Raw genomic sequence first — 57,671 nt, 5'->3', positions numbered from 1 at the left:
TTTCTTTTGCAAAATCTCATTGACTTCGCGCTTGATCTCCATGCCCACACGATCCGTACGGAAATGATTTGCCATGCTTTTTTCCTTTCTCTCAATTGAACCAAAAGCTAGGCCAGCAGACCTAGCTTTGTCTAGTAGATAGAGGAACTAGAGCCATTTGAATCTAGGAAACAAGCCTTAGATACAACTACGGGTTCATCAAGGCGCTGTTGACGACGAGTCAAATCGGCTATCGTTTCTCTATTATCGTTTGATTTCTTCCATGATATAGGCTTCAATCACATCATCCATCTTAAGATCATTGTAGCCGTCAATCATGAGACCACCTTCACGGCCGTTTGTAACTTCTTTAACGTCATCTTTATAGTGTTTCAAGCTAGCTAGAGCGCCATCGTAAATAACAACACCATCACGGATAACACGGACTTTAGAGTCACGGGTAACTTTACCGCTGGTAACCATGAATCCTCCGATTGTTCCCACTTTAGATACCTTGAAGGTTTCTCGGATGATCGCTTCACCGATAACTTTTTCTTTAAATTCTGGGTCAAGCATCCCTTTCATAGCTTCTTCCATCTCTTCGATCACCTTGTAGATGATGCTGTGGAGACGGATTTCTACATCGTCAGCTTCTGCTTGTTGACGAGCTTGTGGTGTAGGACGTACGTTGAAACCAACGATAAAGGCATTTGAAGCCTCGGCAAGAGTCACGTCAGATTCGTTGATGGCACCGACAGCTGCATGGACGATAGTCACTTTGACACCTTCCACGTCAATCTTTTGAAGTGAAGCAGAAAGGGCTTCAACAGAACCTTGTACGTCGGCCTTGATAATAACGTTAACTGACTTAAGCTCACCAGCTTTAAGGGTATCAAAGAGGTTTTCAAGGCTGACACGTTGGGTAGCTTGACGTTGTTTCATGAGGGCACGTTTGGCACGTTCTTCACCTGCTGCACGCGCAGATTTCTCATCCTCGTAAACGGCAAAGTGGTCACCTGCCATCGGTGCTTCATTCAAACCTGTGATAGAAACCGGTGTTGATGGTCCAGCAACCTTAACACGACGACCAAGGTCGTTGGTCATAGCACGGACACGACCGAAGGTATTTCCGACAACGATTGGGTCTTGAACATTCAAGGTACCTTGTTGAACAAGAAGGGTTGCGACCGCACCTTTTCCTTTATCCAAGCGCGCTTCGATAACTGTACCGATCGCACGCACTGTTGGGTCTGCCTTGAGTTCTTGGATTTCAGCCACAAGAAGGACTGTTTCCAACAATTCTTCGATATTTTGGTTGAATTTAGCTGAGATTTCAACAAATTCAGAATCTCCACCCCAAGCAGTTGACATAACACCATGCTCTGCCAATTCACCGATAACGCGTTCTGGGTTGGCACCTGGTTTATCAATCTTGTTAATGGCTACGATGATTGGAACGTTGGCCGCTTTTGAGTGGTTGATGGCTTCGATAGTCTGAGGCATAACCCCGTCATCTGCCGCTACGACCAAGATCGTAATATCGGTAACAGAAGCACCACGCGCACGCATAGATGTAAAGGCCGCGTGTCCTGGTGTATCAAGGAAGGTAATCTTCTTGCCATTTTCAACGATTTGGTAGGCACCGATATGCTGCGTGATACCACCCGCTTCACCTGTCGCAACACGAGAATTACGAAGGGTATCTAGGAGTGTTGTTTTACCGTGGTCAACGTGTCCCATGATGGTAACAACTGGTGGACGCTCTACAAGTTCATCTTCATTGAGATAACCATCTTCAGCGAAGAAACGTTCGATATCAGCATTGTCCACTTCAACCTTTTGTTTAGCATCAATACCGTAATCGACCATGAGGAGTTCGATTGTTTCACCGTCTAAGGACTGGTTTTGTGTCGCCATCACGCCCATCATGAAGAGTTTCTTAACAATCTCAGCTGGTTCGCGCTTGATACGTTTTGCAATTTCCGCGACGGTCATACCATCTGTATATTCAAATTCTGTTGGCAATTCATGGAACTTACGCTCTGTAACAGGTTTTGGTGCCTGACTACGGTTGTTTTTGTTATTGCCTTTTTTATTCTTTTTGTTATTGTTCCAGTTACTATTTCTTTGATTTCTCACTTGATTTTGACTACTTCGATTCTTTTGTTGTTTTCTAGGACCATCTTCTTCGTGATCGAAATCATCACGTTCTTTGTCTGGTCGGGCTTGTTTCTTACGACGTGTATCCACTACAGGTTCTTTAGCTGCAGGAGCAACTTCAACCAGTGGTTGAACTGGCTGTACTTGTTCAGCCAATTTAGCAGCTTCTTCAAAGATTTCCTCAGGTTCCTTGCGTTTGTTTGCTTGAGCCAAGGCTTCTTTGGCAGCTTGAGACTGCTTGAAGCGTTCCTCACTTGAACGAGCATATTCTGCATTTTGCTCTGCCTTTAGAGCAGCTGCACGGGCTTTGAAGTCAATGCGTGGTCCTGCTTGATTTGGACGTTTGTCCTCTTGCTTGCGGCGATCATTTCCACGATTTTGCTGACCTTGCTGTTTCTTAGCTTGGTCATTAAAGCGACGATTGTCGCGGTTGCCTTGACCTTGTTTACCACCATTGCGCCCGTCGTTTTTCTGACGGTTTCCGTTTTGTTGTTGGTCACGGTTATTGCCCTTATTTTGCTTGCGTCGTTCAGCCTGCTCTTTTGCACGAGCTTCACGCTCAGCCTTAAAGTTTCGACTCTGCGGTTTTACTGGCGCCACTTTTTCCTCTTTAGGGGCAACAGCTGCTGCTGGTTTTGCCTCTTCCTTAGCGTCAACTGGCTTTGGAGCCACAGGTTTCGATTCTACCTTTGGAGCAGCAGACTTAAAGCTGGCAGCGATTTTTGCAGCGACAGCTTCTTCCACACTTGATGAGTGGCTTTTCACATCCAAGCCCAACTCTTTTGCACGCGCTACAACTTCCTTACTTTCTTTTCCAAGTTCTTTTGCGATTTCGTACAATCTTTTCTTAGACAAATCATGTCCTCCTCTTCTATTCCATAAGAGACCTCATTTTCTTTGTAAATCCAGCATCTGTCACAGCCAAAACCTTTCTTGATTTTCCGACTGCTATGCTTAATTCCAGTGTTGAAAACACGGTAATAACTTCTACTTGATAATAATGACTTTTATCCTGAATCTTCTTGGTCAGGTTGGGACCAGCATCATGGGCGAGAAATACCAACTTGGCCTTGCCGTCTTGAATGGCCTTGACCACCAATTCTTCACCCGAGATGATTTTCCCTGCTCTCTGAGCAAGTCCCAAGAGATTGGCAATTTTTTGTTTATTCAAGTCCTAACTCTCTTCTTTTCACTTTGTGATCGACATAGGCAATCAACTCGTCATAAAAGCTTTCTTCAACTTCCATACTAAAGCTACGGTTAAAGACTTTTTTCTTTTTGGCCTCAAGGGCTTCTGCATTGTCTAGCTTGATATAAGCGCCACGACCATTAGCCTTGCCTGTCGGGTCAATAAAGACCTGTCCTTCTTTGTTCTTGACAATACGGAGTAAATCGCGTTTATCAATCACTTCATTAGACACAACAGACTTGCGCAAAGGGATTTTTCTAGTTTTCATCCTTCCCTCCTCTGATCAGCTTTTATTCTTCGACCAATTCGTCTGTTTCTACCTGGTCAGCTTCTTCTGCTGCTTCCATGGCTTCAAACTCACTTGCAGACTTGATATCGATACGATATCCTGTCAAATGAGCTGCCAAACGAACGTTTTGTCCACGACGACCGATCGCAAGAGAAAGCTTGTTATCTGGCACAACGACCAAGGCACGCTTGCTGTCGTTTTCATCAAAGATAACTTGGTCAACCTCTGCAGGAGCGATAGCGTTGTAGATAAATTCAGCTGGATCGGCTACCCATTCAATAACGTCGATGTTTTCTTCGATTGGAACCATACGATCGCTCTTAGCATCGTAGCGAGCTGGGTGGAATTTGCTAGTAATCTTCTTGATATTCGCTCCACCACGTCCAACGATTGTACCGATAGCGTCTACGTTTGGATTGTGACTGCGAACAGCAACCTTGGTACGGTCACCTGCTTCACGAGCTACGCTCATGATCTCAACAGTTCCGTCATAAACTTCAGGAATTTCTTGTTCCATCAAGCGTTTGATCATTTCAGGGTGGCTACGACTTACAAAGACATTCACTCCACGAGGATTGTCTTCAACCTTGTAGACATAAACTTCGATACGATCATGAGAAGCAAAAACTTCTCCAGGAATTTGGTCTTGTTTTGACAATTGTGCTTCGATGCTGCCAAGGTTGACATAGATAAAGCGATTGTCGAAGCGCTCCACTGTACCTGACATGATTTCTTGTTCATGCTCTTTGTAAGTATTGTAGGTAATGGCACGTGTTTGCTTGCGCATTTTTTCCATGATGGTTTGTTTGGCAGATTGGGCTGCTACACGACCAAACTCTCCTGGTGCTTCTTCAAATTTAATCTTGTCCCCAAGCTCGTAGGCTGAGTTAATGGCAAGAGCATCTTTCAAGCTAATTTCCAAACGGCTATCAAATACTTCATCAACAACTTCACGAACAGTATAAACTGTAAAGTCACCTGTTTTTTCGTTGAAATCAATGGCTACACTATCAGACTGCCCATAGCGTCTGCGATAGGCTGAACGAAGTGATTCCACCACTGCATCAATGATGTCTTCTTTTTTGATTCCCTTGTCTTCTTCCAAAATGCGGAAGGCCTCTAGCATTTCTTTACTCATCTTCTATTCACTTTTGAATCTTCAAAAGCTTCCTTTCTTTTACTATAATTTTACTGCTAAACGTGCTTTTGATACCAAACTGTATGGGATTTGGACTGTTTTCTTACGAGTCTTGTCCATATACTCCATAGTTAACTCATCCTCTTCAAAGGCTAGCAAGGTTCCTTCAAAGACCTTTTGCTTATCGATGGCTTGGTAAAGTCCAATATGGATGTATTTCCCAACTGCTCCAGCGACTGCTTCCTTGGTTTTCAAAGGACGCTCCAAGCCTGGACTGGTGATTTCTAGGAAATATTGTTCTGGGAAGGGATCTGGCTTGATAGTATCTAGGACAGGACTGATAATCTCTGTCAAGTCCGCTGTGTCGTTCAAGGTAATTCCCTCTGGTTTATCTACAAAAATACTAAGAATCATGTCACTGCCAATCTTTCCGTACTCGATATCCACGAGTTCAAAGGGAGCTTCAATGACAGGTTCTACGACTTCTCTGACTAATTCTACGATAGTTGCGATTGCGTCCACCTCCTCATAAGCAAGAGGCGAAGATATTTCCCCGCCTCACTTTCTCATATTCTTACTTACAGTATAGCACTTTTAAATACTTATGTAAAGTATAAGCACTCAGAAGGCTTGATTTTAAGCTTTTTCTTAAAATTCTGCACAATTTTATAGAAAGATATCCATTATGGAAAGATATCACCTTACCAAGCAATCTGAATTCCTTACAAATCAACTATTCCGCATCCAAGCAGCTGATCCTTTTCTAGCCGTCTCCCCTCTTTACTGCAAAGTCCCTAATATCCCCAAGTCATATTTCCAAGATAAAATACGTCTCACAGACTCATCAATACGCTCTTCTGTCAGATCTCCTGAGGAGACTTTCTTTAATAAATAAGGAATCTGAGTTTGGTACGAAGATCCTAAAATCAAATCATTACCCGCTAAAATTGCTTGAAGGGCAGCTTCATCCTGATTGACAAAATCAGCCAATCCTGCCATATCGAGATCATCCGTCATAATAACTCCATTGAAGTGGAGTTCTTTGCGAAGAATATCATTGATTTTTGGTGAGATCGATGACGGAACAGTATCAATCTTGGATAGAATATTGTGCGAAACCAAAACACTATCCGCACCTGCATCTATGCCAGCTTGAAAAGGTAGCAAATCCGCTTGTCTTAACTCATCCAAGGATCGATTGTCTTGGATAATGTCGGTATGACTGTCTCCATTGTCTCCATATCCAGGAAAATGCTTCAAGGTTGACCCAACCTTGTTTTTTTGAAGTTCTGTTACAACCTGCCCAACATAACTTGCAGTCGTTTGGGCATCTTGTCCAATGGTTCGATCATAGATGAAGGCTGATGGATTGCTGGCAAGATCTGCAACTGGAAAGAGTCCAGCATTGATACCAACAGATTTTAGTAGCTCTGCCTTCTGCCTAGTATCAGAACGGATTGCCTCCATCCCACCCTTTTGATAAAGTTCCAAAGGAGATTGGAAAGGAGTCTCTAAAATCGAACTGATACGAGTCACGGTTCCGCCTTCTTCATCTGAACCAATCAATAAAGGAGTCTTTGAAGCAGCTTGGTAGCGACTTGTCAAAACTTTCATATCCTCTAAGGTTCGTCCTTCAAAATCTCGTCCAAATAAGATATAACCTCCAAAATGATAGGATTGAAGGTCTTCTAGCTGATGACTAGAAGGAATCCTAGCCCAGAATAACTGGCCTACTTTTTCTTCCAAAGTCATCCTGACTAATCTATCTTCAACAACCTTATTCTTTTCTATTTCACTAGTTTGAGTAGTTTTCTCAGTTTTTTCTGCTTGCGACACCACTTGTCTATGATGTTGATAGTCGGACAAAATTAAACCACCTATCACAAGGAAAAAGAAAAAATAGACTACAATCGGTTTTATTCTTCTTCTCATAACTCCTTCATTATACCACTTATCTGGTTGCAAGTATACAGTTACCAAAATCTCGAATGAACTAACAGCAAACTAAAAGAGCTTAGCCCGTGCAATAGAGAACTAAACCCTTGGAAAAATTATATATCTAACTTTTTTGGTTATGATAAAATTTTTGATTGATATATTTTTTTACATTAAAACTGAGCCTCAACTCGGTAGATAACTTGACCCTTACTTGAGAATTTTTCTTCATATTCAGTCATGACATTACCTTCAAAGTCGCTGGCGTGCAAATCTAACCAAACTCCATTGAGCTTCATGCCATATTGAGAAAAACTCACTAGGCTGTATTCAAACAAGCCACGATTATCTGTCTTGAAATGAATCTCACCGTGTTCAGGCAAGATACGCTTGAAGGTATCCAAGAAACTCTTATAGGTTAGACGACGCTTTTCATGGCGCTTTTTAGGCCACGGATCTGAAAAGTTTAGGTACAAGCGATCAATCTCACCATCTTCAAAGTAGTCGGTCAAATCAGAACCATCAACCCACAATAATTTAATATTAGGTACAGCGACTTCCAAAACCTTGTCCAAGGCATAACTCAAAACAGACTTTTGAATATCAATCCCGATATAGTTGATATTAGGGTTTTGCTTGGCCATACCTGACACAAAGGCTCCCTTACCACTACCAACCTCAACATGGATAGGATTGTCATTTCCAAAGAGGTCTCGCCATTTTCCTTTGGCTTCTAAAGGATTTAAGACAACATACTGAGGATTAGCCTCTAGTAATTCTGTTGCCCCTTTACGATTTCTAACTCTCATCTCTTCTTTCCATACTTGTCACGGAAGATACGCAAGGCATAAATCTCCCGATTGACATTTTCTAGATCTTCATTTGTATAATATTTGGCAATCTGACTCAAGAAGGATAACTGAGCATACCAAAATAGTTTGTTGATGACTGTTTGGTTGTATTTGTAACCGTAATAAGTCAACCACTCTTTCCACTGATAGTCTGGAATATAGTGACATAGCATATGCGCTACATCAAACATGCGATCCGTTAAGCGAACGGAATCCCAATCCACTAAATAAATAAGACCGCTCTCTGTCTCAATCCAATTACTATGTCGTACATCTCCATGAACGATCGTTGCATAATCTTCCCTAAAGTTTGGCAAACTTCCTCGCAAATCCTCTACTACCATTCTTAGATATTGATTGTTCTTCAAGGATTCTGGAGCATCTTTTAACCAAGCCTGAAGCAAGTCAAAAGGTGTTTCTAAAGAATAGCCCAAACGAGTCAATTGCGTCATCAAAGGACGCGAACGATGCAAGCGGCTCAAAATATTGATAATCTGCTTGCGATTCATATCATAAGGGGTCAAAATTTTACCATTCAACCATTCTTGGGCACACATATCACGCCCATCCGATAAACGGCGAGTCCATAATAATTGAGGAGCGATTTGTTCCTTGGCTAAACCAGGTAGGATTGGAGAGGTGTTCATTTTAATAAAGACGCGCTTCCCATTAGGGTAGCTTCCCATATAAGCTTTCCCGCTTTTCCCAGGTATAGGGGTCAGCGTTAGCTCAATATCACCCAAGTCCATTTCTTTCCTCCGTATAAAGTTTCCTTACTATTCTACTAGTTTTTAGCCTATTCGTCAACCAGTCCAGACCTGATTCTCAAATAAAAGCCTCTGGGGTGGTTTGGGCTATCATTATAGAAAGAAAAAGGTAAGCACAATCTCCTACTTACCTTTCATGATTTTTATAAATAATATAAGAGTGGCCAACTGTTGTAAAACATGTGGACTAGAGTAGAAACCCATAGATTTTGGCTCTTTTTATAAGCAAAGCCTAGCAACAAGCCCCCAAGTAGATAAAAAATAAACGAAGGGACATTATAAGGTCCATGCATGAAAGAAAAGAGAGAGGAAGTTAGAACAAGCCCTAACCACGAATTATCAAAAACCGCACCCTGAAGAAGTCCTCTGAAAATGAGTTCCTCCTGGATGGGTCCAAAAACTGCGGTAGTCAAAATCAAAGACAGGGAAATTCCTCTGCTGACTTCCGCCAAGTGTTGAACTCCTGCGCCAGAAGAAACAGCGAAGAAACGAATATAAACTAGCGTCTCAAGCACACTTAGAAAAAAGATTCCAATGAAAAGCAAAAGTTGTTTCCTGCTTAACCTCCCAAAAGAAATCATTTCAAACTGTCTAGCATAAGCAACACTCAGCGATGTTACAAGAAGACTTACAATAATCAGTGCAGACTCATTTTGAAAAAAATCCCCATGGTTAATCGTATAAGGAACTGTAATGACGATTATTAGTACTAAAAATCCAAAACATAAGGCATGAAATTTATCAAAAAACTCCATCAAATTATCCTCCTCACCAAACAGACTTCCTACAAGTCATCCTTTAGTTCTAGCCTTTCCAAAACAAACCATTTTAACAACCAAAATCCGACCACATAGCCAGCCCCTAAGAATATAGCTATTAAAGCTAACATGGGATTCAGGAAATAAAAAACCACCACAGATACAAAGGTTAGCACAAAAACATTAAAGGCAATGGTGTCAGAAGCCAAGTCTAGAATATAGGGCGTCAACCAGTCTAAGGTTTTTGAATCTAAGAAAAATAAGTGTTTATATATGATGACCTCCTCTATGGCTGAAAAGCAAGCCTTTGGTTTTTTTACCCCAAGACCCTATGTAGAAAAGTGAGCAAAAATGGTAAGTTTGCAATGATATTATTGATGATATGAATCGTATAAGAAGGATAGATAATCTTGGTATAGCGTGTCAAACCACCAAATATACACCCAACTGCTGTATAAACCAGAAGGTCTAGTAGACTAGGAAAACTTGAAAAATGAGGTAAGGCGAATAAAACTGACGGAAATAGAACATCCAGTCCCCATCTTGAATTCTTAAAGAAGGCATGTTGAAGCAGTCCCCTACATACCAATTCTTCCATCAGAGGTCCTAGTACGATTAAGGTTAGGTAAACACCGAACTCCGCAAAATTGGTCTCACTATAGACAATAAACAAATTCCAACCTTCGTTTGTCCCCTGAACGTGTTTAGCTGTCAGATAGTTAAAGCATATAAGTACGACAGCTGTTAACACCGTCAGAACAGAATAACTCAACCACTTTTTCCTAGGGATACAAAAGAGATAAGCATGACCCGACCTGATCAAAATCCAAACCATCAGGCCGATAAAGAGAAGGCTGATGATGTTTCGAATCCAGATGATGTTTCGAATCCAGATGAGATTTCCTACCCAAGATGAAAACTCCCAATAATTTCTCCAAAATTGGGTTGTCCAAAACAAGCCGAAAAACAAAAATAAATAAGAAAGGACTGCACTTGTTTTGAAAAGAATAGAATATTTTTTCATAGAAATTCCCTAATGGCTTTGCTATCGTAACTGCCAACAATTATCATTTAATCCTCCAGCATTCAGTCTCGGTAGCTTTCACCATGACTTTGATAATCCAATACATCTACCCTTGTGTACTTTTGTTGCTGCTAAAAACTTTATATTTTTCATCATCTAGGCAGTCAATTCTTTTCAAAATGATAGACCATCATCTTTTTTCTACCTAATTATTTTATAATACTTGATACTCTCGATGAAAAGTTGTGGCAGATACCACTCTATGATTTGTGAGGTCAAGATAATCTCCTGGATAGCCAAGGACATACATACTATAACCAGCAAAACCTCCTCCTGCTGTTCCGACTAACCCAATTTTGAGATTGGTTGCAAGAGAAGACTGAAGTCCTGCCATTAAAATTCGGACATGATTGTCTAGCCATACTATGTAATTCTTTTGCAAGGCGTCTTCTACCCAACTTGGTTTAGGAGTATCTTTACCAATTTCCCAAACTTCTACTATTTTATTTTTATATTTTGCTTGCATCTTTTTAATCTTTCTTTTAAGATTCTCACAGGGTTTTTATGTTCTTCTTACCTGGTCTATGTTTTAACAGACTATAGATCGTAACAGGAGTACTCACCAATACCACAATATTTCTCCAGAGTTCATTAGAAATCAAGAGTACTCTTATACAAAGAACAAGCGATATCAATATCACTACAACTCGGGCAAATAAATCTAACAATTCGACATACTTTTTCATATGATTCCTCCATTTAGAATCATCAAAATAAAGATGCAAGAATTTTGCATTTCACAGATAATACTTAGAAGATATTAATTTGAAACCATTCATCCTATTTAGATGATCCATTCTAGACCTATAAAACTTCTATGTTCAAGATTCAAAGTGGCTGTTTCTCCATTTTTTTATTGAACTTAATGAAGATATAAACCGAAACAAAGTATGCTAGTGCGTCCATTACATAATACCACTCATTTCCCCTAAGCGGATAAAGACAAGTTTGCATGATTACATACAAGATGACAATCGTTATTATTTTTTTCGTCATAAGAATCACTCCTTTATTTCTATTTAGCATTGGTATCCTTGTGATTTTTCACTTTTAGTATAGCACTACTTTTTTAGGCTTTGCATCCAAATCTTAAATGGTCATCAAAAACTCTTAAATTGCAAGAACCCCTCTTGAAAAATCCCGTAGTCTGAACACACTGCCTGTAAGTTCTTTTTGTGATCTTACTTTTTATAATACTTCAAGCCCCAAATGAGCAGCAGCATGATGATTAAGCAGAGAACGGCACCAATATAACCAATCAGTTGTTGATAGGATTCTGCCGCCGTCATACCTCTATACAAACCGATAATAGACATAAAACCTGTCAATCCGATGAACATGAGTTGATTGGTTCTAGGATTGACCAACTCATCATCTTCAAACTTTCTCACTCTCATTTCTCTAGTGAGGTAAACAATCACCAAAATAGAAGCCAAGTTGATAATCACTAGAAGCAATTGGAAAACCAAGGAAAAATGTAAAAACTGACGAGATAGAAATAGATAAGTAGAGACAAGCAAGGGCAACTGACCTAGGAACAATCTCGCAAGGAAGATGTTCCGTTTTTTAGCAAGAATAGTTTTCATTTCTTTGCTCCTTTCTTTTTCATTAAAGCAAAATAGATTATAACTGCAATCAGATAGGCTATGGTATAAAATAAATGATACCAATTACTATCCCCAAGAGGAGACATGATTAGATACAAGATGAAAATGACAAGTATTTTTTTCTTCATAAAATTTCCTCCTAAATGTGTGCTTTATCTTAGTTGAGTTACAACCTTTATACTGCTAGTATAGCACTCCTTTTGACCTTAATTCTCCCAAATCATGAATGGTCATCAAAACCTCCTAAATTGTAGAAAAAAAGCAAGCACGGAAAATATGCTTGCCCTAATAACACCTAACAAATCAAAATGTACTTAACTTTACTTCCCTTTTTTCTGATACATTCTCATGATAGCTAGGACGAGAAAGGCTAGCCAGCTTGCTAAAACTAGAAGGGTGAGGCCTGTATGTAAGATTTCAGGTGTCCTCTCTATTCGGCTGATGAGACGGACTAAGGACACCACTGCCATCTGAATGAGGAGCAAGGATTCTGCCCTAATCAATGATGTCTGCTGATTTTCAACTGCATGTAAAAAGGCTGGCAGCAAGACACAGGTTGAAACAATTATAATCAGATTAGCTCCTGTACCTTCTCCTTCGTTGACTAGAGAAAACATGAGAAGATTGGATAGGATGATCAGTACAGAACAAGCTATAAAATAAAATTTCTGGTTCATTTGTTTTTCCTCGAATATTATAAAAAGTCAGGTTGGATAAGGATAAATCGTTGCAGTGTTTTTCAACCTAAAATGCCACGGTTCTCTTGTTCACACATTCTCTAATCAGAACTTGACAGCAAATGAACCGCCAAAACCTGACGAAAGACTTGGTCTTGACAGGTGGTATTGAGACTGGCATTGGGATAACTTTCCACAATTTTCATGACGGTATAGAGACCAACACCTCGGCCCTTCCCTTTAGAACTAACTCCAAAAGAGAATATTTCAGAAACATCTATCCCCTCTTCTTTGATGGAGTTTTCAATGATAAAGGTCTCCTGTGCTCCATTTTTTATAAAGGCGATTGAGACATGAGGCTGACTGGCCTCTACACTAGCTTCAATAGCATTGTCACATAGGATAGACACAATAGTCAGAAAATCAAGCAGACTCATACTCTCGACTTGAATTTCCTCAGGAACTTCGACATTAAAGACAATATCCTTTTCTCTGGCTTTTAGAAATTTGCCTGCTAGGAGACTTTTGAGGGCACGGTCCCGAACATTCACCAATCGTCCAAGGTCATATTTATTGTCCTGCAATTTCTGACTGGAGTCCTTCAAGACGGAGTCGTAGACCTCTTTTATCTGCTCCATATCCTCCTCTTCAATGCCCAGACGTAAGCTGGTCAAGAGGTTAGTGTAGTCATGGCGAAAACTCCGTACTTCCTTGTAAAGTTCCTCTATATGCCGACTATAGCGTTCCATATCTCTATAGCGCAAGGTCTGCTCTTGGTCCAATCTCTCATGGAGTTTGTCCTTCAAATAGGTATCCAGCTTTTTGATAATCCCCATAAAAAAGAGTAGGTAAAACACTAGGATGAGATGGCGAACAGTCGTTGATTGAATACCTTGTTCATATTCAAAGAAAGACAGACTTTGCATCACTAGATAGTAAGCCCCCATTATCCAGTTAATCTTAGTCAGGGACTTTTGAAAACCTTTATCTAGAATCTCCTTTCTCAAGTTAGTGAAATCATAGTCCAACCATTTCAAAAAGACTAAAACTATGAAGCAAACGAATATCGTCATCAATAAAAAGATAGGATTGCTATCTTTATCTACAATTTCTTGTCCCCAAAATGGAAGCACAAAATAGGAGACCCCTCTATAAAAGAGATTCACCAATATCATTGGAAAGAGACCATAAAAGAAGAGGAGTTTTTTAGGAAGCCCTCTTAACAGTAAGAAAGACAAGCCGATGCCATACAAGGGTTCCATAAAATAAAATAGGAAACTATCTCCTACCATATAGCCAATCATTAAAAAAACAAAGGCCAACAGTATCTTAAAAAGAAAGGCTTTAAAAATCCTCTCAAAAGTGAGACCAATTCCATCCACCTTAAAGAAAATGACAATTTCTAGTCCATGAGTAATAAGTGTATACAATAATATCCAAGCAATATTCATAAACTCTCCTAGCTCAATGCAAGTTATTGATAGCTTCAGACACTTCCCTGACCTTATAACGCGCTATCATACAGCTTCCACCATTGGGAAAGTAAAGAAGTTTTTCTTTTTTATCCAAACGAACCACATTGGCAGGATTGATGAGAAAAGAGCGATGGCACTGCAAGAGACGGGGCTCCTGCTTGAGAACCTCCTCTAAACTCGCCGTAAATTCCAACCTATCTGTCTTGGTATAGAGAATAACACGATGGGGTCTTGGAGACGTTTCGAGATAGTAAACCTCTTTAAAAGGATACTGGAATTGAGCAAATTTTGATTTAAAGTAAAAGCAATCTTCCGCCAGGCTTTTACTATCTTGACTATTGGCATAGAGAAGGGCTGTTTCAATCCGAGATTCAAACTCCTCTGCCGAAAGGGCCTTATCAATGTAGTCCAAAGCTGACACTTGGTAGCGAAAGGACAGGGGCATAAACTCTGAGTGTGTCGTCACAAAGACGATTAGAGCATAAGGATCCCGATCCCGAATCTTTCTAGCCACTTCTAGTCCCTTCATCTCTTCATTTCGAATCTCAATGTCCAAAAAGAAAAGCTGATGCGCCCCCTTCTCATGCACCTCTACCAGCAGTTGGTCTGGTTTCCCAAAGACTTCAAAAGAACTGGGAATGATACTCTGTTTTTTCAAAAGTTTTTCAATTGTCGTTTCAATTCTTGCTTGTTGGGAAAAATCATCTTCTAAAACAAAAATTCTCATCTTCTTACTCTCCTTCTTTCAACCATTTTTGGCGAATTTCTCTATAACGACGTCTGGAATACTGAACAGCATATCGACCTTCTTCTCCAAGAAAAAGAGTCTTTGATTGGAGTTCCATGGATTTTACTCGTTCAAGGTTGACCAGACAATTCCGATGACATCTCGTTAAGGTTTCCCCATATTGTTTCTCAAGCTTGCTTAAATTTTGAAACAGATCAAAGCTAGCTTCTTCAGTAACAATCTGCACAGTATGGGCTTTACTTGGATGCGTTTGGATGTAGTAGATATCCTTTATGTTTAATTTGAAAATTTCTTTCTCTTTTTGAATGATGATATAGTTCATGGCTAAAACCTCCTGAAGAGAGGATACCATAAATCTAGAAACTATTTTTCACCAAATCCTAAACGGTTCTTAAAAATTCCTAAAGAGTTGAAGTTTTTACAAAATAACTATGATAACCTTACAACTATTTTATCATAAAATCTCGCTATTACCATTCAGGAAATTTCAATGACAATTAAAGATTTGAAGGTAAAAAAAGAGTAAAAAGTGATAGGCTAGGATTATAGAAAGACAAAGGCTTAAAACATCTTTAAAACCATTACAAAGGAGGAATTCTCATGACAGATATAGACCCCATCAAAAGAGCTCAGACTTTGATTACTGACTTAAACAAAGCCTACCAAGCATGCAAACAGGCAACCGCTGACGACGTCCGCTTTCAGGAGCAATTAAACTCTATTCTTGGTTTTTTAGCCAAGGCTGAGACAGTAGATAATCGAGTCTTGATTGAACTGGAAAAATTTTACCAGACTTCCAGTCTTCTCGTGGGACTCAGCGCTCTTGATCCAGATGCTCCAACTCGCGCCGCTTGGCGAGCCTATGACCGTTTTCACTTTGACCAAGTCAAGACCAAGTTGAGTCTCTACGGACCAACCATTATCCTGTAGTAACTAAAAAGAAGCTGAGACAGATTGAACTCAACTTCTTTTTTAGTATCATATAAGCAATATTATACTCAATGAAAATCAAAGAGCAAACTAGGAAGCTAGCCGCAGGTTGCTCCAAGCACTGCTTTGAGGTTGCAGATGGATGCTGACCTAGTTTGAAGAGATTTTCGAAGAGTATTAGTCCTGCATCTGACGTTTCACCTGATAAGGGAGATACAAGATTTGCAAGACCAATCCAGCTCCAAGCAGGGCTAGAAGGGCTAGTTTTTCTTGGAGGGTAATCAAACCAACTACCAGTTGAACCAATAAAACAAAACCAGTCAATCCTCGGACAACTGCCTGTAATCCCCTTTCCTTTTTACCTTTGCCTAGCGGGAAAAGTTGAGTCAAATATTGGTAATCAAAGGCATGATAGAGGGCCAATAACTGGAAGAGCAGGAGATAGTTAAATAAAACTACCACTGCTGTCGCTATCCAAGCTTGCTCGATAAAGATCAATGCCAGCAAAGATAGGAAGAGGAGACGAAGACTGAGGGCAAAAAGATCTCCATTTCGCAGATAAGAACGAAGATAGAGATTCTGCCAAATCTTGCTCGGCACCTTCTGAACTGCTTTTAGGATAACATCTAGATAAGCTCGTCGCTTGACGCTGTTTGAAATTCCCTTAACTTGGGTAAAGAGGGCAAAGAAGCGAAGTAAGAACTGCTTGCGTTTACTTTCTTGGGCAATCACATAGTCCCAGTCCAGATGATTTGCACTAAAAAACTTGCCAGCTTTTTTCTGAAATAGGAAATATTTCCCGACTCCCAACAGAAGAACATAGACCCCAAAAACACCTAAGCCTAAGCCCATGGCTAAAAATAACGGAGCAAAAAAGAGCAAAAAGAGAGTCTGTACACTGACCCAAAAGATGAAGGAAACTAGACTTTGCTTCTGGATGTGTTCTCTCACTTCTTCTTCTGCCACTAAGAGAAAGAGCTTATCAGGCGCTTCCACATAGGTCGCTATTCCTCCCCAAAGCAAAAGCAAAACAGAGGTAATACCTACAAACAAAAGGATAGGCCAATGATTTTCAGGAAAATGCTGGAGCAGCTGACTATACTGATAGGCTAGAAAACCTACTAAGACCAGTAAAAACAAGACAAAGTGGTCATTGAGCACATATCGAAGATAACCGACACACTCTTTACGAAAAGCCTGCTTTCGCTTTAGAAACAAGTCTTTCATCGGTCCTCCTCTTTGGTCAAAGCCAAATAGATATCATTGAGACTTGCTTCTGGCATGGCAAAAGCTTGTCTCAGCTCTTCAAGATCCCCTTTAGCTCTGACTTGACCTTTGTGGAGAATGACAAAAGAATCACACATTTTTTCAGCAGAGTCAAGAACGTGAGTACTCATGAGGATCGACTTCCCTTTTTTCTTTTCAAGATCCAAAAGCTGAATCAAGTCCGAAATTGCCAAGGGATCAAGACCAAGGAAAGGTTCATCGACGATAAAGAGACTCGGATCCACGACAAAGGCACAGATAATCATAACCTTCTGTTTCATCCCTTTTGAAAAATGAACAGGAAACCAATCTAATTTCTGATCCAAACGAAACATTTTTAAAAGAGGTTCTACACGTTCAAAAGCTAGGTTTTGCTCAATACCATAGGCCATGGCAACCGTCTCGATATGTTCTCTGAGAGTCAATTCCTCGTACAAACTAGGAGTTTCAGGAATGTAACCAATCTGCTGACGATATTCACGAGGATTGGCACCTAAGGTTAGTCCGTCGATGCTTATTTCTCCACTATAAGGTGTCAACAAACCGATAATTTCATTGATTGTCGTCGATTTACCAGCACCATTGAGCCCAATCAAACCGACCAACTGCCCACTTTCAACTGTAAAGGACACATCTTTCAAGACAGGGACATGGACATAGCCCCCTGTCAGGTTTTTAATTTCTAACATATTTTCTCCAAATCTGGTATAATGTAGCTATATTATATCAAAATTCAATACAGTAGAGGTGGTTTTTATGTCAGATTGTATTTTTTGTAAGATTATCGCAGGGGAGATTCCCGCATCAAAGGTTTACGAAGATGATCAAGTTCTTGCCTTCCTTGATATTTCCCAAGTAACATCAGGACATACCTTGGTCGTACCAAAAGAACACTATCGCAATCTTTTAGAAATGGATGCTGCAAGTGCCAGCCAACTTTTCGCCCAAGTACCAAAGATTGCTCAAAAAGTCATGAAAGCTACCAAAGCTGAAGGTATGAATATCATCGCCAACTGCGAAGAAGTTGCTGGACAAACCGTTTTCCATACCCATGTCCACCTTGTCCCTCGCTATAGTGCAGATGACGATCTGAAGATTGACTTTATCGCACATGAACCAGACTTTGACAAACTTGCCCAAGTCGCTGAAACAATCAAAAACGCTTAAGGAGTCACTATGAAACTATCAAATTTACTACTTTTTGCAGGTTCTGCAGTCGGTTCATACCTCCTCGTTAAGAACCGCCAAGCTATCACTGAAGAGGTTCTAGATACAACTGATCGTGTTGAAGCCATTAAGGATGACTTGGATATCATCCAAGATAGCCTGCAAATTATCAACCAACAAAAAGAACTCATCAAGGAATATCAAAAAGATTTGACCTATAAGTTTAAAGTCTTGGAAAAAGACGTCCAAACAAGATTAGCTGTACTAAAAGAATTGCAGGAAACTGAAGGAAACTGAAGAAAACTAAGGAAAGGGAAACTCCAATTTTCCTTATTTCCCCTTTAAATCCATTTGGGTTAGCAAATCCTAACAGATCAGGGAGGGCATGAAAATGAAACAGTTTTTTAAAGTTCTGACGCGTATCATCCTGATCATTTGTGGTGGTCTCTGCCTTCTTGCAGCCCTGGCATTTCTAATACTGACCAATCTGTTCAAGGCCTCACCGAGTGACATCAAAAAAGGAAATGAAGCCTTAAAACAAATCTTCATCTCCCTTGACCTGCCTCCTGAGAAAGTAGAATCAAATGGTAGCTATCAATTCGAGGGTGGAGGCTTAGATTTTTATGTGACTTTCTCTGATGATGTTGTCAATAGCCACCAAGTCCTAAAAGAAAGTCCAAACCTCACTAAAAACCGACTCAAAGTCTATGTCCTAAACACAGGAGATATTTCCTACTATTCAGTAGAGGACAACTTATTCAATCATGGTTTATTCCAATTTTTAGAGGGGGAGAGCAGGAAGTATTTCCAAGAAATCGGAAAAAAATCAAATCCTTCTTTCTTTATTCTCTCTTGGCAGGATTCGGAAAGCATGAAAAAGGGAATCGCATTCTATGAAAAAGCTTTGACCTTGGTGGGTATTCAGGATAATTCGACAATTAAGCACATTGATACCGTCACCGTGAAACCTGGCAAGGAAGCGGAATTCAAGCAACTCATCCAGGAGATGGATGAGGCTGGCTTACTCACTCAAAAATATCAATAACAGACCAGTCGGAAAATGATTTCTCCCATGCTAAAATTCTAACGATTGCACGAAAAAGAGCCCGAAGGCTCTTTTTACTTTATGATTTATTCTCCTTCAAAGGCATCCTTAATATGGTCAAAGAAGCCTTTTTTCTTTGGATTTACTTTTAAATCACCTGCAGCTGCGAATTCTTTCAAGGCTGCTTTTTGGCGGTCATTCAAACCTGTTGGGGTAACAACATTGACAGTAACGTATTGGTCACCAAGGGCACCTCCACGAAGGCTAGGCGCACCTTTACCACGTAGGCGGAATCGTTTACCAGTCTGAGTTCCTTCTGGAATGACTAATTCTACATCACCATGAACTGTAGGGATGTCTACTGTATCACCAAGTGCTGCTTGGACAAAGTTAAGGTTCAGATTATAGAAGATAGTGGTTCCTTCACGTTCAAACTTATCACTAGCTTCAACTGAAACCACCACGTACAAGTCACCATAAGGACCACCATTAAAGCCGGCTTCACCTTGACCAGCTAGGCGGATCTGTTGACCTGTTTCCACACCAGCAGGGATTTTTACGTGTACGCTATGGGCTTGTTTTTCATGACCAGTTCCATGACAGGTTGTACATGGATCTTTGATTTCTTGACCACGGCCATGACAGACATCACAGGTTACTTGGCGACGCATCATACCGAGAGGTGTTTGGGTATCAACATTGATCACACCTGAACCATGACAGCGTCCACAAGTAACTGGACTTGTTCCAGGTTTAGCACCAGATCCATTACAAGTACGACAGCTTGCTTCACGATTGTATTTGACTTCCTTTTCTGTGCCAAAAATAGCTTCTTCAAAAGTCAAATGAACGCGATACTGGAGGTCGTCACCTTGACGAGGGGCGTTTGGATTACGTGATCCACCGCCACCACCAAAGAAGCTTGAGAAGATATCTTCAAATCCGCCAAAGCCACCTGCTCCGTCGAAGCCTCCGAAACCGCCAGCACCACCAAAACCACCATTGGCGCCAGCAGCACCATATTGGTCATAGGCAGCACGTTTCTGTTCATCGCTCAAAGTTTCATAAGCTTCTTGAACTTCCTTGTACTTGTCCTCAGCACCAGGATCCTTGTTGATATCTGGGTGATATTTTTTAGATAATTTCCGATAGGCTTTCTTGATTTCATCTTGAGATGCATTCTTTGAAACGCCCAAACGGTCGTAAAATTCAGTATTGTTCATAATTCAAGATACAAAGGGCGTCAAACGGACACAGCCAAAATAGGAGTTTTGACGACGGACGCTTGCGTCCTAGAAAAAACTATCTTTTTGGCACAGTCCGTAGCCCGTGTTCAGTTGCGAACACCTTTGTTCCTTTCTATTAATGTTGTAAATCAAACCTCGATGTAGGTCGGGTTCAATTCCTTTCTTTCATATTGAGAACTCGGGTTCAATTCCCCGAACACCTTTGTTCCTTTCTATTAATGTTGTGAATCAAACCTCGATGTAGGTCGGGTTCAATTCCTTTCTTTCATATTGAGTAAGAAACTTTAGAACTCGGGTTCAATTCCCCGAACACTCTTTGTTCCTTTCTATAATTTTTAAGCAAATCTTTAGAGGGTGCTTTCTATACTTCGCTTCACTTGATCAAACTCTTCATCTGATAGAGTAAATATCAAATCCTCTTCTGCGTACTCGTTCTGTTCTTTAAAATAGTTGTCCGTATTTTCTGCCAACCCTAGACTAAGAATCACTTTTCTTGCAAACTCTTGATGTGCAAAACCGATAGCTGTAATGATTTTTTTATCTTGTACAACCACTTTCGGTTGGAAATTCTCACGTGGAAGAAATTCAAAATAGTCAAAGAAGTTTTGCCAAATCCCACCTGTAAATTTCGTGTCATTCAACAAGCCTGCTTTCGCCAATAAAAGAGGCGCTGAAGAAATGGCTGCAATGAGGATATCTTGCTCACCAAGGTCCCTCAAGAACGAAATCAATTTCTCATCGCGTAGAGCAGGTCCTATATTTACCATTCCTGGCAAAATGACACAAGAATAATCTTCTAGATTTATTTGATCTAGTGTTTTCGTCGGTTGACAGGGCAAATCATCCTCAGAGACCACTATCGAATGATCTGAAGCGACATAATCAATCGTGACGTCAAAAGACAGAGCTAAAGTACTCGTTAAAGCGGTTATTTCATAAAGAGAAAAATTAGGATAAATGATACAAAGTACTTTTTTCATTCGCAACATCCTCTATTTTACCGAAAAACAGAGGTTGGTTTATCAACCCCTGTGATTGGACTCATTTAACTTAGTACATTTACTAGAATACCTATAGCAATGGGAAATGCCATTAGTTCTAGAAATTTTTGAAGTAAATATTTTGGTTTCATACCCAGTAATGTCTTATCTCCACCTTCTTTAACAGGATAGGCAATAAGAATCAAACTTCCGTAGATAATGACATACCAAAATAACGTTTTCATAATATCTGCTACATTATCCAAAAATAACTCCTCCTATTTCTCCGTAAACTCTCCGTCTACGACGTCATCGCCTGCGTTTCCTGTTGCTTGTGCGCCTTCTGCTCCTGCTTGGGCTTGTTGCGCTGCTGCGGCTTGTTCGTAGAGTTTAACGGCAAGTCCTTGAGCTTTTTCGTTCAATGCTTCAAGTTTTGCTTTCATTTCGTCCAAGTTGTTGTCTTCTTGGGCTTTCTTAAGCTCATCGAGGGCAGCTTGGGCAGCATCACGTTCTGCATCGAAGCCTTTACCTTCAGTTTCTTTGATTGTCTTTTCAGTCGCAAAGATAGCTTGGTCTACTTCGTTACGAAGGTCAACTTCTTCCTTACGTTTCTTATCTGCTTCAGCGTTAGCTTCTGCATCTTTCATCATGCGGTCGATTTCTTCGTCTGTCAAACCTGAGTTAGATTGGATAACAATTGTTTGTTCTTTTTGAGTTCCAAGGTCTTTGGCCTTAACAGATACGATACCGTTCTTATCGATGTCAAATGTAACTTCGATTTGTGGGATACCACGAGGTGCAGCAGGGATATCTGTCAATTGGAAACGTCCAAGAGTCTTGTTATCTGCTGCCATTGGGCGTTCACCTTGAAGAACGTGGATATCAACGGCTGGTTGGTTGTCTGCTGCAGTTGAGAAGACTTGTGATTTAGAAGTTGGAATTGTAGTGTTGCGGTCGATGAGTTTTGTAAAGACTCCACCCATTGTTTCAATACCAAGTGACAATGGTGTTACGTCAAGAAGGACAACGTCTTTCACATCACCTGTGATCACACCACCTTGGATAGCAGCACCCATAGCAACAACTTCATCAGGGTTCACTGATTTATTTGGTTCTTTACCAGTTTCAGCCTTAACAGCTTCTACAACGGCAGGGATACGAGTTGAACCACCGACAAGGATCACTTCGTCGATATCTGACAAGCTCAAGCCTGCATCAGAAAGGGCTTGGCGAACTGGAACTTTTGTACGTTCTACAAGGTCACGAGTCAAATCGTCAAATTTCGCACGAGTCAAAGTCATTTCCAAGTGAAGAGGTCCAGCTTCACCAGCAGTGATGAATGGCAAGCTGATTTGTGTTGAAGTTACACCAGAAAGGTCTTTCTTCGCTTTTTCAGCTGCGTCTTTCAAACGTTGAAGAGCCATCTTGTCTGTTGACAAATCAATGCCGTTTTCTTTCTTGAATTCTGCTACCAAGTGGTCGATAATTTTTTGGTCAAAGTCGTCACCACCGAGTTTGTTGTCCCCTGCAGTTGCCAATACATCAAAGACACCGTCACCCAATTCAAGGATAGATACGTCAAATGTACCACCACCAAGGTCAAATACCAAGATTTTTTCTTCTTTATCTGTCTTGTCCAAACCGTAAGCAAGGGCTGCTGCAGTTGGTTCGTTGACGATACGTTCTACTTCAAGACCAGCGATTTTACCAGCATCTTTAGTTGCTTGACGTTGTGCATCGTTGAAGTAAGCTGGAACTGTGATAACTGCTTTGGTTACTTTTTCACCAAGGTAGTCTTCAGCGTAACCTTTCAAGTATTGAAGAATCATAGCTGAGATTTCTTGTGGAGTGTATTCTTTACCGTTAGCAGAAACTTTTTCAGAAGTACCCATCTTAGATTTGATAGAGATAACTGTATCTGGGTTTGTTACTGCTTGACGTTTTGCAGCGTCACCAACGATGATTTCACCGTTTTTGAATGACACTACAGATGGAGTTGTACGGTTTCCTTCTGGGTTTGCAATGATTTTGCTTTCAGTTCCTTCAAGAACTGCAACTGCTGAGTTTGTTGTACCTAAGTCAATACCGATAATTTTAGACATATGTTTTTCTCCTTAAATTTTATATTCTTTTTTTCTTTTTGATACTCTTCTTAAGTGGCGACGCCGTCAGAGCTTGACTTCGTCAATCTCTTTGACTAAACTTTGAGCCTCAGGTCTCAAAGTTTGCGAAAATACCGCCACGGCGAAGAGTATCGCCTTTGGTTCGCTACGCTCACTATTGGTAAAGCCGAACCGTTTCTTATCTTTCTTTCATAGTTTAGTGTCATTTCGGACAAGATTTTTATTATGAATGTTACGACACGAGAAGTCGAAATCGATATTATTTCGACGACGAGTTAGTAAGGAGGCTAGGCAAACGCCATAGCGATTGCCGTTTTCTGACGAGTTGCTTTAGCTACCGTCAGAATTGCCTAGTTATAAACAACTACCATTGCCGGTCTTAGGATGCGGTCATGGAGTTTGTATCCTTTTTGGAAGACTTGTGCGATGGTATCTGCTGGATGTTCGTCATCTGCTGGAACTGTTTGAATAGCCATGTGATAGTTATGGTCAAATTCACCATCTGCTGGAATTTCTTCAATTCCTTCTTCTTTCAGAGCATGTACCAAACTTTCTTGGACCATTTCCAAGCCCTTCTTCACATCATCTGTCAACCCTTCGACGGCAAGGGCACGTTCAAGGTTATCCAGTGACGGCAAGATTGCTTTCGCCAAATCTTGACTGCGATAGCGTTGCAAGAGTTGGCGTTCTTCGTTGACACGTCGCTGAATGTTTTGCATTTCTGCATGAGCACGAAGGTATTTGTTTTCAAACTCTTCGGCACGTTCATTTGCCAAGTCCAATTCAGACTTCTCAGGAGTTGTTTCTTCTACTGGTTCAACAACTTCCTCTTCTTTTACTTCTTCATTTTTTATATCTTGGGTCATTTTCGCCTCCTTTAATGATTTCAATCTTAATTCACTTCATAGTGATTACTGCTGAGATAGCGGTAAAAATCCGTCAACTTCATAGTCAAAACTCGATTGACAACATTAAGTTGATTGACCAATTGTTGGTAATCCAGATTAACAGGACCAATAATCGCAAGAATTCCAAATCCACGATAGGGAATCAGGAACTTACTGCTAATCACTGCTAAGTCAGCAAGACAAGATTCTTTGCTATCCGCAACTCGGACACTTTGCATCTGGTCGCCAATCAGATTCTCTCGAATCTCCAAAGCAACCTTTTGTGGCTGATCAAAAAACTGATAAGCTGCTAGATTTGCGAAATTCAGAAGATTGACTTTGCCAGAAACCACGATATTTTCATTGAACATCTCTTTAAAAATATGCTCAACGAGATCCATAACGTTATCCGTTGTTGTGAAGTAACGTTGGATAATTTGCGGAATCTCTGTCCGAATCTTGTAGTGAATATCCAAAACAGTCTGATCCAGGAAACGTTCTTGAATCATGGTCTTGAGGCGATTTAAATCCTCCTGCAAGAAATTTCTCGGAATCAAAAACTGACTGGTAACTGTTCTAGACTCATCAAGCGTAAAAACAGCAAGAGCTGTATGTTGCCCGAGGACAACAATATCAAAAGCTGTTAGCTTCTGCCTACTTGGTTCTACATCCAGCGCTACAACCGTACAACCACTCAAGTCTGACAAAATTTTCGTTGCCTCTTGAAGAATATCCTCAAGCTTGAAGAATTCTTGATCAAAGGCTTTTACAATCTCATAAACTTGATTTTCAGCTAAACGGTCAAAGGATAGGGAGTGTTTGACATAGTATTGAAAACCAGCCACACTCGGCATCCGACCACTGGAAGTATGAGCCTTTTCAAGTAAACCTTGCTTTTCTAAAACTGCCATATCATTTCGAATGGTAGCACTACTAGAGTTGATAGACTCTTGCAAGGCCTTAGATCCAACAGGTTCGTGCGTTTTGGTAAAGATGTCAATAATCAGATTTAAAATATTCTGCTGACGTTCTGTAACCATCTCGCTACTCCTCTCTGATAGATCTTTTTAGCACTCGACACATACAAGTGCTAACTTATGATTCTATTATACACCCTTAGTAAAGAATGTCAAGACAAAAACTCAAAAAATTAGCACTCTTTTGCCAAGAGTGCTAAAAATCAGTCTGAGGACCTAGAAAATCATCTTACATTCTCAAGATATTTCTTTTTAAGTCTGTAAAAACTATAGATTAGGTAAGAAATCATGAGGGCATAAAGGGCAAAAATAAGGAAGAAAGATTGAGAGAGACTTTCGCGAAACAAGCTCATACAAATAACTAGACCGCCAGAGATAGAAACTGTAGATGTACGAAGTCTAGATTTCACATCAGCCCATTGAAGACGATTGTCCATGAAAGATTGATCATTTAAATCTACATCACAAGTTGTTTTTCGAAAAACAGAATAAGAACAATTTCCCACAAATTCCCATCCTCTATCCTTAATACTTTGTAAATCTACCTCATTTTTTCTAAGGTAGCTAGTATTCCACACACGGTAAATCACATCATCTGGTCGGCATTGTTCAAAATAGAAAAAGCCAAAACGATTCGATTTAAATTTCCAACCTTTCAAATGCATCTCATGCAAATAATCTTCTACCTTATCCAAATCAAAAATGGTAAACATTCGAAATTGTACTTTGCTATTCATTGTCTAACCTCCAAAATGGTTTTATTTATCAGATAATTCTTTCCACTTTTGAAACAATCTCCAAAAAATATAAGAAATCTGAATCGCGAAAACTATCAATAAAGTACAGTCTATGATAACAATCAAAAACATTCCCCAACTGAAATAACCTCTTCCGCTGAGTAACTTTGAGAAAACCGGTAGTAGCGCTGAAAAGAGAAGCAAAATAGGAAGCATCCGCATTGTTAAAATCTTCTTGACCATTGCTAACTTCCCGGCCGCGTCATTATAAATTTCAAACTCGGCATCCGACTCAACTCCAGAATAAAGCTTTCTAAAGTAGGAAAAACCATTAAAGTCTGTAATATGCTCCCAGCCACAATCTTTAAATAGTTGTAAATAGGAAGCTCTCTCTGACTTTTTCATAGGATAAAAGTCCAACTGATAAACCACCTGCTCCGGTTGGCACTTTTCAAAAGTATACTTAACCGCAACTACTAAGTTAGAATAACTTACTTCCTTAAGTTTCCAGCCCTGAGCATGCATTTCTCTGAGATAGAGAGCCTCTCTATCATAATCCGCAATGGTAGCAATTCTATAAACAACTTTCTTTTCCATCAAAGCTCCTCCCGACTGTTTCTGTAGAGCCGCTCAATACGTTTCAACTCAATCTCTAAAACTTTTCGACCCAAGCCTGTTATCTGATAGATTTTACGTTTTTCCTCTTCTCGGACAAAGGAAAGCAAACCATCCTTTTCCATCTTCGATAGGGTTCCATACATAGTTCCAGGACTAATCGATACTTGCGAATCTGTCATCTCTTTGACCTTTTGTGTAATACCATAACCATGGTTCTCCTTTTGCAGACAGAATAGAATATAAAAACCCGTTTCAGTCATGGGAAGGTAGACACGCCTAATCTTATCTGTTAATTCCATTTAATCAGACCTCCTATTTAGTTCGATATATCGCACCTCGTTATATACAATATATCACAGCTCGATATAAAATGCAAGAAAAAAAAGATCGTCCTCACGGACAATCTTTCTGATTTATCATTAGTATAGATCTAGGTAGTTATCAATTTCCCATTGTGAAACGAAGGTTGCATAGCTTGCCCACTCAATTCGTTTGGCTTCAAGGAAGCTAGTGTAGATGTGTTCACCTAGAGCTGCTTTAACCACTTCGTCTTCTGTCATAGCCTTCAAAGCGTTGTGAAGAGTTGATGGAAGATCTGTGATACCAGCCTCTTTACGCTCTTCTGCAGTCATGATATAGATGTTTTCTTCGATTGGCGCTGGTGCTTCGATTTTGTTTTCAATACCGTGCAAACCAACTTCCAAAAGAACAGCCATTGCGATATATGGATTAGCCATTGGGTCAACTGAGCGCAACTCAAGTCGAGTTCCCATACCACGTGTAGCCGGTACACGGACAAGTGGGGAACGGTTACGACCAGCCCAAGCAATGTAGACAGGAGCTTCGAATCCTGGAACCAAACGTTTGTATGAATTTACTGTTGGGTTCATAATAGCTGTGTAGTTGTAGGCGTGCTTGATCAAACCACCAAGGAAATGATAGGCTGTTTCTGACAATTGCATTCCTTTTGGATCATTTGGATCAAAGAAGGCATTATTCCCTTCAGCATCAAACAAGGACATATTGCAGTGCATCCCTGAACCAGCGATACCAAATTTAGGTTTAGCCATAAAGGTTGCATACAAACCATGTTTACGCGCAATTGTCTTTACAACAAGTTTAAAGATTTGAATCTTGTCACATGCACGAAGAACTTCATCGTACTTAAAGTCAATCTCATGTTGACCTACAGCAACTTCGTGGTGACTAGCCTCTACTTCAAATCCCATTTTAGTCAAGACATTTACAATTTCACGACGGGTATTATCGGCAAGGTCTGTAGGCGCCAAATCAAAGTAACCACCCTTGTCATTTACTTCAAGAGTTGGGTCTCCATTTTCATCAAGCTTGAATAGGAAGAATTCTGGTTCCGGACCAAGGTTGAAAGATTTGAATCCTACTTTTTCCATGTGACGAAGAGCACGTTTGAGGTTTCCACGAGGGTCTCCCGCAAATGGTTCCCCTTCCGTTGTATAGACATCACAAATCAATCCTGCGACACTACCATTCTCATCTCCCCAAGGAAAGACTGTCCAAGTGTCCAGGTCAGGGTATAGGTACATATCTGATTCGTTGATACGAACAAACCCTTCAATAGAAGATCCATCAAACATAGCCTTGTTTGACAAGACCTTGTCTAGTTGTTCATCTGTAGCAGGAATTTCGACGTTTTTCATAGTTCCCAAAATATCTGAAAACATGAGACGGATAAAGGTTACATTTTTTTCCTTAACTTCACGACGAATATCTGCAGCTGTGATTGGCATGGTTTTTCTCCTTATATATGACGACTTGCGGTTGCCTAACCGCGACCAAAAGGTGATTGTTGAGAAGCAAAGCGACTTTGTTGGAGAACTTCATTCCGAAGTGCTCTTCGTACTTCAGTTTGACTCACTGTTTTTTTAGACTTCGCCTCACGTTCAGCATATTTTTTCTTGATGGCAGCAATGTTAAGACCTTCAGAGATATAATCTTTAATCTCAAGCAATCGATCCATGTCATTCAAAGAATACATCCGGCGATTACCTTCGTTTCGATCAGGCTTAATCAACTCCTGATCTTCATAATAACGAATCTGGCGCGCCGAAAGATCGGTCAACTTCATAACACTGCCAATAGGGAAAACTGCCATATTGCGACGAAATTCTTTTTCCTTCATGTACACTTCCTTCTTTCTGTCTATTATAGTCTAAAAAAATTCAATCGTCAATCAATAATGTTATATCTTATAACATTATTTTTCTTTTTTCTCTAAAATACTTCGTAAACGATCAATATCGTAATTTACAAGAATTGCCACAAAAACACCCATAAATGTTTCAAAAACTCGGGCAAACACGTACAAAACTGTCTCACCGCTTGGAATTGATAAGGTAATAATCAACATAGCCGCAACTCCACCGATAACACCTGCTTTATTGTTCATAGCAACATTTGTCATAATGGTTAACATGGTGCAAATTGGAACAACAAGGAGGGTTACCCAGAAGGCTCCGTGAAAAAGATTATTTAAGAGAAAGAAAATCAGGGCATAAAAACCACCGATACTATTTCCGAGAATACGAGAAGTACCAAAATGAACACTCTTGTCAAAGTCTTCTCTTAAACTAAAAACCGCAGTCAAGGCTCCAATCTGAAGTCCTTTCCAACCAAAAAAACCAAAAATCATGAGGACTAAAAAAACAGCGATCCCTGTCTTGAAAGTTCGCATTCCTAATTTAAACTTGGATTTGTCAAATCTATACTTTTTAAAATAACTCATCATTTCAACTTTCTATTTCCATTTTACCATAAATTTACCTATTTTTGAGATGGAGATGCAATAAACTGATGGAAATAGAAAAAGAGAAGGAACTTAATCCTTCTCTATCTGATGATTCCACATTCTCTTTTTAGAACCAATATATGAAAGCCAAAGTCAAGAGACTAGCGAGCAAGCCCACTCCCCAGAAAAAGAAGTCGACCTTCCACTCACTCCAAGCTTGACCTTTCCCAGAAAAGCCTCCCAACTCAAAATGATGGTGAACTGGTGTCATACGGAAGATACGTTTTCCTCCAGTTAACTTAAAGTAGGTGACTTGCATCATAACAGATGTTGTTTCAAAAACATACACCAGACCAATCAAAAGCAGCGTCCATTCTTGGTTCAGTGCCATAGAAATAGCCGCTAACATCCCTCCAAGGGCTAGGCTACCTACATCTCCCATGAAAACTTTAGCAGGCTTGTGGTTAAAGACAAAGAAGCCAAGAAGACCACCAATCATAGCTACAATCACTAGTAAGATATCGAGCTGATTTTGCACATAGGCAATCACTCCGTAGGCAGATAAACTAATCACCACCGAAATACTTGCCAAGCCATCGATTCCATCAGTCAGGTTAACTGCATTTGAAAAACCGACCAACCAAAAGAGGGCAAAGAAAATATACAGAACACCTAAATGCAAGGGATAACCAAATACATTTAAGATATCTCCTCCTCTTTCATAGAAAAAATAGAAGATAACTCCTCCGACCAACTGAAGCAAGAGCTTCTGTTTAGGATTAAGTCCTTCATTGATTTTGCGGAAAACCTTGAGGAAATCATCCAAGAAACCGACCAAACCATATAAGACCAAGATAAAGAGGATCATTCCGACATTATTGGTTAATTGATTAGTCACGAGAGCAAGAACCAGACTAACTAAAACTCCTGCTAGGAGAAAGACGAGTCCCCCCATTGTTGGGGTCCCGGCTTTTGCTTGGTGTTGTTTGACATCCTCATGCATCTGTTGACCGGTAATCTGTGCTTTATGGTAAAAACGGATAAAGGCTGGAATTCCTATGACTGTTAGAATAAAGGCAATCACTCCAGCAAAGATAGAAATAAGCATTCTAATCTCCTAATGTTATTTTTATTTTCTGTAAATCTTTTAAAGCTGTATTGGCACGAACACTTTGCTTTTTAACAGTTTCTCCTGTGCCTTCAAACTCAACTTGGATATTCAGCCATTTGGCAAAGGTTTCAACATTTTTCTTAGACCAGCCATATAAGTCAGGCATCTCTTCTACCTTATCTGAAAGGAGTAAGATTTGCTGATTGGCGTCTAGATTGGTTCCTTCTGCTACAGAGCTTTCTTTGATTTTTGTTCCTGAACCGATAACAATTGGTTGTACAAGGTTACGACGGAGTTCTTCAGCTAGATCTCCAGGGCTATAATCCTTCATTTCTGGCATGGCATAACTAGTTGTAGATGTTACCTGATCCAAGCTTTTGGCTGTTGATTGAAGATTGAGTGTATCTTTCATTGCTGAAGCTCTTTCCAGAATAGGGTTGGCAAATTCTCCTAACTGTATTCCTGAGTAATGTTCTGGCTGTTGAACGGTCACATAGAGGATGAAATCTGGATTTTCAGCTGGGTGCATAGAGACAACTGAGAAAATATAGTTGGTTGAACCTTTTAGATAACCTCCATTTTGTTCATCCGCAATCTGGGCAGTCCCTGATTTCAATGCCACATTATAGCCAGGAACGTTGATTGTCCCTTTCCCTGTACTATGATTGTACATTGTACCATAGGCAGGATCTGTACCAACCATCACCATGTGGTCTCGAGTCAGGCTAGCTGCTTCCTTGGACACAGGATTTCCCACAACTTCCTTTTGTGACTTACGTACTGTTTGATCATTTGGATCATAAAGAGCACTGATAAATTTAGGCTCTAGCATAACCCCGTCGTTGGCAATAGCCGTAAAGGCACGAAGCATCTGGGTTTGCGTAACAGAAATCCCTTGACCAAAGGAACTCATGGCAATATTAACGATATTATCTTCAGGGAGTTGACCAGCATACTCTTCACTCATCCCAAACCGAGTCGGAACTCCAAATTTGAAACGATTGAGATAGTCTAACCAAGTAGCATCACCCATTTTCTGCTCAAGGAGAGTCATACCGATGTTACTAGAGTGAGCAAAACCTTGCGAGAAGGTCATCATTCCACCACTAGTAAGACCTTCATTGACATCCCAGTCTTTGATGGTAGCATCCGCCACCTTCAGTTCACTACTGTTGAAATATTCTCCTCCAGGGAAGGTATTGTTATCTATAGCTGCTGCTAAGGTCATGACCTTCATGGTTGAACCTGGTTCATAGTTACTTTGGTAAAGGATATCACGCCAGACAAAGTCCTCTGTAATCCCTTCTTTGGTATCAGCATCAAAGGTCGGCCTTTGAGTCGTGGCCAGAATTTCTCCTGTCTTGGCGCTAACCAAGGTCGCAGTCATGTACTTGCCTTTCACTTTTTCCTGGAAGGCATCCATTTGGCTTTCCATAAAAGATTGCAAAGGACTAGATATGGTCGTGTAGACATCTTTTCCATCTACGGTTTGTCGAGTGACTTGTTCCGTACCTGGAACGATATTCCCCAAACGATCCTTTTCATAGGTAATAATACCATCTGTCCCTGCTAACAATCTATTCAAGGAGCTTTCAATACCAGATGTGCCAATAAGGCTCTTTGAACCATCTTCATTTTCATGAAGCTGGGCTAGACCAATGAAGGATGAAGCAAATTTCCCATTTGGATAACTTCGATTGGGGCTTGTGGTAAAGTCCACTCCCTCAACCTTGGCAGCTTCTAGATCCTTTTTTATGGACATCATATTTGCGTAGGTAATCCCATTTCCTTTAGTACCAAAGGAAACCTGTTTGAGATTGGGTTGAGAGAGTTGATCTTTGACGTAGGTCTCCTCCATATCCAAGTACTTATGGAAAATTTCGGCTACCTTATTGTACTGAGATTCCTCAACATATAGAATATCTCCATTCGCAGACTTATAATCTTTATCAATGACCGCATAAACATTGTAGGAGGTTGCATCTTCTGCAATCGGAGTTCCATTACGATCATAAATGGTTCCCCTCTTAGCAGGGACTGTTCGAGTTGTTTGATGAACCTTATAAGCTTCTTTGACCAGGTCAACACCAAACTTCTTTCCCGTACCAATAATCACCGCAAAGTTAACCAAAAAAACAGCAAAGAGAATGACAGCCCAGAGACTAAGGCTTTTTCCAACTCGTCTGCGGTTTTCTAGAGGAGTTCTGCGATTCTTAATGGCAAAGTGTACTATTTTTTCTTTCCATGTTTTCATATATTACTCCGCCGATCGGATATTTCCATTGTTTAATTGCAAGTCTTGCGAATCCGCAACACCCGCCAGACGTTCTGAGCGAATCAATTCATTGACCTCTTGCTTGGCATCGTCTAGCTCCGTCTTTTTCTCCTCAATCTGTCTGTTGACAGTTGTCAAATCACTTTGAACTTGCAGGAGCTTGGTTTGCATATAGACCACACTGATGGCTAAGACAAGAGCTGTAATGGCAATCGAAAGGTAAAAGGCCTTCTCAACACGTGAAAATCTCTTGATACGAGCTTGCAGTAATTGGCTCGTTGTTTCTCTTTTTTCTACCATTTTATCCCCTTACTTATGAATTTTTCGAGCTACTCGTAACTTGGCTGAGTGGGAACGATTATTGGCCTCCAACTCCTCCTTGCTTGGTAGAATCGGTTTGCGAGAGACTAATTCCATCTTGGGCTTAAAATCATCTGGGATGAAAGGTAAGCCTTTTGGCACTTCTACTGTTGAAGCTTCCTTGAACAATTGCTTGGTCAAACGATCTTCCAGTGAATGAAAGGTAATGACAGATATTCTTCCGTCCACTGCTAGTAATTCCATAGCTTGTTGGATGGACTCATCTGCAGCCCCAAGTTCATCATTGACTTCAATACGGATAGCTTGAAAAATTTGCTTGGCAGGATGACCTTTTTTCTTGAGTTCCTTGGCTGGCTTAGCAGACTTGATAATCTCGGCCAATTCTGTCGTGGTCTCAATCGGCTTCAGCTCACGCGCCTGTTCAATCTTCCGAGCGATCTGTTTGGAAAACTTGTCTTCTCCATATTTGAAAAAGATTCGCACCAAGTCATGATATTCATAATGATTGACAACCTCATAAGCTGTCAAGCTAGCTTCCTGGTTCATCCGCATATCCAGTGGCGCATCCTTCTTATAAGAAAAACCACGTTCACGTTGATCCAATTGCGGGCTCGAAACACCTAAGTCATAACAAATGCCATCAATTTCTTCTACACCTGCTTCCTGCAAACGTGCTTGCAAATGACGGAAGTTGTCCTTGATGAAGGTAACCATTCCTTTTTCTATATAAGACGCCAGACGTTTTTGCGCATTGTCAATGGCATTCTGGTCTTGGTCAAAGGCATAGAGATGCCCCTTTTCACTTAATTTACTTAATAAATACTCGCTATGGCCTGCTCCACCCAAGGTCGCATCAACGTAAATACCGTCAGGTTTTACATCAAGCATATCAATGGTTTCATGGAGCATGACCGTTACATGATGAAATTCTTTAGTCATATCTTATCTATTTTACCACAATTCTGACTAGCTTGCACTCGCTAAAGCAAAAACCTTTCCTTGTTACTTTATCACTTGTATTCAGCAGATGGCTCTGCTACCTGAGCTAGTTTAAGTATTGTAGCAATCTCAGAGACCAAAACATACTCATTACATCCTTTAAAATAAACCACACAAATAGGTATTTCTCTATTCAAACAAAAAAGCTGAGTAAATATGGAGAGAGCATATATCTTAGAAGATAATACTCCGTTCTAATTTTTTAGTTATCTACTTTAATCACTCCAATATTTTAAAAATTCATATCAAATTTCCGTATCAACTGTCCTATTATTTGTTTTGACCATTTCTCTGACCTGCTGACGCTGTTCCTCATTGAGATTCAACTTCCGAAGTTCTTTTTCAATACTAAATTCTGAGGTATTGTATTTCTTATCATACATCTCTAATAATTTATTACGAAGAATAGGCTCCCTGATTAAATGAATTTCTTTTAATAGTTCTTCTTCATTTCCTTCTTGCACTTCTTCTCCATTCAGTATACTTATCATAGAATCAATCTTTGCTAAAGCAAAATCACCATAAATGTTATCGATCAAATTATCCTTCATAATTTCTTGGATATTCTTAGCGAAAGTATTTTGAAGAACTTTACCTTCTGAATATCCAGTTTCTTGATTCTTTTCAAGCATAATCACATTTCCTGGTTTAATATCTGAAAGCATGTAAGGGGAGTGGGTTGTGAAGATGAGTTGAATCCTCCTACCCTTTCCCTCGTCTTCTAATATTTCAGAAAGATTATCAATAAGAATTTTAATTAATTTTCTAGACCATTCAAGGTGCATACCTGTTTCTAATTCATCAACTAGAAGTATAATATCCTCATTATTTTTTTCGTACATCAGTAAATATGAAAAAAGTTGAGAAAATATTTCAATTAAGTTCCCTTCCCCAGTTGACATATGATAATTAGGAGTCTCTTTTACCAAAAGATAATTATTAATATTTTCATTTAAGTTAAAACATAAACTACTCATTAATTCTTTTGATTTTGTATACTGAAGTAGTCTGCTATTAAGCTTCTCAAATAAAAATCTATTATTATTGGTGTATTTTAACAAAATTGCAGAAGAATTACTATCAACTAAAGAACCATTTTCTCGGATTTCTATAAAAATATTAGCAATAGTAATTATTGATTCAACATACTCTTTTCTAATTTTCCTTGTTTCATCCTTTACTTCATTTTTATCTAATTCTTTTACTATCTCTAAAAGTAAATCAAATCCATAACTCTCATAATCAGAAACATCTTCCTTTAAGTATTTTTCACATTTAGACACTAAAGATTCAGATAATAGTTTCTTTATAAATTCATCTTCTTCATAAAAAATATTATGTATGGACTTATATATAAAAAAACCTATGGCATTTATCCCTCTTGGAATTGAGTTAGTATAATCATTTAAACCATAGGGTTCAATCTCTAATGAACAAGATAAGACTGAACTAATAATTTTACGATCGTTTAACCACAGATATGAGTTTATAAACATTGCCAATCCTTCTTGATTCAACGTTGTCCTATATCCGATAGTTCCTCCTCCCTTATTTTGCAAATTAACGTATAGGATTTTTTGAGGCTCAGAATTATCTTCTAGAATATAATTAAAACTCCTGTTTTGATTTCCATTAGCATCAACTAATAAATTATTGTAAGAAACCTTAAATCTTACTTTGTCTTCTTGTTTTCCAAGTTCAAAAAGGAAAAAATATTGATTATCAGGGTCTTGTTCGAATTTATCTGGTGAGTAATCACTAATTATGTTTAAAACTGTTGTCTTCCCAGTCCCATTTATCCCAACTATTGGTGAAATATTATAAATAGACTCTCCATAAAAGTTTTCAATATAGTCTGGATTTTTATCAACTTTAAGTTCATTCGCTTCAAAGTTAAAATCAACTTTATATTCGTCTGAAAAATTAAAAATCTGATTCTTAAAAAGCTCATTATACTGTTTAATAACCAAAGCAATTAATTTCATTCCTCTTCCCCTATTAGTCCAATTTCTTTGCTAATATCTGTAACCATTTTTGAAAGTGGTCTTTTCCCATAATTATCTTTATCTGTGTAGTGACCTGTTATAAAGCGATTAACCTCAGCCTTGCTCAATTCAAAATTTGTTTGATTTAAGATTCTTGACAAACCATCTCTATAACTCTTTGTATATACTTCTTTTTTCCAAATCAATTCATTGACTACATCAATGTGGCTCTGATATAGCTCCTCTATACCCAAAATACGAATTCCATTTTTAAAGTCAATATCATGGGAATCAATTTTGATTTTAATCTCATCGACAGACTTTGGAATGTATGTAAACTTTACATCATCGAATGGAAAACTGCTATCATAAGGACTATGTTTTAAATCCTCATTTAATTTCACATGATTGCAACTATAGCAACTAGGAATTAAATTATAAAATGAAACAGCAAACAGTGGATAGCTGTCTTTTGGAAAAAAATGGTCTAGTTGAGCAGTATTTACTACTTTAGTCTGGCCCTTAATTTCTTGTTTGCAACCCGGACATTCTTTTTCAGTCCCGTCGATTACCAATAAATCTTGATTACAGTTATTACATGTAAACACTTTATAGGTCGAGTTTATATAATTACGATTACAATACGGGCATACCGAAACGTTTTTTAAATCAATTATTTTCTTTCTCAGTTCAGAATCAATCTTGTCGTAGGATTTTTTTAGATACTCCGCTAATCTAGGTTCTTCATCTACGAAATTATCCAAGATTTCTTTAAGATTCTCTAAAAATGAATACTCACCAGTCATCATCTTTAGAAAAGCATCTTCTTCACTTGCTAGTTCTTGTACATGACTTGCTACCCAACTATTTAGATCATTTTTAAATCCAGGATAACCTTGAAAATCCATTTTTTGGTATAGTTTCTTGCATATATTCTTAACTTCAGACAGATTTGATTTTTCTATAGGTACCATAACTGACTTTCCATTATATTACAATAGACTGTTCGCAAAATCTTGATTGACATATTAATCATTCGTTTTTGCTAAGGATTCTGCAATTCTGCTTCTAGGGACATCACATTGCCATAAATACTGATAAAATTGCGATTTTATAGTTCATGATTTTCCTTCTGTTTGGTAATCTACACTATCTTCCGCTACTTGAGCCAACTCCACTTCTTCCTGAGGGTTCAACTTTCTTTGAACGACTTCTGCTACTGCTCTTGGTATACCAACTGCGACAATCTCATCCACACTGGCTTCCTTGATTTTTGTCAGAGATTTGAAATATTTCATCAAGTTCTGCTTGCGCTTTGGACCCAGACCTTCAATTCCATCCAATTGAGAGGAGAAAGAGTTTTTAGAGCGCAGTTGACGGTGGAAGGTAATCGCAAAGCGATGAACCTCATCCTGAATGCGTTGTAGGAGAAAAAATTCTTGAGAATTGCGAGACAACTCTACCACCTCAAGCGGATCTCCAAAGAGCAATTCATGGGTTTGGTGCTTATCGTTTTTTTGCAGACCTGCAATGGGAATATCTAACCCCAACTCTTCTTGAATAACCTGCTTAGCGATATTAACCTGACCTTGTCCCCCATCAATGACGATCAAATCTGGCGGTGTCAAGCCATCACGTTGAACTCGACCATAGCGTCTGCGAATAACCTCTCGCATACTGGCATAGTCATCTGGTCCAACAACTGTCTTAATCTTATACTTGCGGTAATCCTTCTTGCTCGGTTTCCCGTTAACAAAAACAACCATGGCAGAAACAGGACTAGTCCCCATGATATTGGAGTTGTCAAAGGACTCGATACGGACTGGGGTTGGAATTTGTAAGAGTCGCCCTAGATTTTCAATAGCCCCTTGAGTCTTCTCAACTGATTTTTCTAGCAGGTTAAATTTCTGCTCTAGACTAACACGCGCATTTTTGATAGCCAGACTAACCAGTTGTTTTTTCTCCCCACGTTGGGGTTTAAGAACCTTGGTATCCACCAAGGCTTTGACTGCCTCTTCATCAATATCCTGAGGAATCAAAATTTCATTAGGAACCAGATGAGATTTTTCTTGATAAAACTGCCCAACATAGGTCAAAAAATCTTCATCTGGATCATTGTAGTATGGAAAGAGATTGACATCGCGTTCAATCAGTTTACCTTGACGGACAAAGAAAACCTGAACACACATCCAACCCTTATCCACGTAGTAACCAAAGACATCGCGGTTTTGGAGATCCTTGGCCATAACCCGTTGCTTGGTCCGAAGTGTTCCAATGGCCTGAATCAGATCTCGATATTCAGCCGCACGTTCAAATTCCATACTCTGAGCTGCCACATTCATCTTTTCCTTGAGATCATCAATGATTTTGTCATCCTGCCCCTTGAGAAAATCAGAGACCTCTTGGGCCATGGCTTTGAAATAAACCTCGTCTTTCTTACAGATGGTGTGAGCCACGCACTGCCCGATATGGTAATAAAAACAGACCTTAGACGGTGGATTAGTACACTTACGAAAAGGAAAAATCCGATCCAGTAGTCGCTTGATTTCATTAGCTGCGCCCACATCAGGATAGGGACCAAAATAAAGACCACCGTCTTTCTTGACCTGACGGGTGATAATCAAGCGAGGATAGCGCTCATTGGTAATTTTGATGAAAGGATAGGACTTGTCGTCCTTGAGCATGATATTGTATTTAGGCTTATTTTCCTTAATCAAGTTGATTTCCAGAAGGAGAGCCTCAATATTAGACTCCGTGACAATAAACTCAAAGTCCACAATTTCAGAAACTAGGGCTTCTGTTTTTGTATCATGACTTCCACGGAAATAAGACCGTACACGATTGCGTAGATTTTTGGCCTTTCCTACATAGATAATCGTACCGTTTTTATCCTTGTGAATGTAACAACCAGGGCTGGTCGGCAAGAGCTCTAGTTTTGATTTAATCAAGTTATTCATAGTTCCATTATAGCAAAAAGCCCCCTGCATTGCTTACATCAAGGAGCTCTATTTTTCGTTTGAAAATCACTTATTCTCCAGACTCATAAAGTTCTTGAACTGCTTGAACATCTTGAGCCTGAATACCATAATAAGAACCTGCTGGTTGCATGACTGACACTTCATTGGTATGTTCTAAACCAATGGCATGTCCTAACTCATGCTCTGCCGTATGCAAAATGCGATCATAGGTATAGCCATAGTTTGGATTAGATAGATAATAATGATTCAAACGAACTGTTACTGAAGTAAATTGTTTAGTAAGGAGATTTGTCTGACTCTCCGCCTCACCGGCAACAGATGTGGAACCATCATTCATTTCAGTCGCAAAAATAGTTGCTTGGTCAGGTTCTGTCACAACTACAAAATTAAAAGCACCGGTCTGATTCCAGTTAGCAATAGCCTCAGCGTAGGTCTTTTGGAAGGTTGCATCCATTTGGGAATCAATATAAATTGTCGCCTGTGCTTGGGGCCATTTTACTCCTGAATCTTGATGATGGTCGGCCTGAGACAAACCTTGCAACTTACCAGTTTCTTGCCATTGATGCCATCCTGCTTGACCAACTTGAACAAGTTGCCCCACTTGATTGAAGACACCAGATAAATCCCCTGTCATATACCAGAGAATCCCTAAAGCAATGAGAATTAAGACCACAAGAGTCCACACAAGGCGCCAGAACATGCGCCAAATCCCTAGTAACAATCGACATAGAACACGAATAATCCAGAACATGATTTCCCGCCTTTCTAAAAAAAATAAGAATCCACCTTTAAACCATGGATTCCCATTCTAAAGATAGATTCCTTATTTTACTCGAGTAAACTGAAAGAAAACTAAAACTAAGACAAGCGTTCTTCCAAAACAAAATCAATCGGCAGTGTAGCCAAAAATCGTTCCAATTGTTTTTCCCAATAATACCATTCATGAGTTCCTGCACTATGGCTATAGGTCACATCAAAACCAAGCCTTTTGAGGTTCTTCACCGCTAGGTTATTGGCAGCATACAAGAAATCTTGCTCACCACACCAAACCCAGAGTTTGGTCTTCTTATCTGATTTTTTAGCCAAACTTTCTAGAGAGTAAGAACTAGCTGTCCAATCTTTAATCTCCCCAAACACACCTCTCCAGTATGCTTGTGTTCCCAAATTTTGGCTCTCAGGAGAAAACTCCTCGAAGCTAAGAGCCCCAGAAAGACTAGCTGCATGTGAGAAACGGTTGGTTGATAGCGCCAACTTGAAGGAACCGTAGCCTCCCATTGAAAGGCCAGCGATAAAAGTCTTTTCACGCTTGCTAGTCATATTAGGGAAGAAGCGTTTGAGCACTTTAGGCAGTTCTTCTGCTAGAGCTGTATAGTAGTTATAGCCATACTGAGTATCTGTATACCAACCGTTACTTGTATTAGGCATGACAACAATCAGATTGGTCCCTCGCACCAAGCGCTCTACATTGGTCCGTTTGAGCCAACTGTTGTGATTCCCTGACATCCCATGAAGGAGATAAAGAACAGGAATATCTGTAGAATCTGGCTCCTCAACCCGAGACGCATCAGGGTAGAGAACATTCACTCCCCACTCCATATCTAAAACTTCTGAGTAATACTCAATCTTCATTACTGCCATAACTTGCTCCTTATTCATTTAAGATAAGAAAAAGCCGAAACTCGACTTTATCTTGTTATTTGATCCTATTTTGCTTCCATGACTACTGGTAAAATAGCTGGGCGACGCTTGGTTTGGTCAAAGAGGAACTTGGCCAAATGATCACGTACCTTACCTTTGAGTTCTGCCCAATCAAACTCTTCACCTTGTAGATAGTTTTCTACTGTTTGATTGACTAACTCTGTACTTTCGCGCAAGATATCACGGCTCTTCTTGAGATAGACAAATCCACGCGTGTGCACTCGAGCTTTAGCAATGATTTTTTTCTCACGACGGTTAACAGTGATAGCCACGATGAAAATCCCATCTTCTGACAAGACCTTACGGTCACGAAGGACGACATTCCCAACATCTCCGATAGCATTCCCGTCAATCAAAACATCGCCTGCTGTAACTGCACCAGATGGAACAAAGTCCCCATGCTCGTAAGACATAGTAGTCCCTTTTTTAGGGATAAAAATACGTTCTGGTAGCATACCAACTGCCATAGCAGCCTTAGCATGGGCATCCAACTCACGGTATTCTCCTTGGATTGGGAAGAGATACTGAGGTTGCAAGAGATTGATCATCAATTGCAAATCACGCGCATTCCCATGTCCTGACACACGCAAGCTATGAGTAATTGGCTTGACAACTCCACCTGCTTGGTAGACCATATTTTCTACACGTGCCATAACCGCTTCCTTGGCGATTGATGGTGTTGTAACGATATAAACTAGGTCACCTTCTTTGATTTCAACATAACGGTGACGGCCGATAGACATCTTGCGTAGGCCGTTAATTGGTTCACCCATACGGCCAGTTTCAAGAATGATCAACTCATGATCTTCAAAACGCGACATATCTTTTGGTTTAATCAAAAGATTTTCACTTGCTAAAGACAATTTTTTCAGACGAATAGCTGTACGGACGATATTTTCAATATCGAATCCTGTCAAGACAACACGGCGTCCTGTCTCCGCAGCTGCATCAAAAACCTGCTGAATGCGAGAAAGGTTACTTGCAACCGCAGCGACAATGATACGTCCATCCCAGTCAGAGACGGTTTGCGTGATTTCTACACCAACTTCATTTTCACTGGCTACTTGGATATTGCTATCTGCATTGGCCGAATCACTTAGAAGAGCCAGGACTCCTTCACGACCAATTTCGGCTAAACGTCCAAAGTCAGTGGCATATGATTCACTAGCTGTTTGGTCAAACTTGAAATCTCCTGTGTAAACAACATTTCCTTCAGAAGTTTTCAAAACAACACCCAAACTTTCTGGGATAGAGTGGGTTGTACGGAAGAAGGACACAACAGTCCCACCAAAATCAATCTCTGTATTTTCATCAATCACATGGAAATCATCAAATTTCTTGACGCTGTCATTTCCCTTAACAAAGAGTTTAGCCAGTTCGATAGTCAACTCTGAGCCAAATACAGGAACCTTAGCTTCTGCCAAGAGATAAGGAAGGGCGCCAATCGCATCCGCATGTCCGTGTGTTAAGAAAACCCCAGCAATACGGTCGCTATTTTCAAACAAATAGTCCATATTTGGAATAACGACATCGACACCCAACTGTTCATTCTCAGGATATTTCAAACCTGCGTCCAATACAAAAATCGAGTCGTTAATTTCTGCGATGTACATGTTTTTACCATTTTCACGCACACCTCCAAGTGTTGTTAATTTAATAGTATTCATTTTTCCTCCGAATAGTCACTTCAACTGTTTATAGAGCTTTAAATACTCTCTTTTTCTGAAAGTCCAATTCACTTTCAGCCGAATCTTTTCCATTTATTATACCATTTTTTTACTAATTTTCAAAATGAATCTCACAGATAATGGAGGAGAGTTTGCTGGTAAAAAACAGGAATGACCTGAATCCTAAATGTTAGATTTTTCTTGGCTGCTGGTCAGCATTATATGGCTTTAAAAATGAATGAGCACTTATACCCTTTCTACTTCAGGAAATCAAAAACAAGTGAACGGCATATTAGCAAAGGCTTTTAAAATTGACCAATCCGAGTATACTATCTCTCATAGCTACCAAGGACGGTAATAGCACCATGATTTTTATCATCAATTTTTAATAACAAGGATTGTCATAAATGAAAAGAACACGATGATGCCCTTCTTTAGTATTTGGAAATGGGATCTCGTTCTAAGGTTATGAGAAAATGTTTAATCCTCTGAACCGAATGTGACATGAAATTGTAAACAATATTGATTATTATAGTGGATTAAAATAAGATATGAACAAAGAAATTAGGAAAGTCAAATAAATTTCTATAAATATTTTAGAATCCGTAGCCTACTATTCTAGGTTCAATCCACTATACTTAAATACTCAATGAAAATCAAAGAGCAAACTAGGAAGCTAGCCGCAGGTTGCTCAAAACACCGTTTTGAGGTTGTGGATATAACTGACGAAGTCAGTAACACATATACGGTAAGGCGACGCTGACGTGGTTTGAAGAGATTTTCGAAGAGTATAAAATCAAACTAAAAGGACTCAGCTCTGTGCAAGACAGAACTAAATCCTTTGCTTAAATTATTTGTGTAACTTTTTGAGATCGATATAAATCAATCCTAGACTTACAATTTTTTATTTACCAAGGTAGTATTCAGAAACTACGTTCAATTTTTCGTCGAATTCGAATACCAATGGTGGGAAGTTAGGGATTTCCACGTCCATAATTTCGTCGTCTGACAAACCTTTGATGTGTTTTACAAGGGCACGGATTGAGTTACCGTGAGCTCCTACGAATACGTTTTTACCATCTTTAAGTGCTGGAGCGATTTTGTCTTCCCAGAATGGAAGGGCACGTTCCAAAGTCACTTTCAAGTTTTCAGCATCTGGAATGACTGAATCGTCAAGTGAAGCGTAACGACGGTCAGTATGTGCTGAGTATTCGTCATCATGAGGCATTGCAGGAGGCAATACATCGTATGAACGACGCCAGATGTGAACTTGCTCATCACCAAATTGTTCAGCTGCTTCAGCTTTGTTTTTACCAGTCAAACCACCGTAGTGACGTTCGTTCAAGCGCCATGATTTTTCAACTGGAACCCACAATTGGTCAGAAGCTTCAAGAGCCAAGTTAGTTGTTTTGATCGCACGTTTCAATACTGAAGTGTAAGCTTGGTCAAATTCGATACCAGCTTCTTTGATCAATTTACCAGCGTCAATCGCTTGTTGTGTACCTTTTTCAGACAAATCAACATCAGCCCAACCAGTGAAAAGGTTAGCTTTGTTCCATTCAGACTCACCGTGGCGAGCAAAAACCAATTTTACCATTTGATGGATACTCCTTTTATTTTCCGAGGTTTCCCTCGTTTATCTATTCTATTTTACACAATTTTTCACAAAAAAGCTAGTCAAAATCGACTAAAAAGAGAAGAGGTGACCTCCCCTTCTCTCAATAAACAACTATTCTTGAACTTGAAATTGTTTCAAGCTTGTCAGGAATAGGGCACCACCGATGACAATGACAATGCCACCAATCCAGCCTAAAAATGGAATCAATCCGACTACAGAACCTACGATTAACAAAACAGATGGTGCCATTGACATGCGCTTATCATCCTTATAGTAGATTAGAGAGAGAATTCCAAGAATGAGAGTTGCGATTTTTACTAAGGTAAAAACAATGAAGATAATCGCTAAAACTACTCCTGCAAAATCTTCATTCGCAAAAATAGATGCAACCATTAATATTACGACTGGCAAAATTGCCAAGAGCGAGCCTGCAATAGTCCCAATAATTCCAGAAATTTGCGCTAGTGTTTTTGTCTTCATAAATGTCTCCTTCAAATTGTAATAATTGTTATTCTACCATATTTTAGGTTAAATTCAAAGCTCTTCCAAGTAGACCACAATATCATCAGCGACACTTTATTTTCCTTTACTCATATATTCTTTTTTTATATGAATTTCCAGAGTAAAAATCCCTAAGCCTTTTTAGACTTAGGGATAATGCTACTTACCAAAATAATACTGTGGCTTATTTGGTAAAGATAGACTGACGGAAGTCATCCGTTGTACGAAGATAAGCATTATAAATCTTTTTCTTCAGTAAGTTAACCCAGCTAGCTTCGACGCGGCTTGTAGCATTGTCAATATTACGAACATCCTCTGCTGTCGCCTCATCCATTAGCTTTTGCATATCTTTATAAGATCGAATAGTTACTTGCTTCGTACTATTTGGGTTTCTGAGTTCATACTCAATGGTGATCGGCTTCAATTTTGTCAATTGGTCAATCCGTTCTTGGTACATGGCCTTCTTAAAGGCTGCCCAAGAGTCATACTCACCTTTGAAGACATTTTCCAAAACCTTCTGATCTGTCACTAGACCAACATCTCTTCCGAGCCATCCATCCCAAGTTGTACTGCCCTCTTTCAGAGCTTCTTCTGACAACTTACCAGATACATATGGGACAAATCCTTCATGATAGCCCTTAGCTGCCAGCAACTCATAGGCTGTACGACGGAACATAACATCACCTGGAGCACCAGTTGGATTGCTAAGTGCTGAATAAATTGGAGAGAACAGACTGAGACTGAGATAACCATTTCGTCCATACTTGCCACTATCCTTGTTTTCGCGTCGAGTAATGACATCATTGTCAATCAAGGATTCAAAGGTTTTTAGTTTCTTAATCTCTTCAGCAGTGAAGGTCCGTGTCTGGTTACCAGCATGGGTTTGTTTGCCATACTTATCAGTAATGTAGTAGTTTTCCATTTTTCTAAACCACTTCATTTTAGCTTCATCTGTTTGCTTCAGGATAGAGCTTGCTTCTAGGTAATCCAGCGTATAGATCATATCAAACATACCATGAACATAGTCTTTTAGATCTGCTGCATTCTGAACGCGCTCTTTAAAGTTATAAGTATGGAGACGTGTCTTCGAATCCTTATCAACCTTGAATAGAGTATTGAGGGTGATTGTCGCTTCATCTGGGCTAGGTGTAGATTGCAAAAGACCACGAGCGTAAAGTTCTGCCCCTAGACCTTCACGACGACCAAAGCCTTCAAAATAAATGGCTCCATCAGAGTTGTGTGTCATCTCGTGTGTATAAACAGAGTTTCCATAATCTTCTAGCAGACGAGCATTATCAAAATGGGTCACACTTCCTGTTGCGTAAGCATTATAGCCCTTGCTTGGATACCACTTACCAGCTGGTCCAAAGAATTCCTGCATTGCAGTGGATTGCTTGTCATTTGGTTGAGCCCAATATCTTTGACCATTCTTATCTTTTAGAGCAAAACCATCATAAACCAAGACAGAACGGAAGAGTTTATCCTTGCTTTCATCACTTAAAATCTTGTACCAAAAATCGTAATGGTCTCTCTGCCATTCAGCTGACTTTCTCACTCGATCTTCAACATAGCTAGCAAGTTCTGCATCTGTACGGACCTTCCCATCAACAATATCTCGGTAACGATCATAAGCTCCCATAGAGATGGTAGACATATTGGAAATGATGTAGACACCCTTTTCAGTCATGGTCAAAAGTGGTAGCAACATTCCCTTATGTTCCCAGTTGTCAGATGTAATCTTATCATAAACTCCGACAGAGTACTTACTCTTATCGTTTGCATTGTCTTGGAGAGCCTTAGCTTCTGCAATGTCCGACTTAGCCTCGATAATATATGCTTTTGTATTATCCTTAAGCCATTCGTTATTAGTCTTATACGGCAAGAAAAGATTTCGGTAACTTTCAAGATAATTGAATAAACCTCGCTTACCAGTTGCCTCTGACAAGGAAGTATCATAGGTTTGATAAGTATTTTTGGCTTTGAGATTTTCAAAACCAGAGCGACCTAAGGCAATGATCGTGTCTAGTGTAGACGCATCGTTATTACCAAAGAAATCAAACTTATAGGCAGATAAATCTTTAACATTGATGGTGTCGTAATTGATGTTATACCAACGATTCAGGTAGGTTAAACCTATTAGAAAGGCCTCTTTATTATCGGTAATTTTCTTAGCGATATAATCAGCTACTACAGTTCCCTCGGTATTGATGGACTTGTCCATAGCCAGAACCTTACGTAACTCCTCAGATAAGTTAGCTTTAACTTGAGCAAAGGCTTTATCCAAATAAAGATCATCCAGAGATGTTTCTGCATTTATACCTAAGACCGTTCTCACAGCAGCTGAATCTAAAACTACCTTATTCAACTCTGGTAAAACTTTGGTGAGAATCTTGCTATAGTCAGATAGGAAGGCTTCCGGAGTATAGAGAAGATTCAAGTCCTTGATGGTATATTCTGCTATAGCCTTATTTTTAAAGTCTCCCTTATAGGTAACTTCTAGATACTGAATGGTATTGTCTTCGTAATGAAGCATGAGACGATTGATGCCTGTCTTATTTCCATGAATATCTGTGATGATCTGCTGATCTTTCATCGGAACTACATCGAGCAAATAGCTGGTGTTGAGCTTATGATCCTCCGCTAGCTTATTGGCATAAGCTACGATTGTTTCCTTATTATAGAATGGCAGGAGTTTTTCCATGTTTAAATAAGCTATAGCACGGTTACTGTCTACTTTCTTCGCCTTACTATAATCTACTGCATAGAGGTTCAGATTGGTGTCGTCCAGGCTTGTCGTGATTCCAAACTCTCCTAGCTTGTCTTGGGCTTGTTCAAGACTAAGCTTAGAGTTAGCAAATGGATCTTCTGCTAGAGTTTCAATTCCTTCGACTGCATAGGCATTGGTGATACGGTCATTTTTATAACCTTGATCACCAGAAATACTATAAACTCTTGATCCACTAACGTTACTCAAGACGTTGTCAATCAAACCATTGTAGTAATTTGAACCAACTACTCCACCAATTTGGCCATTCTTGGTTGAGTTCTGAATTTTCCCTGATGCATAGGAATTTGTGATGCGAGCATTTGCTTCCAAGCGCCCAACTAAACCACCAAAGCGTTGCTCATTAGTCTTGGCACTCGCTAAAATCGTAACATCTGCTCTACTTTGTGTCAGTAGGGAAGCATTTCCTTTCAGATTTGCGACCAATCCTCCTACATTATAGGCCTTGCTTTGCTTATCGTTAGTCTGGATAGTGCCTGTAAAGGAACTATTTGTGATTTGCGTGTTAGTTGCAACAACCACTAGCCCCGCAACCTGACTGGCATTTCCTACAACAGCTACTCGACCTTGAGCAGAGACATCTTGAATGTGAGCATTTTCCGCAGAACGGGCCAAGCTTGCAGAATCATAAGTCCCAACAATATTGACATCCTTCAAATCGATATTTGTAATCCTTGCACCACTCTTGAGATTCTCAAACAAAGGCTTGGCTAGGTTGTAAATAGCATACTGTTTACCATTATGACTACCTGTAAGACTACCTGTAAAGTTATTTCGTAGATAAACATAATCGCTTGGTGCTAAGCTTACTTCACTAGCATCTAAATCAGCTCCTAGCACATAGCTTCCTGCCATGTTGCTCTTCATCGCTTCTAACAGACTTGCAAAACTAGTATAAACACCTTGCTGATTTGAATGAGACTTGCTGATGTAGAAGTCATATCCTGTTTTATAACCTGTTTCACTTTCTTGGACGAGCTCAGGCAGAGAGACAGTGACCTTATAAACTTCCCTACCATCTTTAGTGCTTTCGGCAATACTCTGAACTGGCAGAAGCATTTCTTTCGACTCAGCAGACTTAACTTTGACAAAGTAATTTGACAAATCGCTTGGAACTGCGTTCATAGAAATCAAGCGTTTATACTGATCATTTTCCTTGCTGTAGAATTCAACGGATTCTACATTTCGGATAGAAATTTTCTTATACTCGAGTTCAAATTGACGACTGTCCTTTTCAAAGTCTGTAACCTGACCTTGATCTAATTCGTAGGTTAATTTTGTCTTCAAAGTATAATCTGTATAATGATCCAAATCACCAATCTTGAGACTGCCTGCAAAATTCGTAATCGGAAGTGAGCGTACAAGCTGGTCACCTTCATATAATTCTGCTGTAGCTGTCCGTAATGATTGAGTTTCATCAGTCAGGTTGTACTGAACCGTAACAGAACGATCTTCTGGATTTTCTGTAAGACTGAGGATACTTAGATTTGGTCTAACTTTTGCAACTCCATTTAGAGCCGTTCTGGCTGCTGTCAAGTTCGCCAAGGCTTGATCAACTTGAACTTGGCTAGCTAGTCGATTTGCTAAAACTGTCTCTGCATTTGCAAATTCTCTTGTAAAGTTTGTTTTTTTATCTGAGTCAGCATTTTTGTATTTGAAGCTATCCTGGATGTCTTGACTTTCTCGGTATTCTGTTTGTAAAGCTACCTTAGTGACATCTGGGCCCTGTAATTGCTCTTTCGCATTCTCAATGCTTGCAACTGCTTGGTTGACTTGATCTTGACTAGCTTCTGATTGTTTCAATAATTCTTGACCTATAAGGAGTGCCGAATCGTAACTAGTTTGGCGAGTTAAGATATCGTTAAAATAACGTGCCTGTGATTTAACTTGCTCTGCTTCTGACAATAGATTGTAGAGAGGAATTAAATCAAATTCATCCAATGCTTCAACCTTTGGAGCATCATTTGGAATCATAAACGGACTTGCTGTTCCAATCTTAACAATTTGAGTCACTGGTGGCAAGGTTTCTTCATTAGATAATTCTTGACGATCCAATTCTTGGTTATTTGAATAATAGACTCTTGTTCTAATCGTACGCTCGCCTTCCACTCCAGGAACACTTACAATACGTGAATCCTTGACCAACTCATCAGTATACTGCTCCTCAATCTTAAAGGCTACTTTTTCAACTCTCGTTTCATCTACATAGCTAAGCTCTAACTCAGGAAGGTCAAAACTTGGTGTAGGCTCTGTGCCAGCTGTGCCGACTGGGTCTGTATACTCTGGTAATTCATAAACTGGGGCTGGACCGTCGCCTGCTGTGCCTACTGATTCTGTATACTCTGGTAATTCATGAACAGGGGCTGGATCGTCGCCTGCTGTGCCTACTGAATCTGTGTAGCCTGGAACGTCGTGAACTGGAGCGGGTTCGTCACCTGCTGTGCCGACAGGGGATGTATACTCTGGCAAGTCATGAACCGGAGCAGGTTCGTCACCTGCTGTGCCGACTGAATCTGTATATTCTGGGATTTCGTGAACTAGAGCTGGTTCAGCACCTGCTGTGCCGACTGGGTCTGTATATTCTGGGACTTCGTGAACGAGAGCGGGTTCTGTACCTGCTGTACCTACAGAATCTGCATATTCTGGAACTTCGTGAACTGGAGCGGGTTCGTCACCTGCTGTGCCGACTGGATCTGGGTACTCGGGAACCTCATAAACCAGGGCGGGATCTGCACCTACTGTGCCGACTGATTCTATATATTCAGGGACTTCGTGAACTGGAGCGGGTTCGTAACCAGATGTACCGATTAATTCTGTATACTCGGGAACGTCGTGAACTAGGGCTGGTTCTTCGCCAGTTGTGCCGACTGATTCTGTGTACTCGGGAACCTCATGAACTGGGGTAGGCTCTACACCAGATGTTCCTACTGATTCTGTATACTCGGGAATTTCGTAAACTGGGGCTGGGGCGTCGCCTGCTGTGCCGACTGGATCTGTATACTCGGGAATGTCGTGAACGAGGGCTGAGGCGTCACCAGCTGTACCTACTGATCCTGTATACTCGGGAACGTCATGTACCGGAGCGGGTTCGTAACCTGCTGTACCTACCGAAGCTGTGTACTCGGGAACGTCATGTACCGGAACAGGTTCTGTACCTACCGTCCCTACTGATTCTGTATATTCTGGGACTTCGTGAACGGGGGCTGGGGCATCACCTGATGTACCTACCGAAGCTGTATATTCTGGAACGTCGTGAACAGGAGATTCTTTAAGCAATTGATTACTTTCTGCTGTGCCCACCAGAATAATCTCTGAAATAGGTTGGACTGTCACTTGATCAGACACCAACTCAGATTTTATCACCTTCTGATTAGCACTGTAACGACGAGTAATCACTGTACGTTCCCCTGGTACACCCACCTGAATGGTCTTTGTTTGACCCTTAACAAGATTATCCGAATAGCGATATTCTGTCTGATAAGCAACGACTTGTGTTTGAATTTCATCTTGACTAGATAATTGTAACTCAGAGCGATCAGAAATTGAGCTTCCCGACGGCACTCGGTTTGCTCCATTGACAAGCTCCAGTTTTTTATCTGTCGACTTCTCTGAACTATCTGCTTTTGATACTGCCACCGCTTTGTCATTTTCAGAACCGTCCACTGATTGATTCACAGTCTGATTAGCTTTATGCTTAGATTCTTCACCTTGCTCCAGAGAATTTTTCAAAATAGCCTGACTCTTCAGATAACCAATATATTCAAAATCTTCAATATCCAAAGGTTGAGGTAGTTGCTCTCCTAGCCCCAAATTTAAAAGCTGATTATAAGCAGCTAGCTCAATATTTGTAACTGCAAGTATTGAAGGAGAAAGAAGAATGGATCCTAGTCCAGTCACCAATAAAATCGAAGATAGATATCTTTTACCGTTTTTCCCCTTAGAAATTACCAAGACCGCAAGAACAATACCAGCTGTTGCAAAGATTGCTTCCCATATACCGGAGTAGCCAGTACTTGGTAAGTTTCCTATCAATCTTCCTTCTTTTTTAGGACGATAAACCAAGTAGTATGCATCTGTACTTTCCTCTACAAATTTTGGAAGTTCCTTAACAACCATCGCCTTTTCAGCATCTGTCAATTCTGATTCCATAACATACTTATACTGAATCTGAACAGTTTGATTCGCTAGTAACTCTGCTGCTTCAACAGAGTGTGAACTAGTCCCAACTGCAGAACCCAAAAAGAAGCTTCCGATAGTCGCTGATATCAGACCTACTGATAACTTTCTAAAAGAAAAACGCTGGCGCTTTTCTCCGTAAAATTGATGTTTCATCACTTAATTTTTTCCTTTATAATAAAATATTAAATCCTTTCTATTTTACCTAATTTTTCGCCAATATACAAGCCTTTTGCTTGCTGCTTGAAATTATTTAATATAACATATTAGCAATAAAATCCTCATCATTGTGCACTCTTTTCCAAGCATTTCCAACTTCTATAAATTCAATTCCAATCTATAACAGTTTATTTGAAAATAAGAAAATAGGATGCATGAAGAAGGGGACCGCTCATAAGATGAAGTATTCTAAATGGTCTATCTTTTCAAAAGTACAAAAAAGAATGAGCAAAAATATAATTTTATAGCAAAATGAAGCAAATTTTTCCACAGTAAACCCACTACAGTTGACAAACGTAAAAAACAATCTCCAACAGCTTCAACCAAGCTACATTCGAATACATCTATACATCGTCTCATCGGGGAATACATTACTTCATTACACTTCTCCCAAAAAATCTATAAAGTTATTTATGTCGTATTTTGTAATACCTTATTTCAAAAATACCAAATAAGGTGTAAGTTTTTCATGCTCTTTTATAGATCAATAAGTGTTAAAAATAAGACTGTAACCTCAGAATAGCTACTATCTTGTCTCATGTTTTTCTTCAAGCCTTGATAGATTTTGAAAATGGTATAAAAGACTTTGATTATAAACAATGACATAAGAAAAACGTAACCGCCTAATAACGAAGTATATTGGGCAGTTACGATTGAAATAAGATATGAACAAAGAGTTTAGGAAAGTCAAAATAATTTCTAAAAATGTTTTAGAATCCATAGCCTACTATTCTGGGTTCAATCCACTATACAAAAAAGATACTTGGTAAAAATGTCATTACAAGAAAAAACGCATAATACCAGACTTGCAAAAGTCTTGATAGTATGCGTTTAATGTTAGAGAGCGCTATTGGCCTTTCTTTTCAAATTAACCTTTGGGCTACCCTCGCCATTTTTTACTTTTATTTTACTTCAAATCCTTCTGCGACTGCATCCGCAAAGTTTTCTTCTACGATGCTTGCACAGTGGTCACAGATGACTGCGTGATAGCTACGTTCTGCTGTTGTTGGGTCGATACGACGGCAACGGTCACATACTTCACCTGCAGCGCGTTCAACAGTGAAGGCTACATCTTCAAAACTTACAGCGTTCTCTGGAGCTGGTCCTTCTGCGATAGTCAATTCTGATACAATCAAAAGCTGAGCGACATTGCTATTTACTGCTACGAGTAGAGTTTTCACTACTTCGTTTGGATAAACAGCCAAGTGAGCTTCAAGTGATTTACCGATTACTTTGGCATTACGAGCTTCTTCCAAGGCTTTTTGAGCTTGTCCGCGGAAGTCCATGAAGGCTGCCCAAGTATCCAAAATTTCCTCTTGATTAGCAAATGTCTCTGCTTCTGGCAATTCTGACAATTGAACAAAGTCTTCTGCTTCAAACTCAAGGTATGACCAGATTTCTTCCGCAGTGTGAGGAAGGATTGGTGTCAAGAGTTTGGTGATTTTGACAAGAATGTCATAGAAGACAGTCTGCATTTGACGACGTTCCAATGATTTGGCACCTTCGATATAGACAACATCTTTGGCAAAATCAAGGTAAAAGGCTGACAAGTCAACGTTGATAAAGTTCACCAAGGCCTTGTAGATTGTCAAGAATTCAAAGTCCGCATAGGCATCACGAATCGTCTTAACAAGCTGATTAAAGCGAATGGTCATGTACTTATCAACTGAACGAAGCTCATCGTAAGCTACTGCGTCTTGAGCCGGGTTAAAGTCAGATGTATTAGCAATCAAGAAACGAAGGGTGTTACGGATCTTACGGTAAGTTTCAGAGACTTGGCTCAAGATATCCATAGAGATACGTACGTCGTTACTTGAGTCAACACTTGTTACCCAGAGACGCAAGATTTCCGCACCAAATTGTTTTTCAACATCGCTTGGAGCAATAGTATTTCCAAGAGATTTAGACATCTTTTCACCTTTACCATCAAGGGCAAAACCTTGTGACAAGATTTGTTTGTAAGGCGCTACGCCATGGTTAGCAACAGATGTGATGAGTGAAGAGTTGAACCAACCACGGTATTGGTCAGAACCTTCAAGGTAAAGATCTGCTGGGTAAGTCAACTCAGGACGGTTTACTACAACTCCATTCCATGAAGAACCTGAGTCAAACCAAACGTCCATGATATCTGTTTCTTTCTTGAACTCACCATTTGGAGAACCTGGATGAGTAAATCCTTCTGGCAAGAGGTCTTTAGCATCACGTTCCCACCAGATGATTGAACCATGCTCTTCAAAGAGTTGAGCTACATGTTCAATCGTTTCAGCTGTCATGATTGGTGTGCCATCTTCTGCGTAGAAGATTGGAAGAGGAACTCCCCAAGCACGTTGACGAGAGATAACCCAGTCACCACGGTCACGGATCATGTTGTAAAGACGGACTTTACCCCATTCTGAATGGAATTTCACTTTTTCGATTTCATCCAAGATATCTTGACGGAATTTTGATACTGAAGCAAACCATTGTGGAACTGCACGCCAGATGATTGGTTTTTTCGTACGCCAGTCAAATGGGTATGAGTGAGAGATTTCTTCTTGAGCAAGAAGTAAATCACCAAGTTTTTCGATAACCGTTGGAACAACCTTATCATAGAATTGGCCTTCAAACTCAGCACCAGCATTAGCCATCATGATACCGCGTTCGTTAACAGTCACGGCAACTTCTAGACCATTAGCAACACCGACATTGTAGTCATCCTCACCAAAACCTGGGGCTGTATGGACGATACCAGTACCAGAGTCTGTTGTAACGTGGTCACCAAGGATAACGAGTTCATCTACTGCAGTATCCCATGGGTGCTCTGTCACGATATGGTTCAATTCTTGACCACGGTAAGTCGCCAAAACTTGAACATCCGCCCAACCAAATTTTTCAGATAAGCTGCTCAATAATTCAGCAGCAACCACAAACTTACGAGCTTCACCAGCAGGTTGAACCAAAACGTAATCAATATCCGCACCAACAGTCAAACCACGAGAAGCAGTGATAGTAAATGGAGTTGTTGTCCAAACAACGATGTAAGTATCAGTGTCTAGGACACCTTTGCCATCTTTTACTTTGTTGGCATAGTAAAGGGAAGTTGAAAGTAAATCATGGTATTCAATTTCTGCTTCAGCAAGAGCTGACTCAGATGACCATGACCAGTAAACTGGCTTAGCACCACGGTAGATGTAGCCCTTGTTAGCCATCTCACCGAAGACACGGATTTGGGCTGCTTCATAGTCAGGAGTCAAAGTCACATATGGATTTTCCCAGTCACCAGAAACACCCAAACGCTTGAAGTCTTCGCGTTGTTTATCTACTTGAGAAAGAGCGTATTCACGACAAAGTTTCAAGTATTCAACCAAATCCATCTCTTTGCGTTTGACACCTTGTTTTGCCAAGACTTGCTCTATTGGCAGACCATGTGTATCCCAACCTGGGATGTATGGTGCGTAAAAACCTGACATAGATTTCGAACGAACAATGATATCTTTTGAAATCTTGTTCATAGCATGACCAACGTGGATATTTCCGTTAGCGTACGGAGGCCCATCATGAAGAGTGAAGTGAGGTTTCCCTTCATTCAACTCTTGACGACGTTGATACAATTTTGCTTCTTCCCACTCTTTTTGCCATACTGGCTCTTTGGTTGGAAGTCCTGCACGCATAGGGAAATCTGTTTTCCCTAGATTTAAAGTTTCTTTGAGTTTCATGATATCTCCTTTATGATATAGACAAAATAAAAACCACGACTCGCTAAAAAGGACGAAAATCGTGGTACCACCTTTGTTCGGAAAAAGAACTCGTCTTTCTCCCTCTTTTCCCGTAACGTGGGCAACGTCAAATCTTACTAACTTCAGACTTGATAACTTGAGAGGATAATCTCATCAACAGGGATTGTAGGACTTCCACCATCTCCTACTCGCTGGAAATATGTTTGATTAGATCTTGTTCTCATATTTTACAATTATAAATGTTGAGAAATTGTTATTCTGAATCCTCTTTAGACTCAGAACTCATTTCATTATTTACTAACGAAGATAAGTCAGATAAAGTTGATTCATCCTGTGCTTCCATCAATTCACGATTAGTTGCTTCTATACGTGCTTGGAGCTCAGCAACCTCTTCAGGTGAAAACTGACGAGTCAAATCATTGGCTTCCTCCTCATGAAATGCTGAAATATTTTCCCCCAAAGCCTCTCTAACCACCTCTTTAAAGACTTCATCACTAGTTTGTAAATAAGTTGCTGTTGGACGTAAAATTTCTTCCCAATCAGATGAATCAACGATGGCCAATTGACTTTCAATTGTAGATTTCAAGCGTTGATGGAAGACGCGACTCTTATTCTTCAGTTCTTCTGTCTCAATCGCAACCTTCTTAGCATTATCAGTTGCTTGACGTAAAATTTCATTTGCCTTGTACTTAGCTTCATCAAGCAAACGTTGTGATTCCTGTTCAGCATGATGAATGATATTATGAGAGCGTTCAGTAGCTGCTTGTTTAACTCGCTCAGCAGTATCTTGAGCAATTAACACAGACTGACTCAATGAATCTTTCATCTCATCAAAATAAGACAAACGCTCTTCTAAATTTCTAATTTGTTGCTCTTTATCATGGTTACTTCGAACCAATGTTTCATAGTCTCGAACTACAATATCGAGAAATTCATCAACTTCTTCAGGATCAAAACCTCTAAACTTAGTACTAAAGCTTTTATCCTTAATCTCTAACGATGTAATTGGCATATTTTCCCCTCACTTACTTAATAATAATTGTATTGTCAATTTCTTCTTATCCCTTTTTGTCTGACCATTTTCTCTCAGAACACTAATTCTTCCAAAACGTCTGACACTTACTAAATCACCAATCTTAACTTGATAATCGGATTTTTCAACCAGATGGTAATTTACCTGAACATATTTTCTTTCTAATAAATCAGCTGTCTGAGAGCGAGACAATTTCAGAACATTTGACAAGAAAGCATCCAAGCGCATACTCGGAACTAAAACTTCCTTTTCCTGATAGTCACTCTCAGCTTCTACCAATTCTTCAAAGGATTTGACTTCAAGTTTGACAGGCAATCGAGCAATCTTTTGAATCCCATCCTGAAAGAGAGAAGTGAATTTCCGGTCCACAATGATTTGAGCTCTATTTTCCGTTACCAATATATCACCAAACAACTTGCGATCGATTCCCAGACGATTCAGAACAGTTCCTAAAATCTTGGAATGAGTCAATTGGTCAAACTTGCTAGAATAAACAATCTCAAGCAAGTCCATTTCAAAATCCGTCAAAGTCGGTATGAAATAATCTGGTGCAAGTAGTACACGACTATACTCGCTATCTACAAAATCATTGCTAGAAAAAACTTTAATCCCTTGATGATTGCCCAATGTCTTTAAAATAAAGACCTGATGAGGATTGATAAAGGGAGTTAAGATGGGAGCGTAGTGCTCCTCAACCTGCCTGAGCCACTCCAAACCTTTATCAATAAAAGGAATATCCTCGACTGAAAAATGCTGATAGATATCTTTTCTCATGCTAGTATTAAAAGAAAACGGATCAGATAGTTTCCAAGTAAATGAACTAAAACGACAGCCACCCAAACTGAAAAATCTAAACCACCAATACTCAGTGGCAGACGTCTCAAGGGTTGAAGAATCGGTTTGACTAAATTAGTCAACAAACGACCTGCTCTAGTCTCATAGGCATTTGGAAACCAGGATAAGAGAGCAAACGCTACAAGTATCATAGAATAGATATCTGTAGCGTTTTGAATAAAGCGAACTAGAAATATCATTATCTCACTCGTTTTCTCTTCATATCGAAATCAAACTCTTCACCATGAGTTCCCTCTGGCAAACGAATATCTTCGATGTTAACCACAACTCCTACCGGTGTCAAAAGGTACATGGTATTTGCAACCTTTCTTAATTCACCAGCAAGTACATGACGAG

At 39.8% G+C, this 57,671-nt stretch carries 55 protein-coding genes and 1 pseudogene (2 of these 56 cut by a window edge); 4 read left to right on the top strand and 52 right to left on the bottom strand.

Going from position 1 to position 57,671, the window contains the following annotated elements; translation table 11 throughout:
- The 19 genes from rbfA to QM450_RS06710 form a co-directional block, all read right to left on the bottom strand.
- Positions 1-75: the start of a 30S ribosome-binding factor RbfA gene (gene rbfA, locus QM450_RS06800; protein WP_125389399.1), read on the bottom strand. 276 nt of this gene lie to the left of the window's left edge; 75 of the gene's 351 nt are visible here — the first part of the coding sequence; the start codon lies at positions 73-75; its stop codon lies off the left edge, out of view.
- A 168-nt stretch (positions 76-243) separates the two neighbouring features.
- On the bottom strand, positions 244-2,994 hold the full coding sequence (gene infB / locus QM450_RS06795; RefSeq protein ID WP_414320082.1) for a translation initiation factor IF-2: 2,751 nt from the start codon (positions 2,992-2,994) through the stop codon (positions 244-246).
- A 16-nt stretch (positions 2,995-3,010) separates the two neighbouring features.
- Positions 3,011-3,310 carry a YlxQ-related RNA-binding protein gene (locus tag QM450_RS06790; RefSeq protein WP_414320081.1) on the bottom strand — a complete coding sequence of 100 codons (300 nt, stop codon included), beginning with the start codon at positions 3,308-3,310 and terminating at the stop codon, positions 3,011-3,013.
- Positions 3,303-3,596, bottom strand: a complete 294-nt coding sequence (rnpM, locus tag QM450_RS06785; RefSeq protein WP_000857562.1) for an RNase P modulator RnpM — start codon at positions 3,594-3,596, stop codon at positions 3,303-3,305. The genes QM450_RS06790 and rnpM overlap by 8 nt, the downstream gene beginning before the upstream one ends.
- Before the next feature lie 22 nt (positions 3,597-3,618).
- Positions 3,619-4,755 (bottom strand): transcription termination factor NusA, encoded by a 1,137-nt coding sequence (nusA, locus tag QM450_RS06780; protein WP_049504279.1) that lies wholly within the window; start codon positions 4,753-4,755, stop codon positions 3,619-3,621.
- A 42-nt stretch (positions 4,756-4,797) separates the two neighbouring features.
- Positions 4,798-5,277, bottom strand: coding sequence for a ribosome maturation factor RimP (gene rimP / locus QM450_RS06775; RefSeq protein WP_414320080.1), 480 nt, complete (start codon positions 5,275-5,277; stop codon positions 4,798-4,800).
- 258 nt (positions 5,278-5,535) lie between these two features.
- Positions 5,536-6,687 carry a glycoside hydrolase family 3 protein gene (locus QM450_RS06770; protein WP_414320079.1) on the bottom strand — a complete coding sequence of 384 codons (1,152 nt, stop codon included), beginning with the start codon at positions 6,685-6,687 and terminating at the stop codon, positions 5,536-5,538.
- Between the two features lie 176 nt (positions 6,688-6,863).
- Positions 6,864-7,499, bottom strand: a complete 636-nt coding sequence (gene trmB / locus QM450_RS06765) for a tRNA (guanosine(46)-N7)-methyltransferase TrmB (protein ID WP_075230032.1) — start codon at positions 7,497-7,499, stop codon at positions 6,864-6,866.
- Positions 7,496-8,290, bottom strand: coding sequence for a cell cycle regulator CcrZ (gene ccrZ, locus QM450_RS06760; protein ID WP_075232002.1), 795 nt, complete (start codon positions 8,288-8,290; stop codon positions 7,496-7,498). Before ccrZ ends, trmB begins: the two co-directional genes overlap by 4 nt.
- A 161-nt stretch (positions 8,291-8,451) precedes the next feature.
- Positions 8,452-9,063, bottom strand: coding sequence for a lysostaphin resistance A-like protein (locus QM450_RS06755; RefSeq protein WP_414320078.1), 612 nt, complete (start codon positions 9,061-9,063; stop codon positions 8,452-8,454).
- A gap of 29 nt (positions 9,064-9,092) precedes the next feature.
- On the bottom strand, positions 9,093-9,341 hold the full coding sequence (gene blpZ / locus QM450_RS06750) for an immunity protein BlpZ (RefSeq protein WP_049549661.1): 249 nt from the start codon (positions 9,339-9,341) through the stop codon (positions 9,093-9,095).
- A gap of 41 nt (positions 9,342-9,382) precedes the next feature.
- On the bottom strand, positions 9,383-10,090 hold the full coding sequence (locus tag QM450_RS06745; protein WP_414320077.1) for a lysostaphin resistance A-like protein: 708 nt from the start codon (positions 10,088-10,090) through the stop codon (positions 9,383-9,385).
- Between the two features lie 214 nt (positions 10,091-10,304).
- Positions 10,305-10,616, bottom strand: coding sequence for a role in replication (locus tag QM450_RS06740; protein ID WP_414320076.1), 312 nt, complete (start codon positions 10,614-10,616; stop codon positions 10,305-10,307).
- Positions 10,617-11,331: 715 nt separating this feature from the next.
- Positions 11,332-11,736: an immunity protein gene (locus QM450_RS06735; RefSeq protein ID WP_414320075.1), complete on the bottom strand. Its 405-nt coding sequence runs from the start codon at positions 11,734-11,736 to the stop codon at positions 11,332-11,334.
- A complete protein-coding gene (locus QM450_RS06730; protein ID WP_049527004.1) occupies positions 11,733-11,885 on the bottom strand; it encodes a hypothetical protein in 153 nt (50 codons plus the stop codon). The genes QM450_RS06735 and QM450_RS06730 overlap by 4 nt, the downstream gene beginning before the upstream one ends.
- Positions 11,886-12,077: 192 nt before the next feature.
- Positions 12,078-12,434: a hypothetical protein gene (locus QM450_RS06725; protein WP_281335176.1), complete on the bottom strand. Its 357-nt coding sequence runs from the start codon at positions 12,432-12,434 to the stop codon at positions 12,078-12,080.
- A gap of 101 nt (positions 12,435-12,535) precedes the next feature.
- A complete protein-coding gene (locus tag QM450_RS06720; RefSeq protein ID WP_414320074.1) occupies positions 12,536-13,885 on the bottom strand; it encodes a sensor histidine kinase in 1,350 nt (449 codons plus the stop codon).
- Between the two features lie 13 nt (positions 13,886-13,898).
- Positions 13,899-14,636, bottom strand: coding sequence for a response regulator transcription factor (locus QM450_RS06715; RefSeq protein ID WP_414285673.1), 738 nt, complete (start codon positions 14,634-14,636; stop codon positions 13,899-13,901).
- 4 nt (positions 14,637-14,640) lie between these two features.
- Positions 14,641-14,979, bottom strand: a complete 339-nt coding sequence (locus tag QM450_RS06710) for a LytTR family DNA-binding domain-containing protein (RefSeq protein WP_414320073.1) — start codon at positions 14,977-14,979, stop codon at positions 14,641-14,643.
- A gap of 278 nt (positions 14,980-15,257) precedes the next feature.
- Between QM450_RS06710 and QM450_RS06705 the strand changes: the two genes are divergently transcribed.
- Complete coding sequence (locus QM450_RS06705) at positions 15,258-15,587, top strand: helicase BlpT (RefSeq protein ID WP_414320072.1); 330 nt, start codon at positions 15,258-15,260, stop codon at positions 15,585-15,587.
- A gap of 177 nt (positions 15,588-15,764) precedes the next feature.
- Here QM450_RS06705 and QM450_RS06700 read toward each other — a convergent pair whose 3' ends face one another.
- A complete protein-coding gene (locus QM450_RS06700) occupies positions 15,765-16,814 on the bottom strand; it encodes an ABC transporter permease (RefSeq protein ID WP_414320071.1) in 1,050 nt (349 codons plus the stop codon).
- A complete protein-coding gene (locus tag QM450_RS06695) occupies positions 16,811-17,542 on the bottom strand; it encodes an ABC transporter ATP-binding protein (RefSeq protein WP_414320070.1) in 732 nt (243 codons plus the stop codon). Before QM450_RS06695 ends, QM450_RS06700 begins: the two co-directional genes overlap by 4 nt.
- Positions 17,543-17,609: 67 nt before the next feature.
- On the opposite strand from QM450_RS06695, the gene QM450_RS06690 reads away from it, so the two are divergent.
- The 3 genes from QM450_RS06690 (at position 17,610) to QM450_RS06680 (ending at position 19,065) form a co-directional block, all read left to right on the top strand.
- The gene (locus QM450_RS06690) at positions 17,610-18,020 is read left to right on the top strand and encodes an HIT family protein (RefSeq protein ID WP_414320069.1); all 411 of its coding nucleotides are present in this window, start codon (positions 17,610-17,612) and stop codon (positions 18,018-18,020) included.
- A gap of 9 nt (positions 18,021-18,029) precedes the next feature.
- Complete coding sequence (locus tag QM450_RS06685) at positions 18,030-18,317, top strand: hypothetical protein (protein WP_414320068.1); 288 nt, start codon at positions 18,030-18,032, stop codon at positions 18,315-18,317.
- A 94-nt stretch (positions 18,318-18,411) separates the two neighbouring features.
- Entirely contained in the window at positions 18,412-19,065 is a 654-nt protein-coding gene (locus tag QM450_RS06680) for a hypothetical protein (RefSeq protein WP_414320067.1), read from the top strand.
- Between the two features lie 86 nt (positions 19,066-19,151).
- On the opposite strand, the gene dnaJ is transcribed toward QM450_RS06680, so the two are convergent.
- From dnaJ to QM450_RS06525, 31 genes and pseudogenes are all read right to left on the bottom strand, one after another.
- A complete protein-coding gene (dnaJ, locus tag QM450_RS06675) occupies positions 19,152-20,288 on the bottom strand; it encodes a molecular chaperone DnaJ (protein ID WP_414320066.1) in 1,137 nt (378 codons plus the stop codon).
- A gap of 371 nt (positions 20,289-20,659) precedes the next feature.
- Entirely contained in the window at positions 20,660-21,292 is a 633-nt protein-coding gene (locus QM450_RS06670) for a DJ-1/PfpI family protein (RefSeq protein ID WP_414320065.1), read from the bottom strand.
- Between the two features lie 65 nt (positions 21,293-21,357).
- A complete protein-coding gene (locus tag QM450_RS06665; RefSeq protein ID WP_023917214.1) occupies positions 21,358-21,558 on the bottom strand; it encodes a hypothetical protein in 201 nt (66 codons plus the stop codon).
- Positions 21,559-21,570: 12 nt separating this feature from the next.
- Positions 21,571-23,394, bottom strand: coding sequence for a molecular chaperone DnaK (gene dnaK, locus QM450_RS06660; RefSeq protein WP_281335183.1), 1,824 nt, complete (start codon positions 23,392-23,394; stop codon positions 21,571-21,573).
- Positions 23,395-23,765: 371 nt separating this feature from the next.
- Positions 23,766-24,281 (bottom strand): nucleotide exchange factor GrpE, encoded by a 516-nt coding sequence (grpE, locus tag QM450_RS06655; protein WP_414320064.1) that lies wholly within the window; start codon positions 24,279-24,281, stop codon positions 23,766-23,768.
- A 26-nt stretch (positions 24,282-24,307) separates the two neighbouring features.
- Positions 24,308-25,342, bottom strand: coding sequence for a heat-inducible transcriptional repressor HrcA (gene hrcA / locus QM450_RS06650; protein WP_414320063.1), 1,035 nt, complete (start codon positions 25,340-25,342; stop codon positions 24,308-24,310).
- A 161-nt stretch (positions 25,343-25,503) separates the two neighbouring features.
- Complete coding sequence (locus QM450_RS06645; RefSeq protein ID WP_414320062.1) at positions 25,504-26,016, bottom strand: DUF2812 domain-containing protein; 513 nt, start codon at positions 26,014-26,016, stop codon at positions 25,504-25,506.
- 21 nt (positions 26,017-26,037) lie between these two features.
- Positions 26,038-26,613: a DUF2812 domain-containing protein gene (locus QM450_RS06640; protein WP_414320061.1), complete on the bottom strand. Its 576-nt coding sequence runs from the start codon at positions 26,611-26,613 to the stop codon at positions 26,038-26,040.
- A complete protein-coding gene (locus QM450_RS06635; protein ID WP_414320060.1) occupies positions 26,613-26,933 on the bottom strand; it encodes a PadR family transcriptional regulator in 321 nt (106 codons plus the stop codon). Before QM450_RS06635 ends, QM450_RS06640 begins: the two co-directional genes overlap by 1 nt.
- Before the next feature lie 120 nt (positions 26,934-27,053).
- Positions 27,054-28,400 carry a type I glutamate--ammonia ligase gene (glnA, locus tag QM450_RS06630; RefSeq protein ID WP_414320059.1) on the bottom strand — a complete coding sequence of 449 codons (1,347 nt, stop codon included), beginning with the start codon at positions 28,398-28,400 and terminating at the stop codon, positions 27,054-27,056.
- Positions 28,401-28,435: 35 nt separating this feature from the next.
- On the bottom strand, positions 28,436-28,792 hold the full coding sequence (gene glnR, locus QM450_RS06625) for a transcriptional repressor GlnR (RefSeq protein WP_303943532.1): 357 nt from the start codon (positions 28,790-28,792) through the stop codon (positions 28,436-28,438).
- Between the two features lie 75 nt (positions 28,793-28,867).
- Positions 28,868-29,395 (bottom strand): FUSC family protein, encoded by a 528-nt coding sequence (locus QM450_RS06620; protein WP_414320058.1) that lies wholly within the window; start codon positions 29,393-29,395, stop codon positions 28,868-28,870.
- A gap of 130 nt (positions 29,396-29,525) precedes the next feature.
- Positions 29,526-30,506 (bottom strand): phospho-N-acetylmuramoyl-pentapeptide-transferase, encoded by a 981-nt coding sequence (gene mraY / locus QM450_RS06615; RefSeq protein ID WP_414320057.1) that lies wholly within the window; start codon positions 30,504-30,506, stop codon positions 29,526-29,528.
- A 1-nt stretch (position 30,507) separates the two neighbouring features.
- A complete protein-coding gene (gene pbp2X, locus QM450_RS06610; RefSeq protein WP_414320056.1) occupies positions 30,508-32,763 on the bottom strand; it encodes a penicillin-binding protein PBP2X in 2,256 nt (751 codons plus the stop codon).
- Positions 32,764-32,766: 3 nt separating this feature from the next.
- Entirely contained in the window at positions 32,767-33,084 is a 318-nt protein-coding gene (gene ftsL / locus QM450_RS06605) for a cell division protein FtsL (RefSeq protein WP_075231548.1), read from the bottom strand.
- Positions 33,085-33,093: 9 nt separating this feature from the next.
- Complete coding sequence (rsmH, locus tag QM450_RS06600) at positions 33,094-34,044, bottom strand: 16S rRNA (cytosine(1402)-N(4))-methyltransferase RsmH (protein WP_414320055.1); 951 nt, start codon at positions 34,042-34,044, stop codon at positions 33,094-33,096.
- 305 nt (positions 34,045-34,349) lie between these two features.
- The gene (locus tag QM450_RS06595) at positions 34,350-36,089 is read right to left on the bottom strand and encodes an AAA family ATPase (RefSeq protein ID WP_414320054.1); all 1,740 of its coding nucleotides are present in this window, start codon (positions 36,087-36,089) and stop codon (positions 34,350-34,352) included.
- Positions 36,086-37,063, bottom strand: coding sequence for a hypothetical protein (locus tag QM450_RS06590; protein ID WP_414320053.1), 978 nt, complete (start codon positions 37,061-37,063; stop codon positions 36,086-36,088). The genes QM450_RS06595 and QM450_RS06590 overlap by 4 nt, the downstream gene beginning before the upstream one ends.
- Positions 37,064-37,207: 144 nt before the next feature.
- Complete coding sequence (uvrC, locus tag QM450_RS06585) at positions 37,208-39,046, bottom strand: excinuclease ABC subunit UvrC (RefSeq protein ID WP_414320052.1); 1,839 nt, start codon at positions 39,044-39,046, stop codon at positions 37,208-37,210.
- A gap of 70 nt (positions 39,047-39,116) precedes the next feature.
- Positions 39,117-39,818, bottom strand: coding sequence for a M57 family metalloprotease (locus tag QM450_RS06580; RefSeq protein WP_414320051.1), 702 nt, complete (start codon positions 39,816-39,818; stop codon positions 39,117-39,119).
- A 107-nt stretch (positions 39,819-39,925) separates the two neighbouring features.
- Complete coding sequence (locus QM450_RS06575; protein ID WP_414320050.1) at positions 39,926-40,705, bottom strand: alpha/beta hydrolase; 780 nt, start codon at positions 40,703-40,705, stop codon at positions 39,926-39,928.
- Positions 40,706-40,770: 65 nt separating this feature from the next.
- On the bottom strand, positions 40,771-42,432 hold the full coding sequence (locus QM450_RS06570; protein ID WP_414320049.1) for a ribonuclease J: 1,662 nt from the start codon (positions 42,430-42,432) through the stop codon (positions 40,771-40,773).
- Positions 42,433-43,336: 904 nt separating this feature from the next.
- On the bottom strand, positions 43,337-44,029 hold the full coding sequence (locus QM450_RS06565) for a phosphoglycerate mutase (protein WP_414310942.1): 693 nt from the start codon (positions 44,027-44,029) through the stop codon (positions 43,337-43,339).
- Positions 44,030-44,161: 132 nt separating this feature from the next.
- Positions 44,162-44,530 carry a hypothetical protein gene (locus QM450_RS06560; RefSeq protein WP_315640769.1) on the bottom strand — a complete coding sequence of 123 codons (369 nt, stop codon included), beginning with the start codon at positions 44,528-44,530 and terminating at the stop codon, positions 44,162-44,164.
- Between the two features lie 205 nt (positions 44,531-44,735).
- Positions 44,736-50,636 carry an SIALI-17 repeat-containing surface protein gene (locus tag QM450_RS06555; RefSeq protein WP_414320083.1) on the bottom strand — a complete coding sequence of 1,967 codons (5,901 nt, stop codon included), beginning with the start codon at positions 50,634-50,636 and terminating at the stop codon, positions 44,736-44,738.
- Positions 50,637-50,639: 3 nt separating this feature from the next.
- A pseudogene (locus QM450_RS06550) lies at positions 50,640-51,668 on the bottom strand (G5 domain-containing protein); the annotation flags it as partial.
- Between the two features lie 965 nt (positions 51,669-52,633).
- Positions 52,634-55,426 carry an isoleucine--tRNA ligase gene (gene ileS / locus QM450_RS06545; protein ID WP_414320048.1) on the bottom strand — a complete coding sequence of 931 codons (2,793 nt, stop codon included), beginning with the start codon at positions 55,424-55,426 and terminating at the stop codon, positions 52,634-52,636.
- Positions 55,427-55,700: 274 nt separating this feature from the next.
- Positions 55,701-56,459, bottom strand: coding sequence for a DivIVA domain-containing protein (locus QM450_RS06540; protein ID WP_075231300.1), 759 nt, complete (start codon positions 56,457-56,459; stop codon positions 55,701-55,703).
- Between the two features lie 9 nt (positions 56,460-56,468).
- Positions 56,469-57,254: an RNA-binding protein gene (locus tag QM450_RS06535; RefSeq protein WP_414320047.1), complete on the bottom strand. Its 786-nt coding sequence runs from the start codon at positions 57,252-57,254 to the stop codon at positions 56,469-56,471.
- Positions 57,251-57,514: a YggT family protein gene (locus QM450_RS06530; RefSeq protein WP_248035607.1), complete on the bottom strand. Its 264-nt coding sequence runs from the start codon at positions 57,512-57,514 to the stop codon at positions 57,251-57,253. The genes QM450_RS06535 and QM450_RS06530 overlap by 4 nt, the downstream gene beginning before the upstream one ends.
- A protein-coding gene (locus QM450_RS06525) for a cell division protein SepF (RefSeq protein WP_414320046.1) crosses the window boundary here: on the bottom strand, positions 57,514-57,671 show its final stretch. Its footprint extends 394 nt past the window's final position; only the last 158 of its 552 coding nucleotides appear in the window; its start codon lies beyond the right edge, outside the window — the gene reads right to left on this strand; the stop codon is at positions 57,514-57,516. The genes QM450_RS06530 and QM450_RS06525 overlap by 1 nt, the downstream gene beginning before the upstream one ends.

This window comes from Streptococcus infantis (assembly GCF_047464615.1).
Lineage (GTDB): Bacteria > Bacillota > Bacilli > Lactobacillales > Streptococcaceae > Streptococcus > Streptococcus infantis_Y.
The sequence above is the reverse complement of the archived record's forward strand: the minus strand, read 5'-3'. Positions and strand labels throughout refer to the sequence as shown.

Bases quoted from the DNA above. Each gene is read 5' to 3' on its own strand.
- rnpM (WP_000857562.1), bottom strand. From the start codon at position 3,596: ATGAAAACTAGAAAAATCCCTTTGCGCAAGTCTGTTGTGTCTAATGAA.
- nusA (WP_049504279.1), bottom strand. From the start codon at position 4,755: ATGAGTAAAGAAATGCTAGAGGCCTTCCGCATTTTGGAAGAAGACAAG.
- QM450_RS06770 (WP_414320079.1), bottom strand. From the start codon at position 6,687: ATGAGAAGAAGAATAAAACCGATTGTAGTCTATTTTTTCTTTTTCCTT.
- trmB (WP_075230032.1), bottom strand. From the start codon at position 7,499: ATGAGAGTTAGAAATCGTAAAGGGGCAACAGAATTACTAGAGGCTAAT.
- ccrZ (WP_075232002.1), bottom strand. From the start codon at position 8,290: ATGGACTTGGGTGATATTGAGCTAACGCTGACCCCTATACCTGGGAAA.
- QM450_RS06755 (WP_414320078.1), bottom strand. From the start codon at position 9,063: ATGGAGTTTTTTGATAAATTTCATGCCTTATGTTTTGGATTTTTAGTA.
- QM450_RS06745 (WP_414320077.1), bottom strand. From the start codon at position 10,090: ATGAAAAAATATTCTATTCTTTTCAAAACAAGTGCAGTCCTTTCTTAT.
- QM450_RS06740 (WP_414320076.1), bottom strand. From the start codon at position 10,616: ATGCAAGCAAAATATAAAAATAAAATAGTAGAAGTTTGGGAAATTGGT.
- QM450_RS06735 (WP_414320075.1), bottom strand. From the start codon at position 11,736: ATGAAAACTATTCTTGCTAAAAAACGGAACATCTTCCTTGCGAGATTG.
- QM450_RS06730 (WP_049527004.1), bottom strand. From the start codon at position 11,885: ATGAAGAAAAAAATACTTGTCATTTTCATCTTGTATCTAATCATGTCT.
- QM450_RS06725 (WP_281335176.1), bottom strand. From the start codon at position 12,434: ATGAACCAGAAATTTTATTTTATAGCTTGTTCTGTACTGATCATCCTA.
- QM450_RS06720 (WP_414320074.1), bottom strand. From the start codon at position 13,885: ATGAATATTGCTTGGATATTATTGTATACACTTATTACTCATGGACTA.
- QM450_RS06715 (WP_414285673.1), bottom strand. From the start codon at position 14,636: ATGAGAATTTTTGTTTTAGAAGATGATTTTTCCCAACAAGCAAGAATT.
- QM450_RS06710 (WP_414320073.1), bottom strand. From the start codon at position 14,979: ATGAACTATATCATCATTCAAAAAGAGAAAGAAATTTTCAAATTAAAC.
- QM450_RS06705 (WP_414320072.1), top strand. From the start codon at position 15,258: ATGACAGATATAGACCCCATCAAAAGAGCTCAGACTTTGATTACTGAC.
- QM450_RS06700 (WP_414320071.1), bottom strand. From the start codon at position 16,814: ATGAAAGACTTGTTTCTAAAGCGAAAGCAGGCTTTTCGTAAAGAGTGT.
- QM450_RS06695 (WP_414320070.1), bottom strand. From the start codon at position 17,542: ATGTTAGAAATTAAAAACCTGACAGGGGGCTATGTCCATGTCCCTGTC.
- QM450_RS06690 (WP_414320069.1), top strand. From the start codon at position 17,610: ATGTCAGATTGTATTTTTTGTAAGATTATCGCAGGGGAGATTCCCGCA.
- QM450_RS06685 (WP_414320068.1), top strand. From the start codon at position 18,030: ATGAAACTATCAAATTTACTACTTTTTGCAGGTTCTGCAGTCGGTTCA.
- QM450_RS06680 (WP_414320067.1), top strand. From the start codon at position 18,412: ATGAAACAGTTTTTTAAAGTTCTGACGCGTATCATCCTGATCATTTGT.
- dnaJ (WP_414320066.1), bottom strand. From the start codon at position 20,288: ATGAACAATACTGAATTTTACGACCGTTTGGGCGTTTCAAAGAATGCA.
- QM450_RS06670 (WP_414320065.1), bottom strand. From the start codon at position 21,292: ATGAAAAAAGTACTTTGTATCATTTATCCTAATTTTTCTCTTTATGAA.
- dnaK (WP_281335183.1), bottom strand. From the start codon at position 23,394: ATGTCTAAAATTATCGGTATTGACTTAGGTACAACAAACTCAGCAGTT.
- grpE (WP_414320064.1), bottom strand. From the start codon at position 24,281: ATGACCCAAGATATAAAAAATGAAGAAGTAAAAGAAGAGGAAGTTGTT.
- hrcA (WP_414320063.1), bottom strand. From the start codon at position 25,342: ATGGTTACAGAACGTCAGCAGAATATTTTAAATCTGATTATTGACATC.
- QM450_RS06645 (WP_414320062.1), bottom strand. From the start codon at position 26,016: ATGAATAGCAAAGTACAATTTCGAATGTTTACCATTTTTGATTTGGAT.
- QM450_RS06640 (WP_414320061.1), bottom strand. From the start codon at position 26,613: ATGGAAAAGAAAGTTGTTTATAGAATTGCTACCATTGCGGATTATGAT.
- QM450_RS06635 (WP_414320060.1), bottom strand. From the start codon at position 26,933: ATGGAATTAACAGATAAGATTAGGCGTGTCTACCTTCCCATGACTGAA.
- glnA (WP_414320059.1), bottom strand. From the start codon at position 28,400: ATGCCAATCACAGCTGCAGATATTCGTCGTGAAGTTAAGGAAAAAAAT.
- glnR (WP_303943532.1), bottom strand. From the start codon at position 28,792: ATGAAGGAAAAAGAATTTCGTCGCAATATGGCAGTTTTCCCTATTGGC.
- QM450_RS06620 (WP_414320058.1), bottom strand. From the start codon at position 29,395: ATGAGTTATTTTAAAAAGTATAGATTTGACAAATCCAAGTTTAAATTA.
- mraY (WP_414320057.1), bottom strand. From the start codon at position 30,506: ATGCTTATTTCTATCTTTGCTGGAGTGATTGCCTTTATTCTAACAGTC.
- pbp2X (WP_414320056.1), bottom strand. From the start codon at position 32,763: ATGAAAACATGGAAAGAAAAAATAGTACACTTTGCCATTAAGAATCGC.
- ftsL (WP_075231548.1), bottom strand. From the start codon at position 33,084: ATGGTAGAAAAAAGAGAAACAACGAGCCAATTACTGCAAGCTCGTATC.
- rsmH (WP_414320055.1), bottom strand. From the start codon at position 34,044: ATGACTAAAGAATTTCATCATGTAACGGTCATGCTCCATGAAACCATT.
- QM450_RS06595 (WP_414320054.1), bottom strand. From the start codon at position 36,089: ATGAAATTAATTGCTTTGGTTATTAAACAGTATAATGAGCTTTTTAAG.
- QM450_RS06590 (WP_414320053.1), bottom strand. From the start codon at position 37,063: ATGGTACCTATAGAAAAATCAAATCTGTCTGAAGTTAAGAATATATGC.
- uvrC (WP_414320052.1), bottom strand. From the start codon at position 39,046: ATGAATAACTTGATTAAATCAAAACTAGAGCTCTTGCCGACCAGCCCT.
- QM450_RS06580 (WP_414320051.1), bottom strand. From the start codon at position 39,818: ATGTTCTGGATTATTCGTGTTCTATGTCGATTGTTACTAGGGATTTGG.
- QM450_RS06575 (WP_414320050.1), bottom strand. From the start codon at position 40,705: ATGGCAGTAATGAAGATTGAGTATTACTCAGAAGTTTTAGATATGGAG.
- QM450_RS06570 (WP_414320049.1), bottom strand. From the start codon at position 42,432: ATGAATACTATTAAATTAACAACACTTGGAGGTGTGCGTGAAAATGGT.
- QM450_RS06565 (WP_414310942.1), bottom strand. From the start codon at position 44,029: ATGGTAAAATTGGTTTTTGCTCGCCACGGTGAGTCTGAATGGAACAAA.
- QM450_RS06560 (WP_315640769.1), bottom strand. From the start codon at position 44,530: ATGAAGACAAAAACACTAGCGCAAATTTCTGGAATTATTGGGACTATT.
- ileS (WP_414320048.1), bottom strand. From the start codon at position 55,426: ATGAAACTCAAAGAAACTTTAAATCTAGGGAAAACAGATTTCCCTATG.
- QM450_RS06540 (WP_075231300.1), bottom strand. From the start codon at position 56,459: ATGCCAATTACATCGTTAGAGATTAAGGATAAAAGCTTTAGTACTAAG.
- QM450_RS06535 (WP_414320047.1), bottom strand. From the start codon at position 57,254: ATGAGAAAAGATATCTATCAGCATTTTTCAGTCGAGGATATTCCTTTT.
- QM450_RS06530 (WP_248035607.1), bottom strand. From the start codon at position 57,514: ATGATATTTCTAGTTCGCTTTATTCAAAACGCTACAGATATCTATTCT.